The organism is Hugenholtzia roseola DSM 9546 (assembly GCF_000422585.1).
Lineage (GTDB): Bacteria > Bacteroidota > Bacteroidia > Cytophagales > Bernardetiaceae > Hugenholtzia > Hugenholtzia roseola.
This window is the reverse complement of the sequence record NZ_AUGI01000025.1, coordinates 1-57671: the sequence shown is the minus strand read 5'-3', so window position 1 is coordinate 57671 and position 57671 is coordinate 1. Positions and strand designations below refer to the sequence as shown.

Below are 57671 nucleotides of genomic sequence, written 5' to 3'. Positions count from 1 at the left end.
GGGGGCAAAACTTGCTAAGAGGGCGCAAAAGGCAGTCTGTCGTTATCACTTTTAAGACTTATTTCACTGCCTTGCTTTTGTGTTTCGGCTGAAAAAGGTTAAATTTGCGGTCTCAAAATTTGATTTGTCAGTTGCTACGGCTTCGCTTTCCTTATCTTTCCTACCTTTCTCTATGTTAAATCGTCGTATCCTGCGTTTTAAGGTGCTACAAAGCGTCTATGCTTGTGTTCAAGCCCAACGTTCTACCGAGTCATTGGCTCTCGACTTGATTGCACAGCAATTCGAACCCGACCTCAATGCAATGGTGCAGCCCGACCCGAAGGCGGTAGAAACTGCCAAAAATGCCTGCCTCGCCTATTTCGAAACGCACAAACACGAAAGTTATTTAGAAGACCTTTGGGGTAGTGAAAGCAGCCAAGAGCCACTTTCTACCGAGCAAAAAGACATCGTCAGGAAAGCCTTTGTTTTCTTTAAAAAGGGTTTGCGACAGGATATAGAACGCAGCCAAGCCGCTATGTTAGACGACGTTTATTCGGTGCAGCGCATCTATGTTTCGCTTCTCCATCTGCTCATTCTTTTTGCCAATCGCGCCTATGGGAGCTACCAAGAGCGCAAAAAAAGGCAGTTTAGCGACGAAATTGTCTATGAAACCGAACTCAAACTCTGGCAAAATCCGATAATCGAGCTATTGCGCAAGCATACGCCCTTAGAAGAACTCATCAATTCGCAGAGCCTTTATTGGGACGAGGAGATGATAAAAATTTGGTTTAAAAAATTGCGCCTTTCCGATTTTTACCAAGCCTACCTACAAGAAAAAGAAACCACACAGGAGCAAGACCGCGAACTGCTGCAAACTATCTTGCGCGACTTTATCTTTAAAGAGGAGGAAATTGTAGAACTTTTGGAAAAAGAGTGCTTAGATTGGGCTACCGATTACAGCGTCATCAAAAATATGCTCACCAAGACGCTTCGCACCGCTGCCGAACACTTGCAAGACCCCTTAGCGGTGGAGTTTCGCCTGCGCGAGTTGTCTGTGGATTGGGAAAATGACCGTGAGTTTTTCCTCGAACTTTTCGCAAAGGCGATTGAACAGGAAGAATACCATGAGAGCCTCATTGCGGAAAATTTGCAAGGGTGGGATATTTCGCGTATCGCCCTTATTGATAAACTTATCGTCAAGATTGCCCTAACCGAAATTCTGACCTTCCCCAGTATTCCTCTCAAAGTGAGCATCAATGAGTATGTAGAATTGGCAAAAAGTTATGGCTCTGATAAGAGTAAGGATTTTGTCAATGGCATCTTAGATAAAATTGCTATCCAACTCAAAGCAGAGGGTAAGATTAAGAAAAGCGGACGCGGTTTGCTCGATAGCAAATAGGTTGTTGCTTCAAAGTCTTCTTTCCCCTGTTCATCAAAATCTTTCGAATCCATATCTGTATGAAAAAAAGCACGTTGGCAATTTTTACCGCCCTTATCGGAGGAGCTGCAATCGGCTCATTTTTGGGCGTGTTGTATGCACCTGATAAAGGCATCAATACCCGCGAAAGACTCAATTTCAGACTCTACAAAACGCGCGACCGCCTACGCGCCTTGCTCGACGAATTGGTTGATAACAAAGAAATTCCCACTACTTCGGCACAAGAGGAAGGGCAGCGCGTCATTTCAGACGTGCGCGAAAAGGCAGAAAACTTGCTCACTGATGTAGAAAAACTCATCGAGCAAATCCGACAAAAGTAACAGAAAAAAGTACAAAAAGTACAAAAAGTACAAAAACAGTAAGTAGTGTGCAAATCGCTAAAAAAGTAGCTAAGGCTGCTTGTTTTTATTTGTTTTCATTTGTCTTCTTTCCAAATCTAAACCTTATACCTGAGATATGAAAAAAATCCGCTTATTTGCGCTACTCCTTGCAAGCCTCGTGGTAGTGGCTTGTAACAAAAATGCTGAAAAGGCAGAAGCCGATGCTTCGCAGGCAAATACCGCCCTTAGTGCCGAAATGAAAGAAAGCCAACAAGGTGCTGACCATGCAGGACACGACCATGAAGGGCATGACCACGCTACCAACGCCCAAGTCAGCGGCGAAACGGCAGCTATGGCAAAGATACAATTTGACAATCCCGTCTATAATTTTGGTACTGTTTCGGAAGGCACAGAAGTAGAACACACCTTCGAATTTACAAACACAGGCGACTCGCCCCTTATCATTTCAGACGTAAAGCCTTCTTGCGGCTGTACTACGCCTGATTATACCAAAGAACCCATTGCACCTAACCAAAAAGGCAAGATTGTCTTGAAATTTGACTCAAAAGGCAAAGCAGGCAACAACGACAAAGCCACAACCGTCTTTGCAAACGTGCCAGAGGGTACAGTGCAGATTCGCATGGTCGGTATGGTAGAAAAAATGCCCGACGCGCCTTTCCGCAAATAAACGCCCCCAAGTCGTATAAGCCCTAAGGGTTTTGAAAGCCCCTTAGGGTTTTAGATTTCGCTCAAAGTCTTTCTTTCCCCTATTATTTCCCACTATGTACGCATCTTTTGCTTCTCTTTTTTCTCTACCCCTGAAAGTTACCTTTTTGCAGGTTAGCACCGAAACAGGTTTCGAAGCCTACTCCCAAATTCTCTTTTTGGTCGCAATGGTCGGCGCGTTTTATTTCTTTATGATTCGCCCCCGGCAGAAACGCCAGAAGGAACACCGCAATTTTATCGCTTCCCTCAAAGAGGGCGAGTCAGTAGTTACCGTAGGCGGGATTCATGGCAAAATCCTAAGTGTGAGCGAAACCGCTTTAGTTTTAGAAATCGACAAGGGCGTGAAAATCAAGGTAGATAAGACCTACATTTCGCACAATCCAGACAATCCTGCGAAAAAGCCTGTCGCCTAAGCCAATTCAAGTAACAAGTCTTTCAAAAGCCCTCACAAGGGCTTTTTTTGTACCTAAAATGCGGCAGTTTTCAAAACCTATCGCAATTTTTCGCCTCTTTGGGCTACGATTTGGCACTTCGCTTTCTGTTTGTTATTTGGATTTTGCTTAGATTTGTATTAGCTTTCGAGCCTATCTTCGCCTTGTGCAGGATAAGCCAGTTTTTTTGTAAGATTCCCTTTCCCTACAATTTCAATCTCTTCCAAGACAGTGAAACATTTTCTCCTTTCTCTTTCATTTTTTCAGCGGCTTTTGCTACAAAAGCAATTCGCTTCGGGTTTGCTGCTCGTTTTGCTTTGGGTAGGATTTGCAAAAGCTCCCCTTTTGGCGCAAGATGGCGAAAAAATGCAGGCTCAATTTTTCCAAAAGATAGAAACCTTCGAACGCTATTACGAAGATGGCGACTATCAAAAAGCCCTCAATAAAGCCCAAAAACAGCTCAATCGCTACAAAAAACAAGACAAAGGCTATTTTGTTACACAACTGCTGCCCTATCTGATGCGCTATCAAATTGCGGCAAGCGATTATGCAGGTTTTGAAAAAAATATAGAAGCCTACCTTCGCTACAAAAATCTCAAAAAAGATAGCCCCCTCAATTACGCCGCAGGGCTTTTGGAAGTAGCCCAACTTTATACCTATTACGGAAATCCGCAGCGCAGCAATGCCTATCTAAACGACATCAAAGCACGCCTCGATACGCTAAAAACGAAGCCTTCGGAGCAGGAAAAACTTTTCTTTGACGAAAAAATCAAAGCCATAAGCCTGCAAAATCTATTTTTAGAGGGCAACTTCATCGATTTTAGAACCAAAAGTCCCGAAGTAGTCGCGATACTGGAAAAAGAACTAACAGGGGGCAAGACCTTTTTTAGCGACATCAACCACCAGCAGCTCGAAACGCGCCCTTTGAGTCCTTTGGAGCAGCAACAACTACATACGCAAATTGCCCAACTTTACACCCAAAATGGAAAGGCTGCCCTTTTATATGGCGACCTTGTTTCGGCTCTTGCTTTTTATCAGCAAGCCGATTCCTACATCAAAGAGCGGCTCAATACGCGCGGAGTGGCTTATATCCGCAATCAGACCCTTGAAGCGGAGTATGCCATAGCCAAAGGGGAGGAGCGTGAGCAAATTAGAACCCTATTAGAAAAAAATCTCTACCGCGCCGAGCGTGCTATCGGGACAGTGCATCAGGATTATTTGCACCTGCACCAACTTTTGATACAATACTACAACAAAAGTGGCTTTGTGATGCAATACCTACAAGGCGAGGAAGGCAGTGCAGACAAGAAGCGAAAAAAAGGACTGGCACTTTTCCTACAAGAGCGGAAATATAGCCGAAGAAGTGATAGACAAAGTTGGGAACTAGGCAAAAACATGGAAAAATATTACACCAAAAGCCGCTTGCCTTATCTCTACAAAATCAAAATCGAAGCCCAAGCCGATTTTTTTAGTCGCCGTTACGAAAAGGCACAGGAAGCCCTCGAAACTGCCCTTGCTGATACCAACCGTCTGCCGCTTATTCACCCCGAAAGAGCCGTTTTGTTATCTCTTTTGTATGATATTCTGTTGGCAGAAGATAAATTCGAAGAGGCGCAAAAGGTGTTACAAGATTTTTTAGCCGTACAGAAAAATGTAGTAGGAGAAGATGCCAATTATTATGCCTTTGGTCAGATGCGTTTGGCAAAACACTACGGGCGTTTTAGCGGCAATTTCGAAGCCTCCGAAGTGCTTTTTAGAGAAAATTACAACAAGCTATCGGAAGAATATCTGCCCCAAAGCACACAATTTTTAGACGCTCAAAACGATTATTTGGAATATTTGGAGTTGAAAGAAAATTTCGAGCAGGCAAATGTGTTGGCAAAACGGGTACTTTCGGCAGTAGAAACAAACTATGGCGCAAATCACCTGCGCTATGCAAGCCAATTAGAAAAGACGGCACGCCTAAATATGGCGCAAAGCCGTTACAAAGAGGTAGATGCCCAAATTCAGAAGATGCTCTACATCTTCGAGCAACAGTACAACAATTCCCTTAGCTTCGAGCATGGGCAGATTTTGGAAACGGCAGCACGTTATTATCTGCTCATGGGGCTTTACGACCAAGCCGCCGACCTTTTGAAGCAAGCCGAAAGACGCTACCGTCGTGCCGCGCGTTCCACCTCTGAAACGGGCAATCAGGAGGATTTGGCTGCCCTTTATATCCAGACCGACAACTATGACGCTGCCGCGCAGATTTTAGAAAAGACCTTGCAACAGAAAGAAGCCCTTTATGGCAAAGAAAGCCGCTTTTTGCTCAATACCTACAACCGCACTGCCGAATTAAGGCTTCTTAATGGCGAACACATAGAGGCGGAGAGTTTTATCGAGCAAGCCGAAAAGATAGCCAAGCGCGAATTTGGGGCAAAGAGTTTGCGCCTGACCGAAACGCTACTTATCAAAGCCCGTTTGAAGGCGGCTTTGGGCGATTATGCGGCTGCCGAGGAGATTGCCTTAGAGGTCTTGACCATCAAAAAAGAAGCCCTCAAAGAAGAAGACCATCTCGATTTGGCAAGCGTCTATACCCAATTAGCCATCTTTCAATACAACAACCCCGAAAGCGAACTTTCCGACCAAGCCAAGAGCAAGCAAATAGATGAATATTTGGCAAAAGCCGAAAAGATTATCGATAAGAATGTAGGCAAACAGAATCCTATCTACGTGCAGGCACTGCGTACTCGCGCCCTGCTTAATTTGGAAAAAGGAAACTATGAGCAAGTAATTAGCGATTTGCAGCAAGCCAATCAGACCCTTGATGTCTTGGCGATTCGCTCCCTGACTATGCGAAGTGAAATAGACCTGCTTTTGGCTGACGCTTACACCCAAACGCTTAAAATCAAAGATGCCGAAGCCATCTACAAAAAAACGCTCAAAACCTACGAAAAGAATTTTGGCAAAGACCACCCTACCTACCTGCGCACGTTGGGCAGTTTGGCACAGATGTATTTTATTGCCAAAGACTACGGAAAGGCACGAGAGTATAGCGAAGAAGCGACCCAAACGGCAAGCGATTATATCAATAAATCTTTTGCGTATCTAAATGACCGCGAAAAACTCAACTATTGGGGGCAAATTCGCCAAATCTTCGACTTTTACACTGTTTTGGCTTTGCAAAACCAGAACCCCGACATGTTGGGCAAACTCTACAACAACTTACTTTTTAGCAAGTCTGTTCTTTTGAGTGCCTCCATCAAGACCAAAAAAGCAATAGAAAGCAGCAGCGATACGACGCTTTTGGCTACCTATCAGCTCCTCCTAACCAAAAAGAAAGAGCTAAACCAATACATAGGGCTTAGTGAGGAAGAGCTAAAAGAGGCAAATATAGACCTTAAAAAGTTGGAAAAGGAAATTGCCGAATTAGACAAAAATATTAGCCGAAGTGTAGGCACTACGCTTAGTCAGACCGACACTTGGGATAAAATCAAGGCGCAATTAAAGGAGAAGGAATATGCCCTCGAAATGGTGCGGTATCAGCACTTTGAAAAGGATTTTACCGATTCGGTCTTGTATGCGGTTTTGGTCATTGAAAAAGGTAGCAAAAGCCCCAAAGCCATTATTTTGCCCAATGGCAATCAATTAGAAGACGAATATATGAATTTTTATAGAAACTCTATCATTTATCAGATAGAAGATTTCAAATCGTATGAGCGTTATTGGAAAAAAGTAGATGAGCAGATTCCCAATGAGGCTACTGTTTATTTTTCGGGTGATGGCATTTATAGCCAAGTCAATCTTGAAACCTTATTGCTGGACGAAGAAAACTATCTTTTAGAAAAACGCGACCTTGCTTTGCTCACCAGCACCGCCGATTTGCTCACGCCCAAAGGCGAGGATAGGCTTGATGCTGAAATTGTCTTGATAGGAAGCCCTGCCTTCTACGACCAAAATAGCAAAACACCGCGTATCGTTTCCCCTTTGCAGGGTACGAAGGAAGAAGTTAAGGCGATTGAAACCCAACTCACTGCCAGCAACAACGCCAATGTCGTTTTGAAATTAGAGGAAAATGCGACGGAAAATTTTGTGAAAAGCATCAAAAACCCTGCGACATTGCACTTTGCCACTCATGGTTACTTTGTACCCAATAGTTCGGTAGCGCGTCGCGATTTGGGCAATTTCAATAGCTTTAATAATCCGCTCTTGCGTTCGGGTCTGCTTTTGGCAAGGGCAGGCGAATTGATGGCAGACAACAACTTTTTGGCGTACAATCGCTACGACGGTATCTTGACCGCCTTAGAAGTGCGCGATGCCTTAGATTTGAGAAACACGAATTTGGTCATTTTGAGTGCCTGCGAAACAGGGCGCGGCGACGTAAAGGCAGGCGATGGGGTCTATGGTCTGCAAAGGGCTTTTCAAATTGCAGGGGCTAAGTCCTTGATTATGAGCCTTTTTAAAGTAGATGACAATGCTACGCGCGACCTTATGACGCTTTTTTACAAAAACTACCAACAAATTAAAGACAAACGAAAAGCCTTTCGACAAGCTAAAATCGAACTCATGAAAGACTACGCCGAACCCATCTATTGGGGTGCATTTGTCTTGATTGGGCGATAAAAAAATGCTATGCTCTCTTTCTTACTTCTGCTTCCGCTTTCTACTGCCCTGATTATCAGTGTTTTGCCAAAGAGTCAGGAAAAAATCATCAAAAGTCTAAGTCTGCTTTCTGCAAGTCTTTCGCTGGGTTTGGCGTTGTGGTTTTGGTTCGATTTCGAGCCTACCCACAAAGGTTTGCAAGCGGTAGTGCGCTACGACTGGTTTGAGTGGCAACTTGGCAAAACTACCCTCAAAGCCTATTATTTTTTAGGTCTTGATGGTCTGAATCTTGCCTTAGTGCTGCTTTCTACTTTTCTACTATGGCTTGGGGTAGGCGTTTCTTGGCAGCTTAAAAACAAAGTCAGGAGCTATTTCGCGCTCTATTTTCTCTTATCTACAAGCATCTTGGGCTGTTTTTTAGCCTTAGATTTTTTGCTTTTTTTCCTCTTTTTCGAGTTTATGCTCCTGCCCATGTACTTTCTGATAAGCCTTTGGGGAGGTAAAAAGCGCGAAGCGGCAGCACTCAAATTTTTTATCTACACGCTGGTAGGCTCTGTTTTTATTCTGATGGGCGGCTTGGTTTTGGTCTTTTCGGCAGGCGATACGGCTACTTTTGATATGATGGTACTCAAAAGCCACTTTTCCACAACGGGTGAAAACTTCAAGTGGGCAGCTTGGGTCTTTTGGGCATTTTTGATAGGCTTTGCTATCAAACTCCCTGCTGTGCCGCTTCATACGTGGTTGCCTTTGGCACACGTGGAAGCCTCAACGCCTATTTCTATGCTTTTGGCGGGCGTTTTATTAAAGATGGGCGGTTATGGCTTGTTGCGCCTCTGTTATGGCATCTTACCACAGACGACGGCAAATTACGCTTGGCAGGTGGGTGTTTTGGGTCTGATAAGTCTGCTTTACGGTGCTTGGGTAGCTTTGGGTCAGAAAAATCTGAAAAAACTTATCGCTTATTCTTCGGTTTCGCACATGGGCTTTGTCCTGCTGGGGGTAGCGGCAAGCAACCCCGAAGGCATCAGTGGCGCACTTTTTCACATGATTGCCCATGGCTTGATTGCGCCCTTGCTCTTTTTGATGGCAGGCACGCTTTATGAACGCACACAAGATTTGAGCATAGAGGCTTATAGTGGCTTGGCGCAAAAAATGCCCAATTTTTCGCGTTTTCTGGGAATTGCCTTTTTTGCGGCTCTGGGCATGCCCATGTTGGCAGGCTTTATAGGCGAGGTAACGGTTATTTTTGCCGTCTTTGCTTCTGCCAAATTAGAGGTAGGCTTTGGAATTGGCGCAACTTTGAGCTTGGTATTAAGTGCGGGCTACTTCCTTTGGACGCTGCGCCGCCTAACAATGGGCGATTTTTGGTATCAAGGCGCACAGCCTTTGGAAACTACTCAATTTGAAGATTTAACAAAAATAGAAATTGCATTAGCTCTTTTGCTTATCCTACCTATCTTCTTTTTGGGAATTTATCCTGCGCCACTGTTTGAAAGTTTTTATAATATTTTGAATATTGTAAAATGATTTTGAAAATTTTACAATAAAATTGATACTTCACAAAAACCGCTTAATATCTGCCTCTTTGTCTAATTCGGCTTTTCCTTCTATAAAATCTATCAAATTTTGGGCTAAATAAGGAGCTAAGGAAGTGCCTTTTGCGCCTAAGCCATTGAAAATGAAGCAGTTTTTCTGTTTTGGGTGTTCGCCCACAAAGGGTTTTCTATCGCGTGTGGCGGGTCTGATGCCTACTTTTTGCGCCCTCACTTCGAAATCAATGGGCATTGCGTCTGCCAATTTTTTAGTAATTTCCAAACGTGCCTTTTGCGTAGGTTCGAGGCTTAGGTCGTGATGGTCGTAATTCGAGCCTGCCCGAAAGAAGTTGGGCGAATCGGGCTGTGGAATGAGCCAAGTGCCATTGTTGAAGATAAAATCCATGTGCCAGTCGGATTTGCTTTGTAGGTCTAAAATCTCTCCTTTGGCAGGCGTGAAAGGCAGGAAAGACCAAAGTTGTTCCTCCTTTTCGAAAGCACCTCGCGCCAAAATCAACTTTTGAGCGACAAGACCTTGATAGGAAAAATAATCCTTTCCTTCTTTTTTGATGACTTCAAGCGCATCTATTTGAAAGTGAAGCTCTAAAAAGGCAAATTGCTGTTCTAAATAAAGGCGATACGCTTCTAATAGTTTTTCGGTATGAATAAAACCTGCCTGCTTAATCCAGAGTCCGCCGTAGGGCTGCGCTATTGGAAGTGAAGGCATTGTTTTTTCATCTGCCCATTCATACAAGGGCGTATTTTCTGCACGCGCCAAGACATCATTGGCAATCGTCTGATTGGCAAAAGGACGGTAGAGAGGCGTAGGATAAAAAAACTTTGTCTGTATTTTTTTTTCTAAACTTGTATAAAACTCATGCAATTTTGGAAAAAGAAGCTCTGCTTTCCAAGTCTTGACCATCTGCCGCCCCGTAATGGGATTGAAAAGCCCTGCTGCCACTGCCGTAGAACGCCCTGCCAAAGGCTGCTCCATGACCAAGACGCGATAGCCGCGCTGTAAAAGTGTTTCGGCTACTGCCAAGCCTGCAATGCCAAGTCCTACAACAAAAAAATCGTAAGTGGTTTCAAAGTTTTTCATTTTGTCTTTTTTATCTTCAAAAACAAAAGTTAGTTTAGTGCTTCATAAATGGCTTCATGTAGCCTGCTTCGCGTTGCCAACTTGTTGATGATTTTGTTTCGCGCATTGGGATAGCTACGATTGGAAAGAAAGACATAGATGAGTTCTTTTGTAGGGTCGACCCAAACACAAGTTCCCGTAAAGCCGCGATGTCCGAAGGTTTGGGGTGAAAGGTAGCGATTGGCAGAGGCTACGCGCTCGTGAATGGCAAGCTCGAAGCCCAAGGTGCGGCGCGAATAAGGCATGCCTTCTTTTTCGGTAAAAAAAGTAATCGTTTCGGGCTGAAAGTAACGCCTTCCCCCATAAAATCCTCCTTGTATAAACATTTGCATCAAAATAGCCAAATCGTTGGCAGCACTAAATACGCCTGCATGCCCTGCTACGCCGCCATTGAGAGCGGCGGCGTAGTCGTGAACTGTTCCTTGTACGGTTTGTTTTCTAAAAAGGGGGTCTTTTTCGGTAGGCACAATCTGCTCGCGCTCGAAGCGGAAAAGAGGCTCATAACCCAAAGTGGGCAGTGCCAAAGCGCGATATAAATTTCGGTCGAGGTATTGTTGTAAAGGCTCACCACTGACGCGCTCCACAATTTTTTGTAAGATGAAAAAGCTCAAATCGCTGTAACGGTAGGGGTAGCTGCCGTCGCGTCGCTGTTGTAGGCGGGGGGTGCGAATGACCCAATGCCAAAGGCTATCGGGAAGCTGACTTTTGCCGTATAAATCTTCGGTAATAGGTAGGCAGTAGGCTTCATCTTGACAATTTTGGTAGAATATCGCCCTTCGCTCGGCTTTGCCAAAGGTTTCATACCAACCGGGCATGCCTGCCACCAGACCCGCTTTGTGCAGCAAAAGTTTGCGGATAGTGATGTCGGCTTTGTTTGTACCTGCCAATTCGGGCAAATAAGCGGAGATAGGCAAATCTACATCAATAGCCTGATTTTCATAGAGTTGCATTAGGGCAGGTAGCGTAGCCGTAACCTTTGTAACGGAAGCCAAATCGTAGAGATGCTCATTTTCTACCTTTTGCGAAAGACTATCATAGGTAAATCTGCCATAGCTTTTTTGCAATACCACCGTTCCTGCCTTTGCCACTAAAAGCTGACAAGAGGGCATTGCCCCTGCTTGAATGGCTTGTGCTACAATTTTATCTATATTTTGATGCAATTTCTGACTATCAAAACCGACGGCTTCGGCAATATCGGTATAACGCAATTTCCCTAAGGCTGCCATTTTGATACCCAAGCCTTCGGGTAGATGCTTTCCTGCCGAAACGGGAAGTTGTGCCTTTGTAGAGATGGCATTGAAAAGCACCTGCGGCACTGCCTTTTGCATGGTTTCGTTGCCCAAATAGGCGGCTACTAAGCAGGGCAAATCTTCAAATTTTTCTAAGCTATAAGCATTTCCAAAGACGACCAAAATCACCTGTTTTTCATCACTTAGCTTGCGAATAAATTTTTCTGCCTGTGCCGTAATGCCAAAGCCTGCCGAAATTTTATGCTCATTCACGCCAAAAAGCCCAATGACGACTGTATTTTGCTTTTCTACTTTTTTCAAAAGTGCATTAAACTCGGCTTCGCTTTCCCCTTTTCCAATCGTAAAATGTTGGAAAGGTGCATAGTTGGAAAGCATTTTTTGGAAAGCATTTCCGCTTTTTTCGCCAATGGCAATAGAGGCAAATTGCAGCGAATCGTAGTTTTTGAAGGGTAGCAATTCACACTCGTTGCGCACAATCGTAACGGCTTTTTGGTGCAGGGTTTCGTTTAAAAGTTTGGCTTGTGGCGAATTGAGGTCTTTGTCAATACCCACCAACTCGAGGGGCTTGTATTGATGCAAGCCTACAAAATATTTGGCGTGCAAGATTTTTTTGACACGCTTTTCAAGTTCGGCTTCTGAAAATTTACCTTCTTTGAGAAAGCCTGCAATGCCCTGTATGGCTTTTGAAATGTTGGCAGGGTGCAAAAGAATATCATTTCCAGCTAAAAGAGCTTTTAAGTTTGCTTCATCTGCCGAAAAATGATTCGTAATTCCCTTCATATTCATAGCATCTGTAAAAGCCAAGCCCTGAAAACCAAGTGTGTCGCGCAAAAGGCTTGTAACGACAGGGTAGGAAAGTGTAGTGGGCAGGTTTGGCGTTTTGTCATACGCAGGAATTTGCAAGTGTGCCACCATGACGCTCATGACCGAATCGGCAAAAAGGCGTTTGAAGGGGTAGAGTTCTACTTCGCTGAGGCGTTTTTTGTCGTGCGAAAGTTGGGGTAGGGTATAATGCGAGTCGCTGTCGGTATCGCCATGTCCAGGGAAATGTTTGGCGCAAGCGATAACGCTTTGGTGCTGCATGCCTTTGGCGTAGGCAATGCCATTGGCGGCTACTTTTTCCTTGTTTTCACCAAAAGAGCGCGTTCCGATAACGGGATTTTTCGGGTTGCTATTGACATCTACCACAGGCGCGAAATTGACGTGTATGCCAATGCGCTTACACTGCCTTGCTACCTCTTTGCCCATTTCATAGACCAGATTAGGGTCGTTCATTGCGCCCAAAATCATTTGGCGTGGGTAGGAAATTGTGCTATCCAAGCGCATGCCCAAACCCCATTCGGCATCAATGGCGATAAGCAACGGCACAGGGGATTTCGCTTGATAGCGATTTGTAAGTTCGGCTTGCTTGTAGGGTGCGCCCTGAAAAAATATCAAGCCCCCGATTTGGTAGCTTTCTATAAGTCGCTCTATCTCCTTGTAGTGCGTTTCGTCTTTGTTTGAATAGGCTGCCAACATAAAAAGCTGCCCAATGCGCTGTTCGGTAGAAAGGTTCATATACACGCTATCTACCCAATTTTGGGCTAACTTTTTGGCTAAAAGTTGTTTTTTAAGTTCTGCTTCTTTTCTAATTTTTTCCAAAGAATCGAGTCTTTGTTGCCTAATTTTCGCCTGCTCCGCCTCTGTGAGTGGCACAATTTGCGTAGCATTTGAAAAGTGTCGCATTGCAAAAAAGCCTGCTGAAAGGCTCAATAAAAGCGCGAGGCTTGCCGAAAGTATTTTGGTATTTGCCACAAGTAAATAGGGGTATCAGGGCTAACGCCGCTGGTATTTTGTTTAATTTTTGGTATAAAGGGGAATAAAATCTAAAAATGTGAGGACATCGCTTAGATGATACAACTTGATGATAATTTACGCACGAAATTTAGCCTACCTAACAGACCTGTCTTAAACCCTTTGAGATGGTTTAGACCCTATCTTTCTTTGTACCCAAATGTAAGGAACTTTCTCAAAACCGCAGTCCTATCACCAAAATATCATCTACCTGTGGGCGTTCTGCCTTCCATTCTTGGAAACGCGCTTCTAAGATGCGGCTCTGGGCTTCGAAGTCCATCGTGTGAATTTCACTCAATAGATTGCGGAAACGCTTGCTCATAAACTTCATGCCGTCAGTGCCGCCAAATTGGTCTTGGTAGCCATCAGTAAAAATGTAGAAGGTCATGCCTTTTTCTAACGCAATCTGGTGAGGGGTAAATTTTCGCTCCGCCTCCAACTGCACGCCGCCGATAGGGAACTTATCGCCCTTTACAAAGTGCATCTCACCATTTTTGAAATAAATTAGTGGGCTTTTTGCACCTGCAAAAGTAAGAACGCTTTTATCTTTTTCTATCAAACACAAGGATAAGTCCATGCCATCGCGACTTTGATTTTCGCCCTGTCGTAAGGCGCGACGCACACCTAAGTGCAGTTCTTCTAAAATGCGGTCGGGCTGTATTTCTTCACGCGCATTGACGATTTCGTGCAGCAAATCATTGCCTATCAAGGACATAAAGGCACCGGGTACGCCATGCCCTGTGCAATCTACTGCCGTTAGGATATATTGCCTTTTGCCTTCTTTTTCTTTTTGGCTAAACCAATAAAAATCGCCACTGACAATATCGCGCGGTTTGTAGAAAATGAAAGATTCGGGAAAAGCCGTCTTGATTTCCTCCAAACGTGGCAGAGTAGCCTCTTGTATGCGCTTGGCGTAGTTGATGCTTTCGGTGATGCTCTGATTTTTTGCCTCTATGATTTGCTTTTGTTTGAGAATTTCGGCGGTGCGTTCTTCTACTTTTTCCTCCAAAATCTTATTGTAGCGTTCCAACTTTTTGTAAAGTTCTTCTTTTTCGTTGATGGTTTCTTTGAGGCGTTTTACGTGCTTGATGGTCTTGGTAATGGTCGCCCCTAAATCGTTGAAATTGATAGGTTTGGTTACAAAATCGAAAGCCCCATTGTTCATGGCGCGTCTGATATTGCGCATATCGCCATACGCCGATACGATAATGGTTTGTACCGTCGGATTTACCTGCCTTGTTTTGGTAAGCAGCGTAATGCCGTCCATTTCGGGCATATTCACATCACAAAGAATCACATCTACATCGGGGTTCTCTTTGAGCATCTCTAAGGCTTCCACGCCGTTAGCAGCAAAAAGGAATTGGTATTCTTGATTGCGAATTTGCTTGCGAAATTTCTGTTTCATGAGCAGTTGTACGTCTGGCTCATCATCTACGACCATTAAAATTACAGACATGGAGCTTTGGGTCAGGTTGTCTTTGGGGAGGAATGAAGGCTTGCGCCTCTAAAAGGCAAAAAAGAAAAATCTCTTTTTCAGGTTGGTATCCTGATGTGTAGTGGGTGCGACTTCAAAATGGCGAAGATACACAACGAAGATACCGCAGAGATGGAATGAAGATACAAATAAGATACAAGTAAGATGCGACAAGGCTGCAAAAAAGCAGCGTCCAAATATAAGCACAAATTTGATGCAAAAGTGCAAGAAGCCCAAAAAAATATCAATTTTCGCCGAAACCAAAGCGAAAAGCGTGCAAAAAATGTGCATCTTGGCAGATGTGCGTACTTTTTAGTATCTTTCGCCTCGCAAAGATAGCTTCTTTCTTTTCATTTCTCCCTTTTCTTTTTGCTATGAAAATCAATATAAAAACCGTTTTTGTCTTTTTTCGCCTTTTTTTCGGGGTAGAAAAAAGTACGAAAGAAAAGTTTTCCTACGCCCTTCAAATCTTATTCGTTAGTCTTTTGGGGGGCTTGGCAGCCTGCACTGTTGGCGAAGACAAACCGCAGGGAGGCAACCCTAATCGCGTTAATTTGTATGCCCAAGATACCATTTTTCAGAAAATATTACAGGCGCAAGATAAGAGAAACTTTGAAAACCTTTACCGCTTTTGGCAAGAACCACTCATAAAACAAGAAGCCACCTACCGCAAGGCGATTGCCACTGCTTTTGCCTCCTTTGCCGATTCTTCGCAGGTAGATAGCCTTTTTGTATATCTGGGCGATAGCTCGGATTTGGTACGTGCCGAAGTAGCTTTTGCACTTGGGCAGGTTGGTGAAAATGAAGCCGAAAGCCGTCTGATTTATAGTTTTCAGATAGAAACAGATAGCAAGGTAAGGCGCAACCTTTTAGAGGCGATTGGCAAATCGTCGAGTGGAGCAGGTTTGGAATTTCTGACACAATTTGATGCTACCGACGACCTTCTTGCGGAGGGACAAGCCTTAGGCATTTATCGTGCCGCTGTCTGGAAAGGTGAAATTTCGAAGGCTGCCATAGATAAGATGGCGTTTTTTTTGCAGCAAAGTCTTCAAAATCAGAAAGTTAGGAAAGAAGAAAATCCAACACTACCCGAACTATTAGCTGCCGATTATTTTGGACGCTTCCGAACCAAAATTTTTGCCCTTAGCCAAGAGCGTCATCAAGAACTTTTGGCGCAGGTAGCCCAAAAAAGCCGCTATGTCTTTTTGCGAGCGCGTGCCACCGCTGCTTTGAGTGCCTATCCAAACGAGGTAGCCAAACAGGATTTATTTGCCATTTTAAACCAAGAAAAAGAAGATTCACAGGTCTTGCTCACCGCCCTACAAGCCCTTGCCGCCTTCGAAACTTCTGACTATGCTCAAAAAAATGTCCTTAAATTTTTAGAAAAAAGCGATTCTTATACGCTTTGGGTACAAATTCAGGCTGCCCAATATGTGCAGAAAAAGCCTCTGCCAAGCCAAAAGGAAGTTTATCAAGGCTTTTTAAAAGACCCAAAACTACCTTTTTTAGCAAAAACTTACCTCTATGCTGCGCTGCTACAAATTGCCGATAAAAAAGAAAAAACGCTTTTATTAGAAGAAATTAAATCCTTGTATCAGGAAGAAAAATACTCCCTGACAGAAAAAGCCCTTCTCTTGCAGGCTTTGGAAACAGAAACGCAGGCGGTAGCCTTTCTCAAAACGCAGGCTTCGGATAGAAAACTGCCCGCTAATTTGCAAACTGCCGCCTTGCAGACCTTACTTGTGTTGCAAAAAAATAAGGGAGAGGCTGCTTTTAAAAAAGAAGAATTTGTACTTTTTCTGAAACAAATGATAGAATTGGGCGATATAGGAGTGGCGGCTTTGGCTGCCGAAGCCCTACAAGATTCTGAATTAGCGGCTGAAAAGTATTTAAAAGATTATACTTTTTTGAAAATCGCAATGCAGGAATTGGAAATGCCCAAAGAAGTGGAAACCTATCAAGCCCTGCAAAATTTATACGAAAAATTGAGCGGTCGAAAACTGCCTGCCTACACCGAAGTTCCTACACAAATCATTGATTTTCAAGATTTTACATCTATCAAGCCCAAACAGGAGGTGCGCATCAAGACCGAAAAAGGAGAAGTCGTTGTTTTCCTTTTTACCGAAGAAGCCCCCCTTAGCGTGCTTAATTTTCTAAAATTGATAAAGGAAGGTTATTACAAAGATAAAGTTTTTCATAGAATTGTACCCAACTTTGTAGTGCAGGCAGGCTGCCCACGTGCCGACGGATACGGCAATACCTCCTACACGATACGCTCCGAACTCACAACCCTTTCCTATATGCAGGCGGGCTATTTGGGCATGGCTTCGGCAGGGCGCGATACCGAGGGCGGACAGTGGTTTATCACCCTTGCTCCTGCGCCGCACTTAGACGGACGATATACCATCTTTGGAAAAGTAAAATCTGGTTTAGAAATTTTACAAAAATTAGAAGTCGGCGATAAAATCATAGACATCACCCTTGAAGAATAAAAACTATTTATCAAACTTTTTTAAAATCATTCATTTGGAATGTCGTTGTATTGCAGTTCCCAAGTGCTGCGCGGCATAATCTCTAAGGTCTGTTTCTTGACATCAAAAATGGAAACAAAATCTTTTGAAAACACCCAATGGGTGTCCCAATTTGTGTTTTTTCCGTACAAAATCAGGGCGCAGATGTCGGTAGGGGTAATAAAATCGGAACTTTTGTGGCTATGGTTGTGATAGCTTGTAACGAGTCCATTGTCGGAAGGCATGCCCAATTCGGCTATCGTGATGATATTTTGATGTAAAAAATTTACTTTACTAACTTTCATCTTCTTATCTAAAAGTAGCTGGTAGTCGTTGCCAAAGATGATTTTACCGCTGATAAGAGGGGCAGTCAAGAGCCATACTTCGCCTGCCTGTTTGGGGTCTTGTGGTGTTTCGAAAACGACAAGATGTAGGGCGGTATTTTCATAAAATCTAAACTTTTTAGCCTTATTTTTTCCTTTGCTTTTATGGGCATAGATGTATTCCCAAGCCTTTTCTCGCAGCTCGATAAGCGTTTTTTCTTGTGCTGTCAGGGGGCGCGTTTTTTCCTCTTTTACAACCTTACGCTGCAAGGTGTCTGTTTCGATGGCAAAAAGAATTTCTCTTTTTTTATTATAAAAAATGACCTTCCAAGCATAATTTTTTTGATAGCCTGAATTTGTGCCTTGATTTAGAGAACTTTTCGGCAGTGGGTATGCCACAAAGCCGCTTAGTTGGGCTTTAAAATTTTGATTTTCTAAGATGGGGTATGCCAAGCCCAAAAAGGTAGCTTTTTCATATTGCGCCAATAAATTGCCTTTTTCTAAGAGGGCTTCTGCCCTTTGTGCTAAGGCGGCTACTTGTTCTTTTTTTTGGGCATAGAGTTGCGAAAAAGAGAGCGCAAATAGAAACCCTATCCAAACAAAACTGTAATTTTTGTTTTTAAAAGAAGTCATCTTTTTTCTATTAAAAAATAAAAGTTGCGTGCGAAAACACACGCAACAGAGTTAGTTTTTTCAAAATATTTCAGACAAGCGCAGGATTGATTTAACGCAAGCCGCCGTTTTCGTCTAATTGTAGAAAGAGCATGTCGGCGTTATTGGTATCAAAATTTTCGTCTGTGTAGCCACATACGCCATATTCGCTGCCCTGTGCTGCAATTCCTTTGACCACCTGCATGCCTTTTCCGCCATGGGTTTTTTCCCAAAGTTTAGTGCCTTTTCCGTCGAGCTTGACGATAAGGACTTCATTGCTAAGGGTGCTTTTGTTGTTTCCGTAGGCATCGGCTTCGTAAATGTCGGTGTAGCCTGCCAAAATAATTTCTTCTTTGCTATTGATGACGAGTCCGAAAAATTCGTCGGTGCTAAGTCCGCCAAAGGATTTGTCCCAAAGTTTTTTTCCGTCTTTATTGATGCGCAAGACCCAAGCGTCGTGGCTGCCTTCGGCAAAAGTGTAGGAATAACCTGCTACGGCGAGGTCACCGTTTGGAAAGACGGCAACGGCATTGCCCATCTCATTATCACCGCCGCCATAGCGTTGCTCCCAAAGTTTTTCGCCGTTTTTATCTACCGAAATGACGAGCATGTCCCATTTTCCCGCGCCTTCGGAATCGATGTGTCCTGCCAAGACGAACCCCGTAGCGGTAGTGGCAATGGCATGGACTTGTTCGCTGGTGCTTCCGCCGAAGCGTTTTTCCCAAATTTTTTCGCCTGTTTCAGAAACTTTGATGAGCAAGATGTCGCTTTTTCCTGTGGAAATGGGGAGGGTGTTGGCGGCAATTAGGTAGCCTCCGTCGGTCTTGACAATGGCGTGTGCCTCATCTATGCTTTCGCGCGTGCCGAAGGTCTTATCCCAAACTTTCTGCCCTGCGCCATCTGTTTTGACGACCCAAATGTCTTTCATGTCGGGTCCTGCACCGTAAGAGTCGGAATAGCCGACAAAAATAAAGCCGTTGTCGGTGGTTTCTACGCCTGCAAAGGCTTCTTCGTTTTCGTCTGCGCCGTAATTTTTATCCCAAAGGGTGTTGCCTGATTTATCAATCTTGACGACGTTCATGTTCATATCGCCTGCGCCGTAAGAGTCGGAACGTCCCATTAAAATAAAATTGCCGTCTTGTGTTGCAATAATGGCATTAGCGGCATCATATCCTTTGCCTCCGATAGTTTTGCGTAGGATTTTTTTGCTGATAGCAGCCGTAGAAACAACGAGTACCATCAAGAGCAGACTTGCACCGAGTAGCGATAGTTTTTTCATAAGTTTATTTTTTTGGCGTTGCATAGTCAGATTTTGCTATGTTTTGTGCAATGTTTTTTAGGATAAAAGCCTATTGTTTGGATTTTACAATTCGGAAATTGAAGGAAAGAATAGGCATATTTTCTAAAACAAGGCTTAAAGATAAGGAAAAAGAGAAAAAACAGAAAGAGTAGGGGCGAAAAAACGAAATCGGTAGAAACGAAATCTTATTTTTAGAGCCTACTTCAAAATGCGCGTTTGAGGTGTTTTTTGCTTGAAGCCCAAGCCTACAAAAGGTAGGGGTGTGGTTAGTAGTGTGAAAGGGTAGAAAAGATGCTTTTCTAAGGAATAGCAACAAATGTGCCTACTTTTGCCCACTCTTGTTTTGTTATCTTTTGGGCAATGGGTGGCTTTCTGTTACAAATACTTTCACAATCTCTGCCCTGATTTTTGTCTTGATTTTTATTGAGAAGGGGAAAACGCTATTGTCTTTCCTCGATGAGATGCAGGTTAGGATACGCAAAAGCGAGGGCGTGCGTTTGTTAGTGAGCGGCATTTTGAGGGCTATCTGCTGCAAAGGTTTTTTGGTAAAATTGAAAACAAACGCTTAGATGATTTGAAAAGCCAATTTGGGGTTGGGTAGAAAGGGCATAGTCGAAGCGAAAACGCCCCTGCTGGTAGCCGATACCGAAGTAATTGGCAAAAGGACGCGAACTTGCGCCCAAACGCAGCCAAATGCGCTCTGCCCAAACTGCATATTCCAAGCCTGCACGCAGGCGAACAGGATAGAGAACATCTTTTTCGGCTTCCAAATTGACCATCAGGCGGCTATTAGGACGATAAGAAAGCCCTGCTTTTAGAATAGTCGGAAAACGCTCATCTTCAAAAGTCGCCATCTTTGCCAAATTGAGATTATAGCCATGCAGCCCTACTAAAATCGTTTCGGTCAGACGGGCTACGCCGCCAAATTCTATCGCAACGACGCGCCTTGTGCCTACCCCTTCGGCTTGCACCTGCAAATAATTGGCTTGTATGCCCAAACTAACGCCTTCTACTTTGTGGCTATAACCAACGGCGAGGCGATGCTCATTGTAGAGATTGTCGCCAAAACGCCAGACCCCGATGCCTGCCGTACCCAACTGTTTGCCCTGATGCGCGATAGGTAGGCTTGCTCCTGCAAAAAGGGTATGCCACCCTGCTACGGCGAAGTAGTTTTCATACCCTACAAAACCCTGATAATGACTCACTTCCGCCAAAGCTCCAATGTTTTGGAAAATCGCGTAGGGATTGCCTACCGTAACGGCAGCTCCCCCCAAACCGTAGGCAGCAGCCCCCACAGTTGTCCTGCCTGCACTTTGCGCCAAAAGCGGCACCGCAAGGCAGGGCAGCCAGATTCCCAACAGAACCAAGAACATTTTTTGCAAAATAGGAGGCAAAGTAGAAAAAAGCATAACGTAGTTCGAGGTTAGGTACTGCAAAGTTTCAGTTTCGCGTTGTAGTAGGGATAAAGGCACTGTCTTGTCCGAAGTGAGAGGGAAATAAAAAAAGATTTTCAGACCCCAAAATAGGGTTTAGCCAAATTTTATTTCGTTTCTAATTCGATAAGATAAGGCTTTTTTTAGAGCTTAATAACATTGGCACATAGAGGAGGCTTTTCCAAAATCTAATTTGGGCAAAAAAAATTAGAATATCAAAAAAAAACGCCTTCGGTGGGTGAATTTTGTGTAATATTTGCAGGGTAAGTTGGTTAAAAATCGGGGGAAGGTAGGGCTGCCAAAACAATACGGCGGCGGCGATTCAAAAAAACAAAAAAATAAGCCTTTTCTGGGCTTCAATCGTACTTTTCTGAAAAGAAAAAACTATCTTTACGCTGATTTCGCCAAACTAAATTATGAAAAAACTTTTTCCTCGTTCAAGCACTGCCTTTTGGATAGGTGCGCTCTTGTTTATTTTTCAGATGGCAGGGCTTTTTGCAGCCTCGCCTGATAGTCTTTTAAAGGTTTTGGAAACGGCAAAAAATAAGGAGCGCGTAGAAGTTATTTTACAACTTTTGAAGGCGCGTAACAAACTGACTGCCAAACAAGAACTACAACTTGCCGAAGAAGTCATTGCCCTTTCGGAGGCGCAAAAGGACAAAGACCTCACCTTGCGCACGCTCACCGAAGTTGGCGTTTTTCATAGAAACAGAGGGCGCACAGGTACAGCCTTGGGGCTATTTTTGGAGGCTTTGCAGCAGGCAGAAAAAGCGGGCAATCTCACACGGCAGGGCGATTTGCTGCATAAAATTGGCGTTACCTACCTACTCGTGCGCGACTACGCACAGGGCTTGAATTATGCCAAAAAAGAACAACCCATTTGGCAGTCTTTGAAAAATACAAAAGATTTGGGGTCTTCCTACAATTTAGAGGGAATTGCCCTGATTTATCTCAAACGTCCGCAAGAGGCATTTGCACCCCTACAAAAAGCCTTAGACATTGCCACACAAACAGACGATTTAGACCTGCTCTATAAGTCCTACACCAATATCGGCGATGCCTTTCTCAAATTAAATCAGCTCGATACTGCCTTAGTCTTGATTCGAAAAAGCTACGATATAGGCGAAAAGCTAAACGACATGTACGCCATCAATACCAACCTACTCAAAATTGGGGAGGTCTATGCCGCACGTGGCAATTTAGACGAAGCTATCGGCACGCTCAAACAGGGTATTAGTTTGGCAGAGGCACTTCGCTCGCCTGCCCTGATGCGAAACGGTTATGAGGCGTTGGTAGGCGCGTATGCAGCGCGTCAGGATTGGGAAAATGCCTACAAGTTTCAGGCTTTGGCAAAATTGATGAATGATAGCCTTTCTAATATGACCAAAGCCCAAGAGATTGCGAATTTGCATCATTTTTATGATAGAAAAAGGCAACAGCAAGAACTTTCCTTAGTGCAGGAGCAGGTAAAAAATGACAAGCTCTATAATTATTTCCTTTCAGCCATTATCTTCTTTTTGGTGATTTTGAGTGCCTTTTTTTGGTCTAATTTCAAGCAAAAGCAGAAAGCCAATGTGTCTTTAAAGAAACAAAACGAGGAGATAAAACTTATCTACGACCAGATGTCGACACAGGCAGGTATCATAGAAGAAACCAATATCAAGATTACCGAAAGCATCAATTACGCCAAGCGGATTCAAGATGCTATCCAAATCAATACGACCGATATTTTGGAGCGTTTCCCCCAACATTTTATACTCAATAAGCCACGCGATATTGTTTCGGGCGACTGTTATTGGTTTGGGCAGGACAAGCAGACCTACTATGTAGCCGTCGTCGACTGCACAGGGCATGGCATTGCAGGGGCTTTCATGACCATTCTTTGTGTTTCGCTTCTAAACGACCTTTTCAATCAATTTAAAAATAAAAAACAAACCTTCACGCCTGCCGACCTACTTTCCGAACTTCATCTTAGGCTCATCGAGCAATTACACCAAAAGCAGACCAACATTGCAGACGGCATGGACATGGCACTTTGCGCCATCGATACCCAAGACCAAACCTTCACCTATGCAGGGGCTAAGATGCCGCTTCTTTACATAGAAAGCAAACAGGCGCAGTGGAAATACATCAAGGCAGACATCTATCCTATCGGCGGTATCCATAAAAACGACCGCAGGGAGTACCACAACCACCGTTTTTCCTATGCTAAGGGCGATAAGTTTTATTTGGCTTCCGACGGCTACCAAGACCAATTTGGAGGCAAGAATGATAGAAAGTTTATGAAAAAGCGTTTTCACGAACTTTTATACGAATTTCACACTTTCCCCTTCGAAGTGCAGCTCGATAAATTAGAGGAAACTTATTTGAAATGGAAAGGCAAAAATTCCCAAACAGACGACATTATCGTTTTGGGTATGCAGGTTTAGAAGCAAAAGATTTTTCGAGATACAATTTTGCAAGCTAAATTTTGCAAAATGTATTTTCAAGATAAAAAAGATAAAACCCTAAGACGTTGCAAGAGCGTCTTAGGGTTTTTTTAGGGTTTCATTTTTTCAGACGCTAAAAATTAGCCAATCTTAACGGTTAAGTCGGCTGTGCGATTCGAGTACCCTGCTTCGTTGTCGTACCAACCCACAATCTTAACCATTGTACCGTTGGCATAGGTAAGTCCTGAATCAAAGATACAAGAGTGTGGATTTCCGACGATGTCGATAGACACCAAAGGCTCATCACTGTATTCCAAAATGCCCTTCATGGCACTTTGTGCGGCTTCTTGCATAGCAGCATTGATTTCTGCCACAGTTGCTGCCTTGTTCAAGACAACAGTCAGGTCAGTCATCGAGCCATCGGGAATAGGAACGCGCATAGCACAACCATCTAATTTACCCTTCAATTCGGGCAAGACCAAACCGACAGCCTTCGCTGCCCCTGTGGTAGTAGGCACGATAGAATAGGCGGCTGCCCTTGCACGGCGCAAGTCCTTGTGTGGTGCGTCATGGAGGCGTTGGTCGGAAGTGTAGGCATGGACAGTGGTGATATAACCTTGTACTACGCCAAATTTATCGTTCAAGACCTTTACCATTGGCGCAAGGCAGTTGGTAGTACAAGAGGCATTGGATACGATTTTTTCGCTTCCGTCTAAAATATGGTCATTGACTCCCAGCACGACAGTTTTGATGTCGTCCCCTGTGGCAGGAGCAGAGATAATGACCTTTTTAGCACCTGCTTCTATGTGCTTGCCTGCGTCTTGGCTATTGGTGAAAAGTCCTGTGGATTCGATGACGACATCGATTTGGTGTGCGCCCCAAGGGAGAGCGGCAGGGTTCTTTTCGGCAAAGATTTTAATTTCCTTCCCATTGACGACGAGCGACTGTTCAGTAGCGGATACCGTTCCTGCAAATTTGCCATGTACGGAGTCGTATTTGAGGAGATGCGCTAAGGTTTTGGTATTGGTAAGGTCGTTGATAGCCACTACCTCTACGTTTTCTTTGGCTAAAAGTGCCTTAAAAGTAAGCCTGCCAATTCTACCGAAACCGTTGATAGCTACACGTATTTTTTTATCTGCCATAGTTGTAGTAAAGGGTTATGGGATATGAGAAGGGAAGCAGAGGGGAGCCGCCCTCGCTTTCATAAAGACGCTGCAAAAGTACGCATAATTTTCTAATTTTGCAGTAGTGCGCTTTGATAAAATAAAGAAGCCTGCTCTTTGTAGTTTGCCCAAGTGGAAAGCCGCCTTTTGCTTTTTTTACCTTCCTAACTTGTTCCTACCTTCCTGCCCATGCCTCACTATATTTTCTTCGACGCGCCTATTTTGCGCAAAGCCTTCCTACCGCTCACCTATACCCGTTCTTTGGCAAGCCTGACGGTCGGGATTCTGCCGATTCGCAAAAAATGGCAACTGCGTCTGCCCAATAGCTCTTTTTCTTGCCTTACCGAAAATTATTTGCGCTCGCATTATCCGCTCGAATTTGCACAAGACCAACTCTACCTTTTGGGAAATTTATTGCCTACCTTCGAGCTGCTCGAAGCCATCAAGACGTTGCGAATAGGGCAGAAATTGATGTGCGGCGAAAATTTATTAGCCTTTCGAAGTGCAGCACAAATTAGCAATTTGGAAGAAATATACCCTGCGGCACAAAATCTAAGCCCTATATACATAGAAAACTATGATGCCCTCGATGCTTGGCAGGATATTTTTCTTAAAAATAGAGCGCAAATTTATCAAGATTTTGACCTACTGACCCAAAACAGAAAGAGTCAGCCCATAGAAGACCCCCATACGATTTTATATGGCAACCCCGCCGACCTTTTCATAGAAGAAGGAGCAGACATCAAGACTGCCGTCTTGAATCTGGAAAAGGGACGCATCTACATTGGCAAAGGCGCAACAATAGAAGAAGGCTGCCTCATTCGCGGGGCATTGGCTTTGGGTGAAGGTGCAGTTTTGAATACAGGTGCAAAATTAAGAGGCGATAATAGTATCGGCAGATTTTGCAAAATTGGCGGCGAGGTAAGCAATAGCGTCATTTTTGACTACACTAATAAAGCCCATGACGGCTTTCTGGGTAATTCTGTGATAGGAAGCTGGTGCAATTTGGGTGCAAATACCAATAATTCAAACCTCAAAAACAATTACAGCAAGGTCAGTGTCTGGAGCTATTTATATGAAATGTTAGTCCCTACTGAACTGCAATTTTGTGGCTTGCTCATGGGCGATTATTCCAAAAGCGGCATCAATACTATGTTCAACACAGGCACAACCGTAGGCGTGGGGGCGAATGTCTTTGGCAGTGGCTTTCCGCCCAAATTTATTCCCTCCTTTTCTTGGGGCGGGGGCGAAGGCTTCGATACAGCCCTATTAAGCGAAACTTTCAAAGCCGCCGAGCGCATGCAGGCGCGTAGGGGCGTAGCCTTTACCCAAGCGGATAGCGATATGTTGCGTGCCATCTTTCAAGAGAGTCAGCAATATAGGGCGTGGGAAAAGTAAAAACTTAGCACACATAGTTAAATAATTAAAGTGCTAAAAGCCGTTCTACCTCTTGCAGAAGCATCTTCGTAGAAAAAGGTTTGGTAATGTAGCTATCCGCACCCAACGCCAAGCCTTTTTCTACATCTTGTTTTTGGCTTTTGGCAGTCAGAAAGATAATCTTGATGGCTTTAAAACGCTCCTGCTCTTTTAGGTATTGGCAGAGTTCGTACCCGTCCATGTGTGGCATCATGACATCGAGAATGACGGCATCGGGTATGTGTTTCTGGATAATTTCTTGTGCCTCTGCGCCGTCGCGAGCAATATAGACCTGATAGCCATTCTTTTTCATCAAAAAGTCGAGGGAAAGCAAAATGTTAGGCTCATCGTCGGCTATCAATACTTTTTTAGGGGAATTTTCTTTCATGGTTTTGTCTTTATGATTTTTTATGATTTTGTTTTTATGATTTTGCAGGATTTTAACTAAAATTTGAAAGAGAGTCTTCTTTTTTTCCGCAGCGAAAAAAGGCATTTCCGAACAAACCTTTCAACCCTTCCTTCAACCCTTCATAAATAGGCTAAGGTCTATTTTTCAAACGATTCAAAAACTTGAAAGTGCGTTTAAACGGTATTCAAAGGTCTGAAAAAAGGCTCGACGATTTTGAATCCGACGAAAAAGAAATGCGCTGCCTTTTCGCCTTTGTATAAAAAATATCCTCGCCTGCTTAAACGGATTTTCCGATTTTGGGTTTGAAAGCCTGCCTATGACTTTTGTTTGGGCAAAATTACGACAAATTTCGCGCCCTTTCCTACTTCACTTTCTACCCAAATCTTGCCCTCATGGGCTTCCACAATCTTGCGGACAATACTAAGCCCTAAGCCTGTGCCTTGCGGTTTTTTGCCATTGATGCGCAGTTGGTAGAATTTTTCAAAGATAACTTCTTGATTTTCAATGCTAATACCTCTGCCATTGTCGCGTACTGTCAGATAGACCTGTGTTTCGTCTTCAAAGGCTTCGATGGCGATGATGCCTCTTTCGGGGTGCGTATATTTGAGCGCGTTTGAAAAAAGATTGAGAAAGGCTTGTTTGAAAAGTTCTTCGTCTATCCAGACTTGTAGCCCTTTTTGTATCTGTACTTTGAGCAGAATCTTGCGTTGTTCTATTTGGGGGCGGAATACCGCCAAAACCTCGTCTAAGACCGTTTCTAAGAAAAAATTTTGTCGCTCTATCTTTACTTTGCCTGCCTCAAAACTTTCTATGTCCAAGATTTCGTTGATAAGTTTTGAAAGCCTTTCACATTCTACTACAATATTTTTCATAAATTCCTGCCGTTGTTCTTCGGGCAAATCGGGATTTTCATACACAATTTCGGCTAAGGAACGAATGGCAGTTAGGGGCGTGCGTAGTTCGTGCGTTACGGTGGAAATAAAATCGTCTTTGGTGCGATTGTGTTCGTTGAGCTTCTGATTGGCTTGGGCTAATTGTTTAGATGTTTCGCGTAGTTGGTAGGTTTTTTTGCGCAACTCGCGATTGGTAGAAAGTAGAAGTTGGGATTCTTTTAAAATGCTCATGACCTCTCGCATATCTATCGCCTCTTTTTCTTGTATGACCGAAGAAACGACCAAACGCGCCGAGGCTGCGCCAATGAGTCCTGTCAGCGTTTTTTCTGTAAAAGTAATAAAGGCGGTATCGGCAAAGGGGCTGGGGGCAGATAGGTTGGTAGCCTCTTGTAGGGCTGCGGGGTTGTCTTTTTTGAAATAATCGGCTAAGATTTTTTCGGTACGATACTCCCCCAAAAAGTTTTTGAGCAAGACCTTCAAATCATTGACGTATGCCTTGCCTTTCCAAACGACAGCATTTTCATAACTACGCGAATATTTGAAAATATCGACAAAAATCTCCGCCTGATTGCGTTCTGTGGCACTTTGTTGGGAAAGAAGCGATACCAAGACATAGAGCAAGAAATTGAAAAACAAAGACCAAAAGACCCCATGCGAAATTTCATCTAAGCCGTTCAAGCCAAAAAGGGCAGTCGGGCATAGCCAAGAGATACCAAAAAGTCCATTTTCGAGCCATTCTACTGCCAAAAGGTTGCTTTTAGCAAAAGAGGGAAGCACAAGGGTATAAGCCCATAGGAAAAAGCCTGCCGAAAGCCCTGCAATCGCACCTTTGGCGTTGGCGTTTTTCCAAAAAATGCCGACCAAAACCACCGTTACAAGTTGGGCAACGGCAGCAAAGGAGATTTGTCCGATAGCTACTAAGGAGGCATAGCCGCTCACAAAGTGGTAGTAGAGATACGCCATCAGCAGCACGCCTACAATCATAACCCTGCGAAACCATTTGACCCTACGAAAGGCATCTTCACTATTGCGCCAAGCCTCATGTGCCAAATTGGGCGTGAGAAAGGTATTGCCCATCATAGTCCCTAAGGCTGCCGTTTCTACGATAATCATGCTCGTCGCCGCTGCAAAACCGCCCAAATAGGCGATAATCGCAATGCTATTCGCGCCTGCCTGCAAAGGCAGTAGCAGCACAAAAGTATCTGTATCCCATTTCCAAGTGGCAAAAAGTGGAATTTGGCTCGATAGCCACGTCTTGCCTGCCAAGGCAATAGGCATCACAAAGAGATTGATAGCGATAAGATAAAGCGGAAAAAGCCAAGCTGCCCTTTTGAGGTGCGATTCGTTTTCATTTTCTACCACACTGACCTGAAATTGGCGCGGCAGAAGCAGAAAGGCGAGCATTGCCGAAAGGGTATGCCAAAAAAAGGAGTGGCTACTTTTCTTTTCCATCGTCAGAAGGGCGCGATTTTCACTATCCTGCCAAATAAAATTGAAACAGGTGCTTAGGTCTTCAAAGAGAAAAAAACAAACAAAAATCCCCACTATTAAAAAAGCCAGCAATTTTATCAATGATTCGAAGGCGATAGCGAAGACCATGCCTCTATTTTTGTTGCTATTCTGAATGTTGTGGGTCGTGAAAATAATCGTAAAAATAGAAAGCCCTACGGTTACGTAAAAACCGATGTCCTGCCAAAAGTGCGGCACTGCCGTCGTGTGAAAAGAGCTATAAACGAGGTGCTGATTGAAAACGGCAATGCTCTGCGAAATGGCTTTGATTTGGATAGAAATATAAGGCACAACCCCAAAAACACAGAGCAGCGTAACCATTCTACCCAAAATAATGCTACGCCCGTATCGCGCCGACACAAAGTCGGCAATCGTTGTAATTTGTTTGACTTTGCAGATGCGAATGATTTTTTTCAAGACCAGACCCCAAAAGGGTATCGTTAGAATGGGTCCTAAGTAGGTAGATAGGTAGCCCCAACCCTGTTCGGAAGCCTGCCCTACGCTCCCAAAAAAAGTCCAAGCCGTACAATAGACCGCCAAAGAAAGCGCGTAAGTATAGGCGTTATTGGTGAGCAATAAGCCTTTTTTACTTTTCCTTTCGGCAAAATACGCAACGGCAAAGAGCAGCCCTAAATAGCCAAAAGAAAGCAAGAAAAGTAACCAATTCGGTGTCAAGGGAGTGGGTGCAAAAGGGTGTGGTAGGATTTTGCACTCAAAATAAGACAAAAAAATGACTTTGCAAAGGCGTGCGCCTACAAAAAGTAGCAATTATTGCCTACCAAGCCTATTTTGCAAAGGTGAAATGGACTTAGTAGGCTTTGTTTTTAGAAAGTAGCAGCGGCAAAGACTTCGGCAATTTCATCTAAAATGGCGAAAACCGATTCGGCATCAGGGGCATTGACTAAGCGAGCGCGGTATTCTTTAATACCCTGCAACCCTTTGAAGTAGGCAGCATAGTGGCGTTTCATCTCATTGATGGCGACCTTTTCGTGCGCTTTCCATTCCAAAGAGTGCTGCAAATGCGTCTTGCATACGGCTACGCGCTCTTCCAAATTGGGGGCAGGGAGTTTTTCGCCTGTTTGAAGGTAGTGTTTGATTTCCCTAAAAATCCAAGGGTAGCCAATAGCGGCTCTGCCTATCATAATGCCATCGACTCCGTATTTCTGACGGTATTCGGCGGCTTTTTCGGGTGAATCTATGTCGCCGTTGCCAAAAATGGGGATATGAATATCGGGGTGATGTTTCACCTCTGCGATATAGTCCCAATTTGCCGAGCCTGTGTACATCTGTTGGCGGGTGCGCCCATGAATGGTAAGGGCTTGAATACCAGCACCTTGCAGCCTTTTGGCTACTTCTATAATTTTGATGGTATCGTAATCCCAGCCCAAACGGGTCTTGACCGTTACGGGCAAGTGCGTGCGCTTGACAATTTCGGCTGTAAGCTGTTCCATCTTCGGGATATCGAGCAGGATACCTGCCCCTGCACCTTTGCAGGTTACTTTCTTGACAGGGCAGCCATAATTGATGTCCAATACTTCGGGATTTTCGCGTGCCACAATGTCGGTGGCTTTGAGCATCGAGTCCAATTCTGCGCCAAAGATTTGAATCCCTATGGGACGCTCATAGTCAAAAATGTCGAGTTTTTCTAAGCTCTTTTCTGCATCACGTATTAGCCCTTCTACCGAAATAAATTCGGTATACATCATATCTGCTCCTGCCTGCTTGCAAACGGCGCGAAAGGGCGGGTCGCTTACATCTTCCATAGGGGCAAGCAAAAGCGGAAAGTCGCCTAATTCTATGTTACCTATCTTGACCATATCTTTGACACAAATGGGATACAAGTTTTGAGTATTTGGCTTTTAGAAAGAAAACCCTCTGCCAACCGTTTGGCGATTGTCTTGTGCTTATCGCCTTTCTAAATCCGCCACAAAGGTAGTGATTTTCAAACTTATTCCGAAAACAGATGCCTTAGAACTGTTTTTTTTAAGACAGAAAAAGGCGTGTATGCAATCCCAAGTGCTTTGTTCTGTACGCTAATTTGGTAAATCAGTTTTATGTGTTTTGCCAAAGTGGAATAGGCAGAAAGAAGCGAGTAATCGGGGTCGTAGATGTGGGCAGGTTCGGAACTAACGCCATTTATCTCCATAATTTTGATGCCTTCGCCTCTCTGAAAAGCCTCCCAACTATGAATCTTGATGTCGAAGCGTCCATAATAAAATCCGTTCATGTCCTTTGTAAGGCTATCGAAGGCGGCAATCATTTCTGGCGTTTTGCGTGCCGTTGCATCTAAAAATTGCGTGCCTCTGCAATGGTTTCCTATGGGTTCTATCAATATTTTTTCCCCAAAAGGTACAATTTGATGCCATTGTGCAGCCCATTTTTTTGCCAAACGCTCGCCCTGAAAACGCCCACGTGGAGTGCTTTCCACTAAATCCTTCAAACTGCTTTTGCCATTTCCTACCACACTAAGAAATCGTTTTTCGGTGATAGAACTAATATCCGACTGTGCTGGATTGTGTGGCATTTTGAAGTATAAAACGCCCAATTCTATGGGTTCGGATAGGAACTCTTGAATCAGAAACTCCTGAACCAAGAACGGCGATTTTTTCTCGTTATGAGCCTGATTTTGAGAAAGATAGTGCCTTAATTCTTCTTCTGTCTCTAATTTTTCTACCCCTGCGCCACGCTCGCCTATGTTGGGTTTGATGATGCAGGGAAAATCAATTCCTTTTTGTTTTAAATCGGAAATAATACTTTCCAAACTTGCCCTATCTCTAACCAAAATAGTTTTGGGAAGATACCTTTGAGGCACTTGTGCCAAAATCTCGTCTTTTTTTTCGCCCACCAAACCGCTCAAAGGCAGGGCAGGATTGAGAGCCGTAAAATAAGAGAGGCTACGCGCTTTCCACGCCCAATACAAACCATAGGGCAGCAAGGGCAGGTATAGAAACCAATAAGACCAATACTCAAAATGGGTCAGGCGAATCCACCACAAGGGTTTTTCCATCTTTTTAGCAATTAGATTTGGAAGCGTTGCTTTCTGCTTCGTTCTTTTGAGTGGCATAGGCAACGCCAAAATCACCAGCAAATTCTATGTAGGGAAAATAGCATTGCGCACTCAAACGCAAAATTGCCAAATGATGAACGGTGTGTTCCAAAAGGTAAAGCAATTCCCGCTCTGTGCTGCTAACGAGGCGCATTTTGCCTTGTGGCGCGTCGCTTTCCAATATCAATTCTACTAAGGGAATTTGCTGTTTTTGTAGTTGTTTTTGCAAAAATAAAACTTGCGCTTGGGCTTCTTCTAAAATGGTTTCAAGTCGCAAATCGCGTTTTCTCTTGTCGTAGGAAAGTAGTGCGTTGGGCTTGCTGATACTTTCCAAAAAGCAAATATAAAATTCAAGACAGTGGCGCACTTGCCTACCAATGGGCTGCGCTTGAAGCAAAGGCAGAGGGCGGCTGTAATCTTGCGGCGAAATTTGGGTTAAAAAAGTTTGAAGTTGCGCTAAAATAGATACGTTTTGTTGAATCATATAACGAAAAATTGGTTTAAAAAATTATTATTTGTTTCTCACCCTTGCCGAAAGCCTTACTTCTACCTTATCGCTTAAAATCCAGCTCGATTCGCCTACGCCAAAGTCGAGCCTATCGAGGGTAAATTCTGCTGAAAGTAGGTAGCTCCCATCTTTTTGAGGTTGATACGAAAGTGGAATTTTGAGGCTCTTGCGCGTATTTTTGAGGGTCAGAAAGGCGGTGAGCCAAAAGGTGTTGGGGTCTTGGGTCGCTTCTATCTTCTGACTTTCAAGGGTGAGGAAGGGGTATTTTTCTACATCAAAGTAGTCGGCATTGCGTAGGTGTTTGTCCCTTGTTTGGTTGTCGGTATTGATACTTTTGGCAAGAAATCGCGCATAGATTTTGCTATTTTGCAGGTTTTGCGCCTCAAAGGTGATGCTAATTTCTTGGGCGGTTTCAAATTTGCCCTTTACTTTGATGCCTGCATTGCGAATTGTGAATTGCGCACTACTTTCCATAAGGGTATTTTTTTGAGGGTTTTGACTTTGAGCCAGAAAAGAGAAAAGCAGTCCTATGCCCAGAAAAAGAAAGATACGACTATTGCCACGTTTGAGAAGTGTCATCTTTTAAAAAGTTAGCGTTGGGTTTTATTTTTTGAAAGGCGTAAAAATAAATCCGATAAAGGCAGCTCTGTGTTTGTAGCGGAAGCGATTATTTTGCTCTGCTACGTTTTCTTGCGTCTTGTACTCGGTAAAAAGATAGGCAAAACCTGCCCTAATTGCCCAATTTCGTTGCCATTGGTACGCCAATCCAAATTCGGAATGTAGCGTGCCGAGGTCGTTGTCGCCTACTAAAAGCAAATTGAAAGGGGCAGGGCTTGCATCAAGAGAAGGGCTAAAAAGTGGATTGTTGTACGCACCTTTTTGTTTTTTTCCCCAACCGAATCCGACTACATCAATCGTAAAGTTTAGAGAAAGGCGCGGCAGGGGGCGATATTCTGTCCAGAGTGCCAAGTTAAGGCTCTGTATTTGAGGGTTTTCAAGCAGTAGGGTGTCTATTTTTTCGGCTGCAATCAGGGCGGCAGGTGCAGTAGTGTAGGCTTTGTTCCTGCCCCTAAACACATTGAGGCGCAAGCCATAGCCTACAAAAAAACGCTGTTTTTTGCCAACTGGGTGCAGTTGGAAAAACGCGCCATGTAGGGATTGCGCCTCGTTGCCAAAGGAAGCCGATAGCAGGGCTTTGTGCTGCAAAGAAGCCAAAGGCGACTTTTCAGGACTTAGTAAGTCTTGCCCCTTCAAGAGGGGCGATAGCAAAAATCCTAAAAGGTTTGCTAAAAGAAAAAGGCTTATTTTTTGTATGAAAGTCATATAAATTTTTTTAAAATTACAAATTTTCTAAAATTGCCATCAATAAAGTTGCATTTAAACGCTGTTTAAAGTTGGGACTGATGTATTCCATCAAAATCGTACCTTCTGTATCAAGAATGAAGACGGCAGGGACAGGTAGAAAGCCTTTGTTTTTTCCGCCTGAATGTTCTTCAAGCATCATGCTGTATTTTTGAGGGGCTTCAAAGGCTAAACCCAACTGTTGTATAAGTTTTCCATCACTATCTGAAAGGAGTAGATAGTTTTCTAAGGCATTTTTTTCTTCTGTGTTTTGCAAATGGGCAGGGTCATCAGGACTTATTGCTACAATTTGATAGCCCTTTTCCGTAATTGCGCCACTGATTGCAGCCAATTCGCTAAAATGTGCATTGCAGAAAGGACACCAACCGCCGCGATACACGAGTAAAATGGTTTTCTTTTTTTTGAAAAGTGCCTGCAAATCTGTAACTTCACCTTCACTGCTCAAAAGGTGGGCATCTGGGATTTTTTCTCCAATCAATAAAGGCGAAATGGCATCTGCCGATTGTGCAATCTGCGCTTTCAGGGTAAGACTGATGCAGGAAAACAAGGTAGCAATAAAAAAGCTACTAAATAAAGGGAAAAATGATGTTTTTTTCATTTTGTTTTTTAGAAGTAAAATTTGTGATTTTGGATAGCCTTGCTCTTTTTACCTTTTTCAAACGCAAAAGCATAAGCAGGCATTTCCCCAAGCGATTTCCCTTAGATACCCAAAAAAGAATTATATCACCCAACGGACACGATTTTTTTTGGTCTGAAATATTTTTCGTTTCAAATTCTCTCCTTGCACTACATCTCCCTTTGCACTACCTTAATTTTTCGCGAATCTTTCGGATTTAATATTTCCCTGCGATTTTCCCTACGATTCATACTTTTTAAAGCCTTTTGTCGTTGTTTATGCAAAGACCTATCCGACTCAAAAGATTCAACACTCCAAATAAGATTTGCTATGCCCTCAAAATTCTACAATCGCTCATTTTTTTATTTGGCATTCCTGCTTATTTTCGGAATAAGCTACGCACTTCCTACGGCTGTGCAGGCACAGGTGCAAATCAAAATCAAGAAAAACCGCTTCAAACAAAAGCCCTTTAAGTGTGCAGATGTGGGGCGCAGCAAAATCAAGGAGCAACGATTTAGCAAGCGTCAGCAGAAGCTATGGGCTGAAAGTTTTGCCAAACGCGCCGAAAAAGAAAAACAAGCGTTGCTCGCCGCGCCTATCGAAGTGGTAGAACCTACCGAAGTAGTAACGGCTTCTACTGCCAAAACTACCCCAACTTTTACCGCTTCTGCCCCCACAAAAAGCCTTGTCGCACCCAAAACCGCCGCGACCCTTGCACCTAAAAAAGAGCCAACTTCGCCTTCGGGCAGTGTGTGGTACACTTCTGAAAAACCTGTTGCGCCTACTCTTTCGCCCCTGCCTTTTATCGGAGATGAAGACGAACTTTCTGCCGCCGATATCGAAATCTTGAAGATGGCTGCCAAATACACAAGGTATGGCTACACCGTAGAAATCAATGAATACCTTTCTAAACAAGAAATCGAGGAGGGCAAAAATGAACCCTACAAACGAAGCAACCGTTTGAAATCGTATCTAATTGCGCATCTGGGAGCGGTAAGCGAGGATATTTACATCAACTCTAAGGTTAGGGAAAGTGGCGACATTTTGCGCCGTATAGAGGTGCGCATTGTAGCCCTTTGAAAAATATAGAATAAAATGCTTGCCAAAGGCGTGTTTTTCCTATCGAAATAAAAGGCAGCAAGACAAAATATAAATCAAAAAAAGCGAACTTTCTTAGCTAAGAAAGTTCGCTTTTTGTTTCGAAGTATCTAAAAAAGAGCCGTATTTTTATTGTAGGGCTTGGGTAAGGTCGGCTATCAAATCTTCGGCATCTTCACAACCTACACTTAGGCGAATGAGGGAATCTTTGATGCCTGTGGCTTTGCGCACTTCGGCAGGTATGCTGGCGTGTGTCATGGCGGCAGGATAGCAGCAGAGCGACTCTACGCCGCCCAAAGATTCGGCTAAGGCAAAGACTTTGACCTTTTCCAAGACGCGATAGGCAGCGGCTTGGGTATCGTCTTTGAGGGTAAAGGAAATCATGCTACCGAACTTGCGCATCTGTTTTTTGGCGATGTCGTGTCCCTTGTGTTGGGGTAGGGCGGGAAAATAAACGTCTTGAATTTTGGGGTGATTGACCAAAAAATCAGCCACTTGAAGGGCATTTTCACAACTGGCGTTCATGCGTAGGTGCAGGGTCTTGATGCCGCGCAAGACAAGGAAGCAGTCGAAGGGGGCAGGCACTGCGCCGCAAGATTTTTGCAAGAAATAGAGTCTTTCGGCGAGTTTGTCGTCGTTGAGCATCAGTGCGCCCATGACCACGTCGGAGTGTCCGCCCAAGTATTTGGTAACGGAGTGAGTAACGATGTCTGCGCCCAATTCGAGGGGATTTTGGAGGTAGGGCGTGGCAAAGGTATTATCTACTACCGAAATAAGGTTGTGCTTTTTGGCAATCGCCACCATTGCCTCGATGTCTATGACGCGCAGTAGTGGGTTTGAGGGGGTTTCTACCCAAATCATTTTGGTATTTTCATTAACCAATTTCTCGACGTTTTGTGCCTCTTGCATATCGGTAAAATGAAACTTAATCCCAAAATCTTCATACACACGTACAAAAAGGCGATAAGAGCCACCATAGATGTCGTCGCCACAGATGACCTCGCTACCGGGTTTTAGTAGTTTAATAACGGTATCAATGGCAGCCATGCCCGACCCAAAAGCAAAGGCGTATTTGGCATTTTCCAAAGCGGCTAAGGCTTTTTCTAAGGTCTGGCGGGTAGGATTCAGAGAGCGTGCATACTCAAAGCCTTTATGTTGCCCTGGGGAGGCTTGCACAAAGGTTGAGGTTTGAAAAATGGGAGTCATGATAGCCCCTGTGGAAGGGTCTGGCTCTACGCCTGCATGAATGGCTTTGGTTGCAAATTTCATAACGTTGGGGGGAAAGTAAGAAACTGCAAAGTTGCGCTTTTTTTTTGAGAAGTGGAAAAGGTAGGGAAATTGGAATTTGTGCTGGTTTTTATTTTTTCCAAAGTTTCATTTGATAAGTTCTTTTAGCATATCATTGCCTATTTAAAAATGTTTTCCTAACTTTGCCTTGTGTCATGCAGTAATGAATTTTTTGAACAAAAATCCACAATGTTTCAACCGATAAAGAAATCTTCTTTTTATGAGTTAATTAGAGAGTTTCGTCAAATACAAGCCGATTTTTTAGAAATTTTTGGCGTAAATGACATCTTTTCCAACTCAAAAATTTACGAAATTATCATCGCCAACGAACTCGACCACGACTTGATTGCAGGACATTCAGGCTCAAAAGATGCCAAAGACGAAAATGGTGGCGAATATGAATACAAGCACTACAAAGAAACGAGTAGTAATCATTCTTGGACATTTAACGATTATACAGATAGCACTATCGCAAGTTTAGGACTTGTCGAAGGGGTGGTTTTTGCTCATATAGACGATACCATTTTCCCTGCTGTGTTGGATTGGTATATTTTGGTGAACGGAAAAGTTTGCTCCTTATATCTCAAACAAAGAACCGAAGACCTGCTTAAACGACAACCGAAAGGAAAACCCAATGCAAGACGAATGATAAATATTTCCGCCAAACAGTTAGAAAATGACCTGAATTTGCAGAAAACTCAAATTTTAGTGCCAAAAACTAATGGAAAATATGCTGTTTGGTTGCAAAAATTATACAAACTAAACGCTGAGTTAGAAAAATGCACGAATGTTACTAACTTACTGACAAGTAATAAAATATGGGAAGTTTTGGTAGCAGTTGAACTTAACCACAATGTTAATTCTGAACAAGGTGGTAGAGCAGGTTCGCATGATGCTTTTGATGAGTTTGGAAATGTTTATGAATACAAAGTTTCTAAAACTTACTCTTGGCAGTTTCAGGATATTTCGGAAAACGTGTTAGAAAAGTACAAAGATGATAAGGAAATTATTTTGGCAGTAGTAGATAAGACAAAAGTGGAAGTCTTAACGATTTTTTCGGCAGAGCCTGATAAAGTAGTCCAAAGATTGAAAGAAAAACTTGCAGAAAAAAGTCAAAATTATGCAGAAAAAAACAAAGAAATTAGACGTTTGCAAGTTTCTCTTACCAAAGGAGATTTATTGGTTATTGAGGCACATCGAATATTCCCAAAGCCTTAGTTTTTACTACTTTATTTAAAATTTCAGTTTTATTAAAAATAACAGATTCAATATTTTCAAGTCTTCTTTGCGCAATCTGCAAATAATCATAATTTTGTTCGATACCTACAAAATTGCGTTTGTGTTGCAAAGCAGAAACTGCGGTAGTTCCTGAACCTAAAAAACAATCCAACACTACATCGCCTTCATTTGTCAAGGCAAGCATCAAATTATTTAAAACTTCTAAGGGTTTTTGTGATGGGTGCTTGCCAAATTCTCTTTCTGATTGTTTGGTTAGAGGCACATCAAACAAATTTCGCATTTGTACACCACCATTTAGTTCTTTCATTATTTTGTAATTGAAAGTCCAGTTTTTTGCATTTTTTTTACTTTCATTTACGCACCAAATAATTTGTTCTGTACTTTCGCAAAACATTCTTTGCGTTACATTTGGAAAAGCATTGCGTTTATACCAAATAATCGAATTGATAGTCTTCAAATCTAATTTTTCTATCAAATAACCAATTTTATAAATATTATGATAACTACCAAAAATAGCAATGTTTCCATTTGGCTTTACAATCCTTTTGATTTCAGATAGCCATTCTATTGTAAAACTTTCGTAATCATCGTCAGAAAACTTATCCCAATTTTCATCTATTTTCTTGAAAGCCTTTTGTTTTTTCCAAAAATCATTAGATTTCAACCACCCAATTTGTTTTTTGTGGTCGTAACCCGAAATGTTGTAAGGAGGGTCTGTAATCAAGCAATCTATTGAATTTGAGGGAATTGCCTTTAATATTTCTAAACAATCGCCTAAAAATAATTGATTTTTTATCTCAACATTTTTGAGTGCATAGGTTCTGTTTTCTTCGTTGTAAATACAAAATTTTTCAAAGATTTGGGTAAAATCTTTTGCTTTTTTGAACAAGGATAAGGCTTTTTGGTCATACAACGATTTGATTAAACCACTGCTCAAAATTTCGTTTAAAGTGGCTTCTTTATGCACAAAAAGATAAGATTTCGTAAAATAGCTGATAAGATTTTCAGCGTCTAAAATTTCTAATCCTATTATTTTTTCATTTTCGCTACTTTCTTGCTTCTCAATTTTTTGTAATTTTAAAATACTTTCACCTGTAAGAGTAGTTTTAGAAGTTGTATTTTGCTTGTAAGTAAATTTAGCGGTGTCCAAATATTCCTGCCCTAAAAATGAAAAACCAATTTTATCCAAAATGTCCAAAAAAGCAAACATTTTTTCAGGTCGGCTGTCTTTGAAGTAGACAAGTAGCTGGGCTTGTGGTTTCATTTTATTGAAAATAATTTGAAAACTTTTTTGTAAATTTTCAAGATACATTTTTTCATCACTTTGGTAAATTTCACGTTGCGAAACAATAATTTCGTCTTCAAAATTTGCTTTATACCCACAAAAAAATTCCCAAATTTTAGCATATTCTGAATACGCCACTTGGTCGAAATAAGGCGGGTCTGTTAGAACAAAATCAATAGAGTTGTCGGGAATTTCATCTGTGATACCTTGTAGAGGTTTGTTTATAAGCAAACATGTACCACCAAAAGCATATTTTAGCTTTTCAAAACTTTCCACTTCTTGGATTTGTCCCTGCCCAATTTGTTTTCTTAAAGATTGTACTTTATTGAGCATTGTTATGAAAATGTTTCTATCTACCAAATCTGTTTTAGGCAACCAAAAAGGAAATTGCGATTGAGATTTAGTGTCAGTGAGTTTGCAGAGTTGTAAAATAGAAGAAAGAATAAATTTTAAATTTTCATTATTTTTAATTTTTTCTTTAAGTTCAGATAAAATAAAAAAATTAATAGGACTAAAAATATCAGATAGAAACATGTTATCTTTAATTGCAATACGACTGTTTTTAGTTAATAAAGGATTTTTAAAGTTTTTTATTTGTTCTTTTAAAGAATTATAGTTTTTTAAATAAATGTCTATAGTTTCAGGATAATTTTCAGAAGTAAAGCGGTTGCCTTGTGCATCTTGCAAGTGAATAATTTTGATTTTTGGATTTTCTTTATTATCAAAAATAAGTTTTACGAACTCTAAAGTTTTTCCATCATTACAATTATAATGATAAATTTTATTGAACTGTATTTGTAATTCTTTTATTTCATTTTCTAACTGTTCAATAAACTGTGTATCAATATTTTGAAGGTTAAATTTTGCAATTTTGTAAGGCATTTCATTAATGTCTATACCTACAAATTTAAACTTAGTATTTCTAATACCATACAAAGACGAACCACCACCTAAAAAACCATCAAGAATAATTGCATTATCTTTACAATATTCTTTATATATTTGGTTTGCGATAGCTCCACTTTTTTGAGACCAATAAAATTGAACCCCATTGATAATTTCAGGACTACTTTCTTGATTTTTGGTAGATAGATTGACAAAATTTTCCCAAACTTCGTTTTGGATAATTCGCCTCGCCCCACCGATTTTTACCGAAGGGATAAGTCCTTGTGAAATGTATCTTTTTATAGATATTTCAGCTACATTTAACAATTTAGCAGCTTCTTTTATTGTTAGAAGCGTCGGCTGTGTGGAGTGTTCGCTCATTTTAGTATCAATTAGTATCATTACGACACAAACATAATGCTTTTTTTACAAACATGCAACACTTAGGCTGACTAAATCAGAAAATATGAAGACTTGGCAAGACTTATATGCAAGTAGCACAATTCGACATCTACGACCAAAACGCCTCCGCACCCTTCTTCGACCCCGAATGGATGTTCGGAATCAAAGACGGGTTTGATATTGTTATCGGAAATCCGCCCTATGTGCAGTTGCAAAAAATTAAGGAGCAGCAGGCGGCACTCGAAAGGCAGGGCTACCAAACTTATACCAAAATGGGCGACCTATATGCCCTTTTTTACGAAAAAGCCAACCTCCTACTCAAAGAAAATGGGACGCTCGCCTATATCACCTCCAATAAGTGGATGCGGGCAGGATATGGCGAAAAGCTAAGGGCTTATTTGGCGCAACACACACAGCCCCTACAACTCATAGACCTTGGCGCAGGCATCTTCGAATCCGCTACCGTAGATACCAATATCCTTATCGCTGCCAAAAAAACAAAGCCCGACACACAAATTCCGCTCAAAGCACTCACACACCAAAACAAAAAAATCGCTATCAAGGAAAATTTCCAAAAAAATCATATCCTACTAAAAGTACCACAAAAAGATGCTTGGACTATCGCAAACCCCTTAGAACAGCGAATCAAACAAAAAATAGAAACCTGCGGAAAACCACTCAAAGACTGGGATATTGCCATTTTTAGAGGCATCACAACAGGCTACAACGAAGCCTTTGTCATTGATGCGCAAAAAAGAGCCGAACTGATACAAAAAGACCCCAAATCGGCGCAAATTATCAAACCCCTATTGAGAGGGCGCGACATCAAACGATACAAAGCCGAATTTGCCGACTTGTATTTGATAAATGCGCACAATGGCATCAAAAGTATTGGACTTTCTAAAATAGATATTCCAAAAGACTACCCCGCCATTTACGAGCATTTAAAGACCTTTCAAATACCATTAGAAAAACGACAAGACAAAGGCGACCATTGGACAAACCTTAGAAATTGCGCCTACTTGCAGGAATTTGAAAAGGAAAAGATTGTGTTCAATAAAGCATCGAAAGAAAAAGCATTTGCTATTGATTTATCTAAGTCTTACCTTCAAAACACAAGCTATTTGATTTGTTTTAAACATATATTTTATTTAATTTCTTTGTTAAATTCAAAATTGATTGATTTTTCATTTATGACCTTTTATCAGGGAGGCGGTATTGAGGGAGAAATAACAGTACAAGCATTAGAACAAATCCCTATCCCCGATATTTCCGCCGCCTCACGTCAGCCCTTCGAGGATTTGGTAGATGTGATATTAGCCAAAAAGGAGCGTGGGGAAGATACGCAGGCAGAGGAGTCGGCGATAGATGCGCTGGTCTTCGCCTTGTATGGGCTTGATGCAGAGGAAATCGCCTATCTTTCCCAACCGTCGTCGAGGGCGTTGCCCATAGGCGAGGTTTTTTCGAAGAAGAAGTAAAAAGAAAAAAAGAAAAAAAGAAACGCCTCGGCGACGGCTTTAGCCTCGCCGACGGCTAAAAAAAAACCTATAAGATTTTGGTTCTTATAGGTTTTCGCATTTTTGGTGTCGTTAGAATGGGCAGAAGGTCAAAAAACGGAATTTTGTGCTTCGCGCAAAGTTTCTGAACCCCCACCCTGCCCTCTCCCCATAGGGGAGGGTTCGAAAGCCAAATCATTTTTTTATGCTCGCATAAAAAAATGATACCGAATAAAAGCCCCTCCCTTTGGGGGAGGGGTTTGGGGTGGGGTGCATTTAAGGTTTTTATCGTTTGAAGGCGGTCTAAACCTAAGCGGTTGCGGTTTTCTTCTTGATAGGATTCCAAGGTTTTACCTCGTCGGAAGTGAAGGCTGCCGCCAAGTATTCGCGATTGAGCATCGCGATATAGTCTTGCGAAATTCCTTTGGGACACTCTGCCGAACACGCGCCTGTGTTGGTGCAAGAGCCGAAGCCTTCTGCGTCCATTTGTGCGACCATGCGCTCTGCGCGTCGTTTGCGCTCGGCTTTGCCTTGTGGCAAAAGGGCTAATTGAGAAACCTTTGCCGCTACAAAAAGCATCGCGGAGGCGTTCTTACAAGCCGCCACACAAGCTCCACAGCCGATACAAGTAGCGGCATCAAAGGCTTGGTCGGCAATATCTTTGGGAATTAGAATCTCATTGGCATCTCTGGCACTGCCCGTAGGGACGCTCACAAAGCCGCCTGCCTGCTGGATTCTATCAAAAGACGACCTATCTACCATCAAATCCTTGATAACAGGAAACGCCGAGGCACGCCAAGGCTCGATGACGATAGTTTCGTTGTTGGAAAATGAACGCATGTGGAGCTGGCAGGTGGTGATACCCTGCTTAGGTCCGTGCGGTCTGCCGTTGATATACATAGAGCAAGCACCGCAGATGCCTTCCCTACAATCGTGGTCGAAAACGACAGGTTCTTTGCCTTCATGTACCAATTTTTCGTTCAGAAGGTCAATCATTTCTAAAAACGACATATCCGAAGAAACATTGTCGATTTTATAGGTTTCGAACTTGCCTTTATCGTTGTTATTTTTTTGTCTCCAAACTTTGAGAGTATAATTGCGGAAGTCTTCAGCCATGGCGATAAAAGTTTTGAAGTGGGATTACGAATAGAATTGAGAACCTATAAGGGTTGAATCCTTATAGGTTTGTGCTATCTTATTTATAGCTACGCTGCGTAAGTTTTACGTTTTCGAAGATAAGTTCTTCTTTGTGCAAAACGGGGTCGGTAGCGTCCATGCCTTTTTCAGGATATTCCCAAGCGGCGGCGTAGGTATAATTTTCGTCGTCGCGTTGGGCTTCGCCTTCGGGTGTCTGATATTCCTCGCGGAAGTGTCCGCCGCAGGATTCGTTTCTATCCAAAGCGTCGAGAATCATCAGTTCGCCCAATTCTAAGAAGTCGGCTACACGTGCCGCCTTTTCAAGTTCGGTATTCAGTTCGTTTGCACTGCCGACCACTTTGATGTCGTTCCAGAACTGCTCCCGCAATTTGCGCACTTCTTCACGCGCTACCTTCAAACCTTCGGCTTTGCGCGACATGCCACAATAATCCCACATCACTCTGCCCAATTTCTTATGAATTTCATCGGGCGAAGTATTGCCCTTAATGCTCATAATCTTATTGAGGTAGGCTTTTGTACGATTGACCGCTTCGCCAAAGGCAGGGTGCGAAGTATCCTCTACTTTGTAGGGTTCTTTCGCCAAATAATCGCCTATTGTGTAGGGAATAACGAAGTATCCATCGGCTAAACCCTGCATCAAGGCACTTGCCCCTAAGCGGTTTGCGCCATGGTCTGAAAAGTTGGCTTCTCCTAAGGCATAAAGCCCTTCTACTGTCGTCATCAGGTTGTAATCTACCCACAAGCCGCCCATGGTGTAGTGTGGCGCAGGGTAAATGCGCATGGGTTCGGAATAAGGGTCTATGTTCGTAATTTGCTTGTACATATCGAAGAGGTTGCCGTATTTTTCCTCGATACGCGCTTTTCCGTCGCGTTTGATGGCATCGCGGAAGTCGAGATAAACGGCTTTGCCTGTCGCGCCTACGCCTAAGCCTTCATCACAGACGTACTTGGCATTGCGCGAAGCTACGTCGCGCGGCACAAGGTTGCCAAAAGTTGGATATTTTTCTTCCAAATAATAGAAGCGGTCTTTGTCTTCTATCTGATTGGGGTGCTTTTTGGTATCGGCAGGATTGCGCGGCACCCACACTCTACCGTCGTTGCGCAGCGATTCCGACATCAAAGTCAGTTTAGACTGATGGTCGCCTGAAACGGGGATACAAGTAGGGTGAATTTGCGTAAAGCAAGGATTGGCAAAATATGCCCCATGCCGATGCGCACGCCAAGCAGCAGTGGCATTACAAGCCATCGCATTGGTAGAAAGGAAAAAGACGTTGGAATATCCGCCTGTGCAAAGCAAGACCGCATGGGCGGCGTGCGATTCAATTTCCCCCGTAACCAAGTTGCGCGTTACAATGCCGCGAGCCTTTCCGTTTATCATCACTAGGTCGAGCATCTCTGTACGGGTGTGCATCTCCACTTTTCCCGCCGCAATTTGGCGATTGAGAGCCGAATATGCCCCTAAAAGAAGTTGCTGTCCTGTCTGTCCTTTGGCGTAGAAAGTACGCGAAACGAGTGCGCCACCAAAAGAACGATTGTCTAAAAGACCGCCATACTCACGCGCGAAAGGTACGCCTTGCGCCACACACTGGTCTATGATATTGACACTGACCTGCGCCAAACGGTGTACGTTGGCTTCGCGAGCGCGATAGTCGCCCCCTTTGATGGTGTCATAAAAGAGGCGATAGACGCTATCGCCATCATTGCGATAGTTTTTGGCAGCATTGATACCCCCTTGTGCCGCAATAGAGTGAGCGCGACGGGGGCTATCGTGAAAAGTAAAGGCTTTGACATTGTAGCCTAATTCTGCCAGCGACGCTGCCGCAGACGCGCCTGCTAACCCTGTGCCTACGACGATGATGTTGTATTTTCGCTTATTGGCAGGATTGACAAGGCGAATATTGAACTTGTGCTTATCCCATTTTTCTGCTAATGCTCCTTCGGGGACTTTACAATTAAAAGGTTTCATATTCAAGGCTTTTTATACAGATAAAGAATTTGTGGAAAGAAAATGTTTGGAAGCAAGGCATTGCTTTTTTACATGCCAAACATAAAAAACATGCCCACAGGGATAGCAGCGAAGGCAGCAGGCACGATAAGGGCAATAATAATCGTCGCTGTTTTGACAATCGGCGTGTATTTGGCATGGCGCAAGCCCAAAGTTTGGAAGCCGCTCTGTATGCCATGATAGAGGTGAAAGCCTAAGGCTGCCATAGAAACGACATAAAGTGCCACATACCACCATTGTTTGAAAGATGCTTCTACCAGCGTGTAGAGGTCTTTGTTGCCATTGGCATCTAAATTAAGCTGCCCAAAGTGCATCTCAAACCAAAAACTTTTCATGTGGATGACGATAAAGGCAAATACTATCGTACCCAAGACCGCCATATTTTTAGATGCCCAAGAGACACCGGGATTGTCGCCTACTTTGGCGTAGCTTTGCGGACGCGCCGACTTATTGGCAAAAGCCAGCATAATGCCCCAAATGGCATGCCCTAAGATAGAGGCATAAAGAAAATAAGACGTTGCCTTGATAAGGGGGAAAGTGGTCATAAACTTCGCGTAGGCGTTGAAGTCCAACGCGCCTGCCTGACCTTTGAGCAAAATGAGGTTGCCCGCCAAATGCACAAAGAGGAAAGTAGTGAGAAATAGCCCTGTAAGAGCCATAAGCAGCTTTTTGCCAATACTGCTATTGAAGGTACGAGTTAGCCAAGCCATATTGGAGTGGTGTTTGATGATTTTTAAATAAAATTTGACAAAAGAAAAGGGAAGAAAGCGTTTTTGAGTAGTAAAAGAATTGTGTATCGCAAAGGTTTTGTAGTGCCAAACAAGGCTCAAAGGCGATTTAAACGGCGTTTAAAACACTTTCGAGGGCTTTTGCCAACAGCTACAAAAAGCCTAATAAATTTGCATCAAAGGTACGCTTCAAATGCTTTATTTGCAATAAAAACCCCTTTGCAGGCGAAGATTTCATAAAAAATAACCCCTATTTTGAATGTTTCTAAATTGTGAAAAGCCCTTTGTCCCAACTTGCGCCTTTTGTGGGAAAAGGCAGGGGCGGCTTTCCCTTTTTTACAAAATATTTAGTAGCTTTGGCATTTGAAAAGGGCAGCATTGCTTCGGCGTGGCTTGTGTGGGTTGTCCCGAATTTGTTTTGATACCCTTTTGATACTTTATTTACAAAGAGTTGTCATTTCCCTCACCCCTCCCACCTCACCCCTCACCCCTCCCACCTCCCACCTCCCTTCTCACCTTTGTCATTTCCCATCTTGACTTTTTCCGCACCTATGCAAACAGAATTCCCTCCCCTAAACGATATACAGACTGCCGAACTTAATCCCAACTTGGAAGCCCCCATCAGAAACGATTGGAGCAGGGCAGAAATTACGGCAATTTATCAGATGCCGATTTTAGAACTTACCTACCGCGCCGCTACGGTGCATCGTGCCTACCACAACACAGGCGAAGTGCAGGTCTGCACCCTGCTTTCGGTCAAGACAGGCGGCTGCCCCGAAGATTGTGCGTATTGCCCACAGGCAGCACGTTATCAGACCGACGTAAAAGCCGAAAAAATGATGACCACAGATGCCATTGTCGGCAAGGCTGCCGAGGCATGGCAGGCAGGTAGCACGCGCTTTTGTATGGGTGCGGCGTGGCGAGAAGTCCGCGAAGGCAGAGATTTCGACCGCCTTTTAGAGGCAGTTAAGAAAATCAATCACATGGGCATGGAAGTGTGCTGCACCTTGGGCATGCTCACCGAAAGTCAGGCGCAAAAACTCAAAGAGGCAGGACTCTACGCCTACAACCACAATTTGGACACAAGCCCCGAATATTACAACGACATCATCTCCACACGCGACTACCAAGACCGCTTGCAAACTTTGGAAAATGTCCGCAAAAGCGGAATTTCCGTCTGTTCAGGGGGCATTATCGGCATGGGCGAAGCCGAAACCGACCGCATTGGTTTGCTACACACCTTAGCCACTTTGCCCGAACACCCCGAATCTGTACCCGTCAATGCCTTAGTTCCCGTAGAAGGTACGCCTTTGGAGGAGCAGGAAAAGGTATCTGTTTGGGAGATGGTCAGAATGATAGCCACAGCGCGTATCATTATGCCTAAGGCAATGGTGCGCCTTTCGGCAGGCAGAGTGCGCATGAGTTTGGAAGAGCAAGCCCTCTGTTTTTTGGCGGGTGCAAATTCTATCTTTGCTGGCGATAAGCTCCTGACAACGCCTAATCCGAGCTACATTTCCGACCAAGAGATGTTTCAAATCCTACAACTCACGCCACGCAAATCGTTTCAGTAAGCAAATTTTTATATAAAACGATAAAAGCAAAACCCTTAGCATTTTCAAAATGCTAAGGGTTTTTTATGTTATCGCATCTCCGCTATTGCATTTCCGAAAGTTCGAGCCAGCGCAGTTCTTTTGTTTCTAAGTCGGCTAAAATTTGGTTAAATTCATTACTCCATTCATTGATTTTGTCGTAATCGGTTTCGCCGCTTGCCAAAAGTTCGCTAAGTTGTTTTTTCTTTTTTTCCAAATTTGAAATTTCCTTTTCTAAAAGGTCAAATTCCTGCTTTTCTTTGTAGGAAAGTTTGCTGCCACTTTTAGCCATTTCGGGTGCAGGTGCCATTTTTTTGTTTTCCTTTTGCTCCTGTGAGCGGCTTTTTTCTTCGGAAAGGTAGTTTTTGAAATCAGAATAATTACCGGGGAAATCCTTGATTTTGCCCTCGCCCTCGAAGATAAAAAGGTGTTCGGTGAGTTTATCCATAAAATACCTATCGTGCGAAACCAAAATTAGGCAGCCCTCGAAATTATCTAAGAAATCTTCCAAAACGCCCAACGTCGTCAGGTCGAGGTCGTTGGTGGGTTCGTCTAAAATAAGAAAGTTCGGGTTTTTCATCAAAACCAAAAGCAACTGCAATCGCCTTTTTTCGCCGCCACTCAATTTTGAAATGACATCATACTGTTTTGAAGGCTCAAAAAGAAAATTGGTGAGCATCTGCGAAGCCGTAATTACCTGCCCTTTGGCTACTTCTATCACTTCGGCAATCGCTTTGACGGCATCAATGATGCGCTCATTTTCGTTGAAGGTCAGATTTTTTTGTGTGTAATAGCCGATTTTTGTATTATCGCCTAAATCAATTTTGCCTTTTTGGGGGCTTAAATTTCCCATCAGCAATTCGATAAAAGACGTTTTGCCTACTCCATTTTTTCCAACTAAGCCAATGCGCTCACCCCTTTGGAAGGCGTAGGTAAAGTTTTCCACTATCATCTTTCCATCTTGATGGACAAATTGTAGGTCGGAAATTTCGATGATTTTCTTACCCTGTCGGCTACCTTTCAGACTAATTTCTACTTTCTTTTGGTTTAAATTCTGATGTGCTTTTTCTTTTACGTCTTCAAAAGCATCGACGCGGTATTTTGCCTTCGTGCCACGCGCTTTGGGCTGCCTTCTAATCCAATCCAATTCGCGCTTGTATAAATTTCGCGCCTTTTCGGTTGTGGCTTGCAAGTCGGCTTGTCGGGCGGCTTTGTTTTCTAAAAATTGGGCGTAATTGCCCTGATGACGATAAATTTTGCCTTTTTCTAATTCAAAAATTACATTACAAATCCTATCTAAAAAATACCTATCGTGCGTAATAAGCAGCAGCGAAACCTGTGAGGCTGCCAAATAGCTTTCAAGCCATTCTATCGTGTCCAAATCCAAATGGTTGGTCGGCTCATCTAAAAGGAGCAGTTCGGGTTCGGAAAGCAGCACTTTGGCAAGTGCTACGCGCTTTTTCTGCCCTCCTGAAAGGTTTTCTACCAAAAGGCTTGTGTCGTGCAGACCCAATTTGCCCAAAATCTCTTTGATTTTTGCCTCTATTTCCCATGCGCCAAGCCTATCCATTTTTTCCAATAGGCTAAAAAAATCTTCGCTACTGGTATCGCCTAAGCGCATCTTTTGGTCGTAGGCTTGTAGCGTTTGCAGTGCCTCGCTTTCAGCCTCAAAGATGGCTGCCCAGATGGTCTGCCCTGCTCCAAATTGCGGCTCTTGCTCCAAATAAGCCCATTTGAGGTCTTTTTTGTATCCTACTGTCCCCGAATCGCTGCTCTCTTTGCCTGCCAAAATTTTCATAAGGGTAGATTTGCCTGCCCCATTTGCACCCACAATCGCAATTTTTTCGCCCAATCCAATGCCCAAATTGAGCGATTGAAAAAGCTGGCGTTCATTAAAACTTTTACTAAGATTTTCAGCAGAAAGAAGATTCATAAAAAGCGTTTGAAATGATAGAATTTAGACCAAAAAAAAGAATCGGCAAGGGTAGCCTTGTTTTTTGCACAAAAGGGTAAGCCTTTTTGGTAGGCAAAGATACAAAAGAAAAAGCAGTAGCCACTGTTTTAGCTTTTTTTAGGCTTTTTAAGGTGATTTTAAGCCCCTTGTGGCTTTCTTTTGTCGTTTTTTTTTGCGTATTTGCTTCAAATTTCGCTTTCGCCCTTTTGCCCTTCCAACTGCTCATAGGGTCTGAACGACCGCCGTTAGGGTTGGAAGACCCTCTTGGGGCGTGGCTGGCTTCTGTTATATCTCCATTTTAATCTCAAAAAAATGAAAGTTTTACGTGCAGAAAAGTTAGTAAAAAAATATAAAGGCAGAACTGTTGTCAATGAAGTATCCATCGAGGTCAAACAAGGTGAAATTGTGGGGCTTTTAGGACCCAATGGCGCGGGCAAAACTACCTCTTTTTATATGATTGTGGGCTTGGTCAAACCCAATTCGGGGCATATCTATTTAGACGACCAAATCATTACCGACCTGCCCATGTACCGTCGCGCCCAATTTGGTATCGGCTATTTGGCGCAGGAAGCCTCTGTTTTTCGCAACCTGACCGTAGAGGAAAACATTTTAGCACCCCTGCAAATGATGAACCTGAACAAAGCCGAGCAGCGCGATACAATGGAATCGCTCATCGAGGAGTTTCGCCTGCAAAGGTTTCGCAAAACGAAGGGCAAATTGCTCTCTGGTGGCGAGCGCAGACGCACCGAAATTGCACGTGCTTTGGCTACAAACCCCAACTTTATCCTCTTAGATGAGCCTTTTGCAGGCGTAGACCCTGTGGCTGTGGAAAATATCCAAATGCTGGTTGCCAAACTCAAAAATAAAAATATCGGCGTGCTTATCACCGACCACAACGCCAACGAAACCCTTTCTATCACCGATAAGGTCTATATTATGTTTGAAGGCAAACCATTTGTATCAGGCACGCCCGAAGACATCGCCGTCAATGAGGACGTAAAGGCGCGTTATTTTGGTAGGCAGTACGAATACAAGCGCAAAATCTTTTCTTTTGAAGACGAAGAAGCCTTTTAGAAGAGGCGAAAAAGAGGGCTAAAAGTAGGCTTTGATACTATTAAAATCTTACAAATTCTAAAAAAAATACTATGCTAATCTTTCTTAAAAAACACTTTTTTTTGTATTTTCCTATTCTTTCGCTCTTTTTTTTAGGATTTGCGATACCACCTAAGGCAGCGGCGCAGTTGCTTTGGGAAATCAAAGGAAATGGCTTGAAAAAAAGTTCTTATCTTTTTGGTACGATTCACATGGGCGAAAAACGCGCCTATGCACACGTAGAAAAGGTGATGCCCTATATAGAACAGACAGAGGTCTTTGCAGGCGAATTAGACCTCAATCTCAATGCCTTAGAATCGGTTTCTGCCATCATGCCGCTTATGTTTATGAAAGGCGACACTACTTTGGAAACCTTGCTCGACTCGGCACAGTACCAACAGGTGCGAAAGCAAATCAAAGAAGACATGCCTTTGCTTTATCCAATGGTAGATAAAATAAAGCCTATCTTTTTGATGGTATTTCTTTCCGAAGCAGGCAACCAAAAGCCTACTCTTAGCCCTACGGGTGCAGATTCTACCAAAAAAATAGAACCTCCACTGGATTTGTACCTGCAAGAGATTGCGCGAGGATTTGAAAAGGAAGTTATCGGACTTGAAACATTGAGCGAACAATTAACCGCTTTTACAGCCATTTCACTCGAAGAACAAGCCCAAATGCTTATCGGTGCGATTGAAAATAAAAAGCAGACCCAAGAAAATGAAGGCGTAGATGCCTATTTAGAGCAAATGCTAAACTGGTATGCCGCCGAAGAACTCGATAGCCTCTACCAATTTGCCGTTTCTTCTTCGTCGGAAGAATTTAATAAGCACCTCCTTTTGATACGAAATCAACACATGTCGGAAAGAATTGCGACAAAAATCCGAAACCAAACGCATTTTATCGCCATCGGGACGGCACATTTAAGCGGCGAAAAGGGCGTGATTGCGCTTTTAGAAAAGGAAGGCTTTGTGCTTGTTCCACTTTCCGCGCCTACTTCAAAAAAGGAAAAACAAAAAAGCGATAAAAATAGTAATCAAAATAAAAATCTGGTAGAAAAGGAAAAAAAATGATAGGAATTTGAAAAATCTTAGCCTTTGCACAGTAATTAAGCCAAACCCTAAGTGTCTTCAAGTCGCTTAGGGTTTGGAATTGAATCATGCCTTCTAAATTTTTCTATTAGATATGAAAAAAATAAAAAAACTGATTTTTCTCGCCTTTGGGTTAATTTTCTTGTTTTTGGGTTCAAATCTTTGGCACTTGCAAGCACAAAATCAAACGCCTGATAGGGCAGCGGAAACAGGTTTTTGGCTTCTCGAAGGGCGCGTCTTGGATAAGCAAACGCAGGAGGCGATTGCTTTTGCAAACCTTTATGCAGGGCAGGGGCAGGGTGCAGTTTCAGACGTGAATGGCTTTTTTTCGCTGAAAATAAAAAAAGAAACGCCTTTTGTGCCTCAAAACTTACGTATTAGTTTTATCGGCTATCAGACCCAAAATCTTACCTTAGATTCCGCTTGGCTTTCGGCGCAAACCCTACAAAGACCAAAGGCAGGGCAGCGGAAAAAAGACGAAGCGACACTTATTTTTTATTTAGAAGCCAATACCGAACTTCTTTCCGAAGTCTTGATAACGGACAAAAAAGACCCCGCCTATGCGATTATCGAGCAGGTCTTGAAAAATAAAAAACGCCACAATCCCTATCAAAATCAGGCATTTAGTTGTGAAATTTATCATAAGTTTGTGCTTGTGCCTATCTTCCCAAAGACAGCAGAAGCGGATAGCGTTTTCAAAAACAATCCCCTTTTGGATAGCTTGTATTTGGGTTTGATGGAGTCGGTTTCGGCTTATCACTACCAAAAACCCGATTGGATAGCGGAAGAAATTTTGGCAAACCGTCTATCAGGCTTCAAAGAACCGCGCTTGGCTGTTTTGGCAACCCAACTTCAACCCTTCGCCTTTTACGAGGAAACGTTTGAAATTTTGGAAAAAACTTACGTCAGCCCTATTGCAGATGGTACTTTTAATCGTTATGAATTTGAACTACAAGATACCCTTTTTCGCGCCCAAGATTCTCTTTTTCTGATTCGTTACGCGCCCATGCCACAAAAAAACTTCAACGGACTGACGGGCTTGCTCTATGTCAGCAGCAGGGGATATGCCCTCGAAAATGTGCTTGCCGAGCCGCTTGCTTCTGAAAATAATTTGCTACATTTTAAATGGCAACAAAAATATCAATTTCTAACCTATTACGACACACTTTTGGGGGAAGGCATTGAAAAAAATAGCCGCCTAAAAATTGAAAAATGGTTTCCAGAACAGTTGAATATTTCCTTACAATTCAAATCTTACCCTTCGCCTGATGTGCAGCTCCGCATGGAAGGTAAAAGTTTTGTTCAAAATGTTAGTTTTTCTACCAATAAAAAAAGAAAAGCAGGTCTTACGGGGCTTAGTTTCACAAAAACACCGCTTTCTTATACCAAAGATAGCGTTTTTTGGAACAAATATAGAAATACACCCTTAGATGAAAGAGAGCTTCGTACTTATGCCGTCGTGGATAGCTTGGGTGAAAAATTGCCCTTAGATTTGGCGATGAATCTATTGGGCGGTTTGGCGGTAAATCGCCTGCCGATAGGAAAGCTCGATATTTTGCCTCATTATTTGTTTGGATATTCCAACGATTACGAAGGTTTTAGATTGGGTTTGGGAGCGCAATCGCGTTTTTCGCGCTTCTTTTTTTTGGGAGGCGCAGTGGGTTATGGCTTCAAAGACAAAGCCTTTAAGTATCGCAGTTGGGCTACGGTCAAATTTTCAAATCGCGCTCATCTGACTCTTTCCTACAAAAACGACGTAGAAGAAAGTGCCAATAGAAATTGGGACAACCTTTGGGCAATGGCAGACCCTGCCTTAGATTTTCGCCGCTTTCGCGCCTTTCGTTTTGATGCACATAGGCAGTGGGGCGCGTTGCTTAGTTTGCGTCCGCAGCGGTATCTCAAAATTGAACTAACAGGCAGGGAAAGCGAAATTCGTCCGCAATATGCCTATGCTTTTGCTTCGGAAGAGGGGGCAGCTTTGGATACTAACGTTTTCAAAGTCAGGGAGTTAGGTTTTCAAATGCGCTTTGCCTACAAAGAACGCTTCACCGAACAATTTGGAAAAGTAGTGTCTTTGGGTACAGACGCGCCTATCGTTTGGCTTGCCCTACAAAGGGGTATTTTGTACCAAAATTATTGGAAATTGCAGCTCGATTTTGAAAAAACTTGGAAATGGAAAATGTGGGGCGAAACCGACTTATCTTTACAAGTAGGCAAAATTTGGTCGGAAAAAAGCCTGCCCTATCCCTTTCTCTTTGATGGAGGCGGCATCAAAAATTCAATATTTTACGGTCTGAATCCGAAAAAATGCTTTTATACCATGCCCCTGTATGCCTTTGCTGCCGAGCAGTATGCCCATATTTTTTTGCAGCACCATTTCAAAGAATTGCTTTTCAAAACGCGCTATTTTGCGCCGCAAATTTCGCTGGTGCATCATATCGGTTGGGGGCTTCTTTCGAATCAGGAAGCGCACAAACATTTGCAGGTACAGGGCTATGAAAAGGGCTATGCCGAAGCAGGTTTGCAGCTACAAAATCTCTTCAAACTCAATTATAGAATCTACAAAATAGGCTTTGGTTTAGGCGGCTATTATCGTTATGATAGTGGAAAAAGTAGCCTTTGGCGCGATAATGCTGCCTTTAATCTTTTAGTGGGCGTGAGTTGGTAGGCGGGATTTTGCCGAAATTTATAGCCTGCATTTTTGATTTTTTGGCAAAATAGGCTTATCTTTACAGACTATAAATAAAGGGCTTAGAAAAGAGGTGCTTTTGCTGCCTCTCTATTTTTTTCCTTCGCTATCGGGAAAAAAGCCCCCAATAACGGTAAAATAGCCAAAAACAACACCACACCATTCATAAGCCTACAACAACGATGACACAGATAAACGAATCCCTGACCAATGCAGCCCTTTCCAACTCGCCTACTACCGCTGCCTTCTCGAAGGAGGAGGTTCTGCGCGACTACCGTATCGGGTGGGAAAGCCGTCATGCAAGTCTTATCGGACGCAAGGAAGTTTTTATGGGCAAGGCAAAATTTGGCATCTTCGGCGATGGCAAGGAAGTGCCGCAATTAGCCTTAGCGAAAGCCTTTCGAAAGGGCGACTTCCGCTCTGGTTATTATCGCGACCAAACGTTTATGTTGGCACTTGGCGAACTGACTTTGGAGCAATATTTTGCCCAACTCTATGCCCATACCAGCGTGGAGGCAGAGCCTGCGTCGGGTGGTAGGCAAATGAATGGACATTTTGCCACACGTTCATTAGACGAAAACGGAAATTGGAAAGACCTAACGGCACAGTACAACTCGTCGGCAGATATTTCGCCTACGGCAGGGCAGATGCCGCGTTTGGTAGGCTTGGGCTTGGCTTCAAAATTTTTCCGCCAGAATCCCGAATTGGCAGCTTTTCCACACTTTTCTAATAAGGGCAATGAAGTTGCTTTTGGTACAATCGGCGACGCTTCTACTTCGGAGGGGCATTTTTGGGAATCGCTCAACGCCATTGGGGTCTTGCAAGTGCCTGTCGTGATGTCGGTCTGGGACGACGGCTACGGCATTTCTGTTCCTAAAAAATATCAGACCATCAAAGAGAGCATTTCAGAGGCGTTGATAGGTTTTCAGCGTACCGAAGAAAAGGCGGGCTTCGAAATTTTTAAGGTCAAGGCTTGGGATTATCCTGCTATTTGTAAGGTCTATAAAGATGCGTCCCTTTTTTCACGCCTGCATCATATTCCTGTCCTGATTCACGTAGAGGAAGTTACGCAGCCGCAGGGACACTCTACTTCGGGTTCGCACGAGCGATACAAAACCAAAGAGCGTTTGGAATGGGAGCGCGAGTATGATTGTTTGGTGCAGATGCGCAAATTTATCCTTTCGCAGGGATTGGCTACCGCCGAAGAACTGGAATACATAGAAAAAGCGGCGCAAAATAGAGCCAAAGAAGCCCGCAACAACGCTTGGAACGCCTTTGTGCAGGACATGAAGCCCGACCATGAGTCGGCACTCTTTTTAATAGAAAGTGCCAAAGAAGTTTCTACTACCCAAAAAGAAAGTTTGGCACAGATTCATCAAAAATTGGCTGCTACCCTTAATCCCATGCGTGCAGATGCCGTAGAAGCAGTTAAGGCGGCTATCTATGCCTTGCGTTTTGAAAGGGCAAATCCTTATTTAGCCGAATTGAGAGCTTGGGTAAAACGCACAGCCGAAGAAAATTTTGACCGTTATAGTTCGCATCTCTATTGCCAGACGGAACGCGCCGCCTTGAAAGTAGAAGAAATCAAACCTATTTATTCTCAAAATTCGCCTACCGTAGATGGGCGCGAAGTCTTGCAAGCCTGCTTTAAAGCCATTTTCGAAAACAACCCCTTGGCTGTGGCTTTTGGCGAGGACGTAGGCAGAATTGGCGACGTAAATCAAGCCTTTGCGGGTTTGCAGGAAATTTTTGGCGAAATTCGCATCTCTGACACAGGTATTCGCGAGGCGACGATTATGGGACAAGGTATTGGTTTGGCAATGCGCGGCTTGCGCCCGATTGCCGAAATTCAATATTTAGACTACCTGCTATATGGCTTACAGACCCTTTCCGACGATTTAGCCACTGTGCGTTATCGTACCAAAAATGGGCAACATGCCCCTATGATTATCCGCACACGCGGACATCGCTTAGAAGGAATTTGGCACTCTGGTTCGCCTATTGGTATGATTCTAAATGCGCTTAGAGGAGTCTATGTTGCTGTTCCGCGCAATATGACCCAAGCGGCAGGTTTTTACAATACCTTTATGAAGTCGGACGACCCCGCCCTTATCATCGAGTGTCTGAATGGCTACCGTTTGAAGGAGCAAATTCCCAACAACATAGGTGAATTTACTGTGCCTTTGGGCGTGCCAGAAGTTTTGCGTCAGGGTAGCGATATAACTGTTGTAACCTATGGCTCGATGTGTCGAGTCGTGATGGCAGCGGCAGAGCAGCTTGCCAAGATGGACATCGAAATCGAGGTGATAGATGTGCAAACGCTTATTCCTTTTGATAGAGCAGGCGTAATTATAGAATCGCTCCGCAAGACCAACCGCATTATCTTTGCCGACGAAGATGTTTCGGCAGGTGCGACAGCCTACATGATGGCAAAGGTTTTAGATGAAAATGAAGGATATTTCCTTTTAGATTCAAAACCTATTTGTGTAGCGGCGCAAGACCACCGTCCGCCCTACGCCTCTGATGGCGATTATTTCACCAAGCCCAACATAGAAACGGTAGTAGAGGCTGCCTATGCCCTGATGCACGAGGCAAATCCTGCGCTTTATCCGAGCTTGTATTAGAGAAAATCGGTGTTATTACAACAGTACAGTTAGAAGGTCAAAAAACGGGGTTTTGTGCTTCGCACAAAGTTCCTGAACCCCCACCCTGCCCTCCCCTCATAGGGGAGGGTTCGAAAACCAAATTATTTTTTTTGCATTTATGCAAAAAAAATGATTCCGAATCAACGCCCCGCCCTATGGCAGTGATGTTAAATTCTAAAAATTAGGTCGAATGTAGGGACAAGGCATTGCCTTGTCCGCAGTGAGATTGAAATAAAAAAGGAATGAACCCCACCCTGCCTTCCCCCAAAGGGAGGGTTTCAAAACCAAATTTTATTTCGTGTCAAATTTGAAAAAACAAGGCTTTTTACAGAACTTAACATTACTGCATAGGGGAGGGTTCGAAAACTAAATCATTTTTTTATGCGAGCATAAAAAAATGATAACGCATAAAAGCCCCGCCCTATGGGGCAGTGATGTTAAGTTCTGTAAAAAAAGCTATCTTTGCATTTTCTACTGCGAAACAAAATTTGGTTTATGGACTTTTCTCTCTTTATCAGCCAAATGCAAGACCCTCGTCGTCGGGTCGGGCAACGCTATCCGTTTGATGCGATGATGTGGATGATATTTCTAAGCATTGCTTGTGGTTATGAAAGTAGCCGTAAAATGGCATCTTTTTGTAAAGCTCAAGAAGACCTGTTTGTTCGGCATTTCAAGCTAAAACATGGTGTCCCCAGCCATGTAACCTTTCATAGTTTGCTGTTTCATTTAAATAGTCATCTTTTTTGTGATGCTTTTAA

The 57671-nt window shown here is 43.2% G+C and carries 39 protein-coding genes; 18 read left to right on the top strand and 21 right to left on the bottom strand.

The window, feature by feature from the left end; translation table 11 throughout:
• The first annotated feature begins 172 nt into the window (after positions 1-172).
• From nusB to G500_RS0100210, 6 genes are all read left to right on the top strand, one after another.
• Complete coding sequence (gene nusB / locus G500_RS0100240) at positions 173-1378, top strand: transcription antitermination factor NusB (RefSeq protein ID WP_161626048.1); 1206 nt, start codon at positions 173-175, stop codon at positions 1376-1378.
• A 59-nt stretch (positions 1379-1437) separates the two neighbouring features.
• Positions 1438-1737, top strand: a complete 300-nt coding sequence (locus G500_RS0100235) for a YtxH domain-containing protein (RefSeq protein ID WP_027001139.1) — start codon at positions 1438-1440, stop codon at positions 1735-1737.
• Between the two features lie 136 nt (positions 1738-1873).
• A complete protein-coding gene (locus G500_RS0100230) occupies positions 1874-2425 on the top strand; it encodes a DUF1573 domain-containing protein (protein ID WP_027001138.1) in 552 nt (183 codons plus the stop codon).
• A gap of 94 nt (positions 2426-2519) precedes the next feature.
• Entirely contained in the window at positions 2520-2876 is a 357-nt protein-coding gene (gene yajC, locus G500_RS0100225; RefSeq protein WP_086047757.1) for a preprotein translocase subunit YajC, read from the top strand.
• Between the two features lie 249 nt (positions 2877-3125).
• On the top strand, positions 3126-7499 hold the full coding sequence (locus tag G500_RS0100215; RefSeq protein ID WP_027001136.1) for a CHAT domain-containing protein: 4374 nt from the start codon (positions 3126-3128) through the stop codon (positions 7497-7499).
• Between the two features lie 9 nt (positions 7500-7508).
• Positions 7509-9005: a complex I subunit 4 family protein gene (locus G500_RS0100210; protein WP_027001135.1), complete on the top strand. Its 1497-nt coding sequence runs from the start codon at positions 7509-7511 to the stop codon at positions 9003-9005.
• 30 nt (positions 9006-9035) lie between these two features.
• Here G500_RS0100210 and G500_RS0100205 read toward each other — a convergent pair whose 3' ends face one another.
• From G500_RS0100205 to G500_RS0100195, 3 genes are all read right to left on the bottom strand, one after another.
• Positions 9036-10109: an NAD(P)/FAD-dependent oxidoreductase gene (locus G500_RS0100205; protein WP_027001134.1), complete on the bottom strand. Its 1074-nt coding sequence runs from the start codon at positions 10107-10109 to the stop codon at positions 9036-9038.
• 29 nt (positions 10110-10138) lie between these two features.
• Positions 10139-13192 (bottom strand): serine hydrolase domain-containing protein, encoded by a 3054-nt coding sequence (locus G500_RS21755; RefSeq protein WP_154656951.1) that lies wholly within the window; start codon positions 13190-13192, stop codon positions 10139-10141.
• Between the two features lie 214 nt (positions 13193-13406).
• Positions 13407-14687, bottom strand: a complete 1281-nt coding sequence (locus G500_RS0100195; protein WP_086047756.1) for a response regulator — start codon at positions 14685-14687, stop codon at positions 13407-13409.
• A gap of 392 nt (positions 14688-15079) precedes the next feature.
• On the opposite strand from G500_RS0100195, the gene G500_RS24630 reads away from it, so the two are divergent.
• A complete protein-coding gene (locus G500_RS24630; RefSeq protein WP_161626047.1) occupies positions 15080-17197 on the top strand; it encodes a peptidylprolyl isomerase in 2118 nt (705 codons plus the stop codon).
• Positions 17198-17223: 26 nt separating this feature from the next.
• Here the strand turns inward: G500_RS24630 and G500_RS0100180 are convergent, their stop codons facing one another.
• The 3 genes from G500_RS0100180 to G500_RS0100165 form a co-directional block, all read right to left on the bottom strand.
• The gene (locus G500_RS0100180; RefSeq protein WP_027001130.1) at positions 17224-18171 is read right to left on the bottom strand and encodes a hypothetical protein; all 948 of its coding nucleotides are present in this window, start codon (positions 18169-18171) and stop codon (positions 17224-17226) included.
• Between the two features lie 91 nt (positions 18172-18262).
• Positions 18263-19468, bottom strand: a complete 1206-nt coding sequence (locus tag G500_RS0100175) for an outer membrane protein assembly factor BamB family protein (RefSeq protein WP_161626046.1) — start codon at positions 19466-19468, stop codon at positions 18263-18265.
• 521 nt (positions 19469-19989) lie between these two features.
• Positions 19990-20961, bottom strand: a complete 972-nt coding sequence (locus tag G500_RS0100165; protein ID WP_161626045.1) for a hypothetical protein — start codon at positions 20959-20961, stop codon at positions 19990-19992.
• 377 nt (positions 20962-21338) lie between these two features.
• Here G500_RS0100165 and G500_RS0100160 point away from each other — a divergent pair, with 377 nt between their 5' ends.
• Entirely contained in the window at positions 21339-23351 is a 2013-nt protein-coding gene (locus G500_RS0100160) for a SpoIIE family protein phosphatase (protein WP_027001127.1), read from the top strand.
• Between the two features lie 140 nt (positions 23352-23491).
• Here G500_RS0100160 and gap read toward each other — a convergent pair whose 3' ends face one another.
• Positions 23492-24493: a type I glyceraldehyde-3-phosphate dehydrogenase gene (gap, locus tag G500_RS0100155; protein WP_027001126.1), complete on the bottom strand. Its 1002-nt coding sequence runs from the start codon at positions 24491-24493 to the stop codon at positions 23492-23494.
• Positions 24494-24703: 210 nt separating this feature from the next.
• Here gap and G500_RS0100150 point away from each other — a divergent pair, with 210 nt between their 5' ends.
• Positions 24704-25912 (top strand): putative sugar nucleotidyl transferase, encoded by a 1209-nt coding sequence (locus G500_RS0100150; protein WP_027001125.1) that lies wholly within the window; start codon positions 24704-24706, stop codon positions 25910-25912.
• 25 nt (positions 25913-25937) lie between these two features.
• Here G500_RS0100150 and G500_RS0100145 read toward each other — a convergent pair whose 3' ends face one another.
• The 8 genes from G500_RS0100145 to G500_RS0100105 all read right to left on the bottom strand — a co-directional run bounded on the left by G500_RS0100145 (position 25938) and on the right by G500_RS0100105 (position 34255).
• Positions 25938-26318, bottom strand: coding sequence for a response regulator transcription factor (locus tag G500_RS0100145; RefSeq protein WP_027001124.1), 381 nt, complete (start codon positions 26316-26318; stop codon positions 25938-25940).
• A gap of 335 nt (positions 26319-26653) precedes the next feature.
• Positions 26654-29416 carry an ATP-binding protein gene (locus tag G500_RS0100135; RefSeq protein ID WP_027001123.1) on the bottom strand — a complete coding sequence of 921 codons (2763 nt, stop codon included), beginning with the start codon at positions 29414-29416 and terminating at the stop codon, positions 26654-26656.
• 149 nt (positions 29417-29565) lie between these two features.
• A complete protein-coding gene (dusB, locus tag G500_RS0100130; RefSeq protein ID WP_027001122.1) occupies positions 29566-30558 on the bottom strand; it encodes a tRNA dihydrouridine synthase DusB in 993 nt (330 codons plus the stop codon).
• A 131-nt stretch (positions 30559-30689) separates the two neighbouring features.
• On the bottom strand, positions 30690-31748 hold the full coding sequence (locus G500_RS0100125; RefSeq protein WP_027001121.1) for an ATP-grasp domain-containing protein: 1059 nt from the start codon (positions 31746-31748) through the stop codon (positions 30690-30692).
• Positions 31749-31752: 4 nt separating this feature from the next.
• Positions 31753-32271 (bottom strand): hypothetical protein, encoded by a 519-nt coding sequence (locus tag G500_RS0100120; protein ID WP_027001120.1) that lies wholly within the window; start codon positions 32269-32271, stop codon positions 31753-31755.
• A gap of 27 nt (positions 32272-32298) precedes the next feature.
• A complete protein-coding gene (locus G500_RS21750; protein ID WP_051203171.1) occupies positions 32299-32874 on the bottom strand; it encodes a YceI family protein in 576 nt (191 codons plus the stop codon).
• Positions 32875-32898: 24 nt separating this feature from the next.
• On the bottom strand, positions 32899-33618 hold the full coding sequence (locus G500_RS0100110) for a hypothetical protein (RefSeq protein ID WP_027001119.1): 720 nt from the start codon (positions 33616-33618) through the stop codon (positions 32899-32901).
• Between the two features lie 16 nt (positions 33619-33634).
• Complete coding sequence (locus G500_RS0100105; protein ID WP_051203170.1) at positions 33635-34255, bottom strand: peroxiredoxin-like family protein; 621 nt, start codon at positions 34253-34255, stop codon at positions 33635-33637.
• Positions 34256-34603: 348 nt separating this feature from the next.
• On the opposite strand from G500_RS0100105, the gene G500_RS0100095 reads away from it, so the two are divergent.
• A complete protein-coding gene (locus tag G500_RS0100095) occupies positions 34604-35353 on the top strand; it encodes a hypothetical protein (protein ID WP_027001117.1) in 750 nt (249 codons plus the stop codon).
• A gap of 147 nt (positions 35354-35500) precedes the next feature.
• Here G500_RS0100095 and G500_RS0100090 read toward each other — a convergent pair whose 3' ends face one another.
• Entirely contained in the window at positions 35501-36640 is a 1140-nt protein-coding gene (locus G500_RS0100090; RefSeq protein ID WP_027001116.1) for a cystathionine gamma-synthase, read from the bottom strand.
• 207 nt (positions 36641-36847) lie between these two features.
• Between G500_RS0100090 and G500_RS0100085 the strand changes: the two genes are divergently transcribed.
• On the top strand, positions 36848-37876 hold the full coding sequence (locus tag G500_RS0100085) for a hypothetical protein (RefSeq protein ID WP_027001115.1): 1029 nt from the start codon (positions 36848-36850) through the stop codon (positions 37874-37876).
• Here the strand turns inward: G500_RS0100085 and G500_RS24625 are convergent.
• A complete protein-coding gene (locus tag G500_RS24625; protein ID WP_051203169.1) occupies positions 37842-40448 on the bottom strand; it encodes a DNA methyltransferase in 2607 nt (868 codons plus the stop codon). The two genes, G500_RS0100085 and G500_RS24625, sit on opposite strands and share 35 nt — an antisense overlap.
• Before the next feature lie 107 nt (positions 40449-40555).
• Between G500_RS24625 and G500_RS0100075 the strand changes: the two genes are divergently transcribed.
• Positions 40556-41947, top strand: coding sequence for an Eco57I restriction-modification methylase domain-containing protein (locus G500_RS0100075; protein WP_027001114.1), 1392 nt, complete (start codon positions 40556-40558; stop codon positions 41945-41947).
• Positions 41948-42274: 327 nt separating this feature from the next.
• On the opposite strand, the gene G500_RS21740 is transcribed toward G500_RS0100075, so the two are convergent.
• The 3 genes from G500_RS21740 to G500_RS0100055 all read right to left on the bottom strand — a co-directional run bounded on the left by G500_RS21740 (position 42275) and on the right by G500_RS0100055 (position 45838).
• Entirely contained in the window at positions 42275-43081 is an 807-nt protein-coding gene (locus G500_RS21740) for a succinate dehydrogenase/fumarate reductase iron-sulfur subunit (protein ID WP_051203168.1), read from the bottom strand.
• A gap of 79 nt (positions 43082-43160) precedes the next feature.
• Entirely contained in the window at positions 43161-45089 is a 1929-nt protein-coding gene (locus tag G500_RS0100060) for a fumarate reductase/succinate dehydrogenase flavoprotein subunit (RefSeq protein WP_027001112.1), read from the bottom strand.
• Between the two features lie 68 nt (positions 45090-45157).
• Positions 45158-45838: a succinate dehydrogenase cytochrome b subunit gene (locus G500_RS0100055; protein ID WP_027001111.1), complete on the bottom strand. Its 681-nt coding sequence runs from the start codon at positions 45836-45838 to the stop codon at positions 45158-45160.
• Positions 45839-46407: 569 nt separating this feature from the next.
• Between G500_RS0100055 and bioB the strand changes: the two genes are divergently transcribed.
• The gene (gene bioB, locus G500_RS0100040) at positions 46408-47427 is read left to right on the top strand and encodes a biotin synthase BioB (RefSeq protein WP_086047753.1); all 1020 of its coding nucleotides are present in this window, start codon (positions 46408-46410) and stop codon (positions 47425-47427) included.
• An 82-nt stretch (positions 47428-47509) separates the two neighbouring features.
• Here the strand turns inward: bioB and G500_RS0100035 are convergent, their stop codons facing one another.
• On the bottom strand, positions 47510-49378 hold the full coding sequence (locus G500_RS0100035) for an ABC-F family ATP-binding cassette domain-containing protein (protein WP_027001109.1): 1869 nt from the start codon (positions 49376-49378) through the stop codon (positions 47510-47512).
• 333 nt (positions 49379-49711) lie between these two features.
• Between G500_RS0100035 and lptB the strand changes: the two genes are divergently transcribed.
• The 5 genes from lptB to G500_RS21735 form a co-directional block, all read left to right on the top strand.
• The gene (gene lptB / locus G500_RS0100025; RefSeq protein ID WP_027001107.1) at positions 49712-50473 is read left to right on the top strand and encodes an LPS export ABC transporter ATP-binding protein; all 762 of its coding nucleotides are present in this window, start codon (positions 49712-49714) and stop codon (positions 50471-50473) included.
• Between the two features lie 101 nt (positions 50474-50574).
• The gene (locus tag G500_RS0100020; RefSeq protein ID WP_161626044.1) at positions 50575-51561 is read left to right on the top strand and encodes a TraB/GumN family protein; all 987 of its coding nucleotides are present in this window, start codon (positions 50575-50577) and stop codon (positions 51559-51561) included.
• A gap of 112 nt (positions 51562-51673) precedes the next feature.
• Positions 51674-54247 carry a DUF5686 and carboxypeptidase-like regulatory domain-containing protein gene (locus G500_RS0100015; protein WP_027001105.1) on the top strand — a complete coding sequence of 858 codons (2574 nt, stop codon included), beginning with the start codon at positions 51674-51676 and terminating at the stop codon, positions 54245-54247.
• A gap of 203 nt (positions 54248-54450) precedes the next feature.
• Positions 54451-56892: an alpha-ketoacid dehydrogenase subunit alpha/beta gene (locus G500_RS0100010; RefSeq protein WP_035755792.1), complete on the top strand. Its 2442-nt coding sequence runs from the start codon at positions 54451-54453 to the stop codon at positions 56890-56892.
• A 516-nt stretch (positions 56893-57408) separates the two neighbouring features.
• On the top strand, positions 57409-57671 hold a 263-nt coding region (locus G500_RS21735), incomplete at its 3' end, for a transposase family protein (protein ID WP_035755790.1).

Coding starts and splice junctions, on each gene's coding strand:
- nusB (WP_161626048.1), top strand. CDS start 173: ATGTTAAATCGTCGTATCCTGCGTTTTAAGGTGCTACAAAGCGTCTAT.
- G500_RS0100235 (WP_027001139.1), top strand. CDS start 1,438: ATGAAAAAAAGCACGTTGGCAATTTTTACCGCCCTTATCGGAGGAGCT.
- G500_RS0100230 (WP_027001138.1), top strand. CDS start 1,874: ATGAAAAAAATCCGCTTATTTGCGCTACTCCTTGCAAGCCTCGTGGTA.
- yajC (WP_086047757.1), top strand. CDS start 2,520: ATGTACGCATCTTTTGCTTCTCTTTTTTCTCTACCCCTGAAAGTTACC.
- G500_RS0100210 (WP_027001135.1), top strand. CDS start 7,509: ATGCTCTCTTTCTTACTTCTGCTTCCGCTTTCTACTGCCCTGATTATC.
- G500_RS0100205 (WP_027001134.1), bottom strand. CDS start 10,109: ATGAAAAACTTTGAAACCACTTACGATTTTTTTGTTGTAGGACTTGGC.
- G500_RS0100195 (WP_086047756.1), bottom strand. CDS start 14,687: ATGTCTGTAATTTTAATGGTCGTAGATGATGAGCCAGACGTACAACTG.
- G500_RS24630 (WP_161626047.1), top strand. CDS start 15,080: ATGAAAATCAATATAAAAACCGTTTTTGTCTTTTTTCGCCTTTTTTTC.
- G500_RS0100180 (WP_027001130.1), bottom strand. CDS start 18,171: ATGACTTCTTTTAAAAACAAAAATTACAGTTTTGTTTGGATAGGGTTT.
- G500_RS0100175 (WP_161626046.1), bottom strand. CDS start 19,468: ATGAAAAAACTATCGCTACTCGGTGCAAGTCTGCTCTTGATGGTACTC.
- G500_RS0100160 (WP_027001127.1), top strand. CDS start 21,339: ATGAAAAAACTTTTTCCTCGTTCAAGCACTGCCTTTTGGATAGGTGCG.
- gap (WP_027001126.1), bottom strand. CDS start 24,493: ATGGCAGATAAAAAAATACGTGTAGCTATCAACGGTTTCGGTAGAATT.
- G500_RS0100150 (WP_027001125.1), top strand. CDS start 24,704: ATGCCTCACTATATTTTCTTCGACGCGCCTATTTTGCGCAAAGCCTTC.
- G500_RS0100145 (WP_027001124.1), bottom strand. CDS start 26,318: ATGAAAGAAAATTCCCCTAAAAAAGTATTGATAGCCGACGATGAGCCT.
- dusB (WP_027001122.1), bottom strand. CDS start 30,558: ATGGTCAAGATAGGTAACATAGAATTAGGCGACTTTCCGCTTTTGCTT.
- G500_RS0100125 (WP_027001121.1), bottom strand. CDS start 31,748: ATGGAAAAACCCTTGTGGTGGATTCGCCTGACCCATTTTGAGTATTGG.
- G500_RS0100120 (WP_027001120.1), bottom strand. CDS start 32,271: ATGATTCAACAAAACGTATCTATTTTAGCGCAACTTCAAACTTTTTTA.
- G500_RS21750 (WP_051203171.1), bottom strand. CDS start 32,874: ATGACACTTCTCAAACGTGGCAATAGTCGTATCTTTCTTTTTCTGGGC.
- G500_RS0100110 (WP_027001119.1), bottom strand. CDS start 33,618: ATGACTTTCATACAAAAAATAAGCCTTTTTCTTTTAGCAAACCTTTTA.
- G500_RS0100105 (WP_051203170.1), bottom strand. CDS start 34,255: ATGAAAAAAACATCATTTTTCCCTTTATTTAGTAGCTTTTTTATTGCT.
- G500_RS0100095 (WP_027001117.1), top strand. CDS start 34,604: ATGCCCTCAAAATTCTACAATCGCTCATTTTTTTATTTGGCATTCCTG.
- G500_RS0100090 (WP_027001116.1), bottom strand. CDS start 36,640: ATGAAATTTGCAACCAAAGCCATTCATGCAGGCGTAGAGCCAGACCCT.
- G500_RS0100085 (WP_027001115.1), top strand. CDS start 36,848: ATGTTTCAACCGATAAAGAAATCTTCTTTTTATGAGTTAATTAGAGAG.
- G500_RS24625 (WP_051203169.1), bottom strand. CDS start 40,448: ATGAGCGAACACTCCACACAGCCGACGCTTCTAACAATAAAAGAAGCT.
- G500_RS0100075 (WP_027001114.1), top strand. CDS start 40,556: ATGCAAGTAGCACAATTCGACATCTACGACCAAAACGCCTCCGCACCC.
- G500_RS21740 (WP_051203168.1), bottom strand. CDS start 43,081: ATGGCTGAAGACTTCCGCAATTATACTCTCAAAGTTTGGAGACAAAAA.
- G500_RS0100060 (WP_027001112.1), bottom strand. CDS start 45,089: ATGAAACCTTTTAATTGTAAAGTCCCCGAAGGAGCATTAGCAGAAAAA.
- G500_RS0100055 (WP_027001111.1), bottom strand. CDS start 45,838: ATGGCTTGGCTAACTCGTACCTTCAATAGCAGTATTGGCAAAAAGCTG.
- bioB (WP_086047753.1), top strand. CDS start 46,408: ATGCAAACAGAATTCCCTCCCCTAAACGATATACAGACTGCCGAACTT.
- G500_RS0100035 (WP_027001109.1), bottom strand. CDS start 49,378: ATGAATCTTCTTTCTGCTGAAAATCTTAGTAAAAGTTTTAATGAACGC.
- lptB (WP_027001107.1), top strand. CDS start 49,712: ATGAAAGTTTTACGTGCAGAAAAGTTAGTAAAAAAATATAAAGGCAGA.
- G500_RS0100015 (WP_027001105.1), top strand. CDS start 51,674: ATGAAAAAAATAAAAAAACTGATTTTTCTCGCCTTTGGGTTAATTTTC.
- G500_RS0100010 (WP_035755792.1), top strand. CDS start 54,451: ATGACACAGATAAACGAATCCCTGACCAATGCAGCCCTTTCCAACTCG.